50 protein-coding genes and 1 pseudogene (2 of these 51 cut by a window edge) are annotated in these 55835 nt (G+C 72.1%); 28 read left to right on the top strand and 23 right to left on the bottom strand.

Translation table 11 applies throughout. From position 1 onward, the window contains the following. Positions 1-438 carry the final stretch of a YhjD/YihY/BrkB family envelope integrity protein gene (locus tag ACIQWG_RS33190; RefSeq protein WP_404102400.1) on the top strand. 444 nt of this gene lie to the left of the window's left edge, so 438 of the gene's 882 nt are visible here — the last part of the coding sequence; its start codon lies off the left edge, out of view; the stop codon is at positions 436-438. Positions 439-489: 51 nt separating this feature from the next. Next, on the top strand, positions 490-1230 hold the full coding sequence (locus ACIQWG_RS33185) for a hypothetical protein (protein ID WP_404102398.1): 741 nt from the start codon (positions 490-492) through the stop codon (positions 1228-1230). A 74-nt stretch (positions 1231-1304) separates the two neighbouring features. Here the strand turns inward: ACIQWG_RS33185 and ACIQWG_RS33180 are convergent, their stop codons facing one another. Then, positions 1305-1733: a glutaredoxin domain-containing protein gene (locus tag ACIQWG_RS33180; protein ID WP_404102396.1), complete on the bottom strand. Its 429-nt coding sequence runs from the start codon at positions 1731-1733 to the stop codon at positions 1305-1307. Positions 1734-1791: 58 nt separating this feature from the next. After that, positions 1792-2427, bottom strand: coding sequence for a TetR/AcrR family transcriptional regulator (locus ACIQWG_RS33175; RefSeq protein WP_404102395.1), 636 nt, complete (start codon positions 2425-2427; stop codon positions 1792-1794). A 135-nt stretch (positions 2428-2562) separates the two neighbouring features. On the opposite strand from ACIQWG_RS33175, the gene ACIQWG_RS33170 reads away from it, so the two are divergent. The 5 genes from ACIQWG_RS33170 to ACIQWG_RS33150 are packed head-to-tail and all read left to right on the top strand — an operon-like array spanning position 2563 to position 8562. Continuing rightward, a complete protein-coding gene (locus ACIQWG_RS33170; protein ID WP_404102394.1) occupies positions 2563-3708 on the top strand; it encodes a VOC family protein in 1146 nt (381 codons plus the stop codon). Further along, complete coding sequence (locus ACIQWG_RS33165) at positions 3705-4643, top strand: fumarylacetoacetate hydrolase family protein (RefSeq protein WP_404102392.1); 939 nt, start codon at positions 3705-3707, stop codon at positions 4641-4643. The genes ACIQWG_RS33170 and ACIQWG_RS33165 overlap by 4 nt, the downstream gene beginning before the upstream one ends. 18 nt (positions 4644-4661) lie before the next feature. Next, positions 4662-6248, top strand: a complete 1587-nt coding sequence (locus ACIQWG_RS33160; RefSeq protein ID WP_404102391.1) for a bifunctional 3-(3-hydroxy-phenyl)propionate/3-hydroxycinnamic acid hydroxylase — start codon at positions 4662-4664, stop codon at positions 6246-6248. Continuing rightward, a complete protein-coding gene (locus tag ACIQWG_RS33155; protein ID WP_404102389.1) occupies positions 6245-8212 on the top strand; it encodes an acetoacetate--CoA ligase in 1968 nt (655 codons plus the stop codon). Before ACIQWG_RS33160 ends, ACIQWG_RS33155 begins: the two co-directional genes overlap by 4 nt. Then, positions 8209-8562, top strand: coding sequence for a DoxX family protein (locus tag ACIQWG_RS33150; protein ID WP_404102387.1), 354 nt, complete (start codon positions 8209-8211; stop codon positions 8560-8562). The genes ACIQWG_RS33155 and ACIQWG_RS33150 overlap by 4 nt, the downstream gene beginning before the upstream one ends. Before the next feature lie 111 nt (positions 8563-8673). Here ACIQWG_RS33150 and ACIQWG_RS33145 read toward each other — a convergent pair whose 3' ends face one another. From ACIQWG_RS33145 to ACIQWG_RS33135, 3 genes and pseudogenes are all read right to left on the bottom strand, one after another. Then, positions 8674-8949 carry a hypothetical protein gene (locus ACIQWG_RS33145; protein ID WP_404102386.1) on the bottom strand — a complete coding sequence of 92 codons (276 nt, stop codon included), beginning with the start codon at positions 8947-8949 and terminating at the stop codon, positions 8674-8676. 188 nt (positions 8950-9137) lie between these two features. Next, positions 9138-9605, bottom strand: a complete 468-nt coding sequence (locus tag ACIQWG_RS33140) for a DUF6174 domain-containing protein (protein ID WP_404102384.1) — start codon at positions 9603-9605, stop codon at positions 9138-9140. Between the two features lie 82 nt (positions 9606-9687). After that, a pseudogene (locus ACIQWG_RS33135) lies at positions 9688-10276 on the bottom strand (hypothetical protein); the annotation flags it as partial. A gap of 312 nt (positions 10277-10588) precedes the next feature. On the opposite strand from ACIQWG_RS33135, the gene ACIQWG_RS33130 reads away from it, so the two are divergent. The 4 genes from ACIQWG_RS33130 to ACIQWG_RS33115 all read left to right on the top strand — a co-directional run bounded on the left by ACIQWG_RS33130 (position 10589) and on the right by ACIQWG_RS33115 (position 13254). Beyond that, positions 10589-10978: a cell division protein SepF gene (locus tag ACIQWG_RS33130; protein ID WP_404102382.1), complete on the top strand. Its 390-nt coding sequence runs from the start codon at positions 10589-10591 to the stop codon at positions 10976-10978. 87 nt (positions 10979-11065) lie between these two features. After that, on the top strand, positions 11066-12271 hold the full coding sequence (locus ACIQWG_RS33125; protein ID WP_404102380.1) for an ATP-binding protein: 1206 nt from the start codon (positions 11066-11068) through the stop codon (positions 12269-12271). Continuing rightward, positions 12268-12594 (top strand): nucleotide pyrophosphohydrolase, encoded by a 327-nt coding sequence (locus ACIQWG_RS33120; RefSeq protein WP_404102378.1) that lies wholly within the window; start codon positions 12268-12270, stop codon positions 12592-12594. The genes ACIQWG_RS33125 and ACIQWG_RS33120 overlap by 4 nt, the downstream gene beginning before the upstream one ends. Positions 12595-12783: 189 nt before the next feature. After that, positions 12784-13254 carry a DUF6099 family protein gene (locus ACIQWG_RS33115; protein WP_404102376.1) on the top strand — a complete coding sequence of 157 codons (471 nt, stop codon included), beginning with the start codon at positions 12784-12786 and terminating at the stop codon, positions 13252-13254. A 152-nt stretch (positions 13255-13406) separates the two neighbouring features. On the opposite strand, the gene ACIQWG_RS33110 is transcribed toward ACIQWG_RS33115, so the two are convergent. Beyond that, on the bottom strand, positions 13407-13583 hold the full coding sequence (locus ACIQWG_RS33110; RefSeq protein WP_404102375.1) for a hypothetical protein: 177 nt from the start codon (positions 13581-13583) through the stop codon (positions 13407-13409). A 243-nt stretch (positions 13584-13826) separates the two neighbouring features. Between ACIQWG_RS33110 and ACIQWG_RS33105 the strand changes: the two genes are divergently transcribed. The 3 genes from ACIQWG_RS33105 to ACIQWG_RS33095 all read left to right on the top strand — a co-directional run bounded on the left by ACIQWG_RS33105 (position 13827) and on the right by ACIQWG_RS33095 (position 18959). Beyond that, complete coding sequence (locus ACIQWG_RS33105; protein ID WP_404102374.1) at positions 13827-14750, top strand: LLM class F420-dependent oxidoreductase; 924 nt, start codon at positions 13827-13829, stop codon at positions 14748-14750. Between the two features lie 202 nt (positions 14751-14952). Beyond that, positions 14953-16422: a 3' terminal RNA ribose 2'-O-methyltransferase Hen1 gene (locus ACIQWG_RS33100; RefSeq protein WP_404102373.1), complete on the top strand. Its 1470-nt coding sequence runs from the start codon at positions 14953-14955 to the stop codon at positions 16420-16422. Beyond that, positions 16419-18959, top strand: a complete 2541-nt coding sequence (locus tag ACIQWG_RS33095) for a polynucleotide kinase-phosphatase (protein ID WP_404102372.1) — start codon at positions 16419-16421, stop codon at positions 18957-18959. The genes ACIQWG_RS33100 and ACIQWG_RS33095 overlap by 4 nt, the downstream gene beginning before the upstream one ends. Before the next feature lie 15 nt (positions 18960-18974). On the opposite strand, the gene ACIQWG_RS33090 is transcribed toward ACIQWG_RS33095, so the two are convergent. After that, positions 18975-19874: a hypothetical protein gene (locus ACIQWG_RS33090; protein ID WP_404102371.1), complete on the bottom strand. Its 900-nt coding sequence runs from the start codon at positions 19872-19874 to the stop codon at positions 18975-18977. Further along, entirely contained in the window at positions 19871-20902 is a 1032-nt protein-coding gene (locus ACIQWG_RS33085) for an SPFH domain-containing protein (protein WP_404102370.1), read from the bottom strand. The genes ACIQWG_RS33090 and ACIQWG_RS33085 overlap by 4 nt, the downstream gene beginning before the upstream one ends. 119 nt (positions 20903-21021) lie before the next feature. Here ACIQWG_RS33085 and ACIQWG_RS33080 point away from each other — a divergent pair, with 119 nt between their 5' ends. Further along, entirely contained in the window at positions 21022-22248 is a 1227-nt protein-coding gene (locus ACIQWG_RS33080; RefSeq protein ID WP_404102368.1) for an arginine deiminase, read from the top strand. A 56-nt stretch (positions 22249-22304) separates the two neighbouring features. Continuing rightward, on the top strand, positions 22305-23312 hold the full coding sequence (argF, locus tag ACIQWG_RS33075; protein ID WP_404102366.1) for an ornithine carbamoyltransferase: 1008 nt from the start codon (positions 22305-22307) through the stop codon (positions 23310-23312). A 112-nt stretch (positions 23313-23424) separates the two neighbouring features. Here the strand turns inward: argF and ACIQWG_RS33070 are convergent, their stop codons facing one another. Continuing rightward, positions 23425-23877: an ATP-binding protein gene (locus ACIQWG_RS33070; RefSeq protein ID WP_404102364.1), complete on the bottom strand. Its 453-nt coding sequence runs from the start codon at positions 23875-23877 to the stop codon at positions 23425-23427. A gap of 304 nt (positions 23878-24181) precedes the next feature. Here ACIQWG_RS33070 and ACIQWG_RS33065 point away from each other — a divergent pair, with 304 nt between their 5' ends. Further along, a complete protein-coding gene (locus tag ACIQWG_RS33065) occupies positions 24182-25009 on the top strand; it encodes an enoyl-CoA hydratase family protein (protein ID WP_404102363.1) in 828 nt (275 codons plus the stop codon). A 3-nt stretch (positions 25010-25012) separates the two neighbouring features. Then, positions 25013-27379: a bifunctional salicylyl-CoA 5-hydroxylase/oxidoreductase gene (locus ACIQWG_RS33060; RefSeq protein ID WP_404102361.1), complete on the top strand. Its 2367-nt coding sequence runs from the start codon at positions 25013-25015 to the stop codon at positions 27377-27379. A gap of 62 nt (positions 27380-27441) precedes the next feature. Here the strand turns inward: ACIQWG_RS33060 and ACIQWG_RS33055 are convergent, their stop codons facing one another. From ACIQWG_RS33055 to ACIQWG_RS33035, 5 genes are all read right to left on the bottom strand, one after another. Then, complete coding sequence (locus ACIQWG_RS33055) at positions 27442-28641, bottom strand: sulfate adenylyltransferase subunit 1 (RefSeq protein ID WP_404102359.1); 1200 nt, start codon at positions 28639-28641, stop codon at positions 27442-27444. Between the two features lie 2 nt (positions 28642-28643). After that, on the bottom strand, positions 28644-29546 hold the full coding sequence (cysD, locus tag ACIQWG_RS33050) for a sulfate adenylyltransferase subunit CysD (protein WP_404102357.1): 903 nt from the start codon (positions 29544-29546) through the stop codon (positions 28644-28646). Then, entirely contained in the window at positions 29543-30094 is a 552-nt protein-coding gene (cysC, locus tag ACIQWG_RS33045; protein ID WP_404102355.1) for an adenylyl-sulfate kinase, read from the bottom strand. The genes cysD and cysC overlap by 4 nt, the downstream gene beginning before the upstream one ends. A gap of 116 nt (positions 30095-30210) precedes the next feature. Beyond that, positions 30211-31023 carry a PaaX family transcriptional regulator C-terminal domain-containing protein gene (locus tag ACIQWG_RS33040; protein ID WP_404102353.1) on the bottom strand — a complete coding sequence of 271 codons (813 nt, stop codon included), beginning with the start codon at positions 31021-31023 and terminating at the stop codon, positions 30211-30213. 15 nt (positions 31024-31038) lie between these two features. Next, the gene (locus ACIQWG_RS33035) at positions 31039-32652 is read right to left on the bottom strand and encodes an AMP-binding protein (protein ID WP_404102351.1); all 1614 of its coding nucleotides are present in this window, start codon (positions 32650-32652) and stop codon (positions 31039-31041) included. Between the two features lie 171 nt (positions 32653-32823). On the opposite strand from ACIQWG_RS33035, the gene ACIQWG_RS33030 reads away from it, so the two are divergent. Then, the gene (locus ACIQWG_RS33030; protein ID WP_404102349.1) at positions 32824-34002 is read left to right on the top strand and encodes an acyl-CoA dehydrogenase family protein; all 1179 of its coding nucleotides are present in this window, start codon (positions 32824-32826) and stop codon (positions 34000-34002) included. After that, on the top strand, positions 33999-34397 hold the full coding sequence (locus tag ACIQWG_RS33025; protein ID WP_404102347.1) for a RidA family protein: 399 nt from the start codon (positions 33999-34001) through the stop codon (positions 34395-34397). Before ACIQWG_RS33030 ends, ACIQWG_RS33025 begins: the two co-directional genes overlap by 4 nt. 27 nt (positions 34398-34424) lie before the next feature. Here the strand turns inward: ACIQWG_RS33025 and ACIQWG_RS33020 are convergent, their stop codons facing one another. Continuing rightward, positions 34425-34619 (bottom strand): DUF5999 family protein, encoded by a 195-nt coding sequence (locus ACIQWG_RS33020; protein ID WP_404102345.1) that lies wholly within the window; start codon positions 34617-34619, stop codon positions 34425-34427. A 238-nt stretch (positions 34620-34857) separates the two neighbouring features. On the opposite strand from ACIQWG_RS33020, the gene ACIQWG_RS33015 reads away from it, so the two are divergent. Beyond that, positions 34858-35310, top strand: coding sequence for a DUF6299 family protein (locus ACIQWG_RS33015; RefSeq protein ID WP_404102343.1), 453 nt, complete (start codon positions 34858-34860; stop codon positions 35308-35310). 106 nt (positions 35311-35416) lie between these two features. On the opposite strand, the gene dmpG is transcribed toward ACIQWG_RS33015, so the two are convergent. Genes dmpG through ACIQWG_RS33000 form a run of 3 tightly spaced genes read right to left on the bottom strand, consistent with a single transcriptional unit; the run spans position 35417 to position 38288 of the window. Then, a complete protein-coding gene (gene dmpG / locus ACIQWG_RS33010) occupies positions 35417-36439 on the bottom strand; it encodes a 4-hydroxy-2-oxovalerate aldolase (protein ID WP_404102340.1) in 1023 nt (340 codons plus the stop codon). Next, complete coding sequence (locus ACIQWG_RS33005) at positions 36436-37428, bottom strand: acetaldehyde dehydrogenase (acetylating) (RefSeq protein ID WP_404102531.1); 993 nt, start codon at positions 37426-37428, stop codon at positions 36436-36438. Before ACIQWG_RS33005 ends, dmpG begins: the two co-directional genes overlap by 4 nt. Before the next feature lie 5 nt (positions 37429-37433). Continuing rightward, entirely contained in the window at positions 37434-38288 is an 855-nt protein-coding gene (locus ACIQWG_RS33000; RefSeq protein WP_404102338.1) for a 2-keto-4-pentenoate hydratase, read from the bottom strand. 206 nt (positions 38289-38494) lie between these two features. On the opposite strand from ACIQWG_RS33000, the gene ACIQWG_RS32995 reads away from it, so the two are divergent. Continuing rightward, the gene (locus ACIQWG_RS32995; protein ID WP_404102529.1) at positions 38495-39217 is read left to right on the top strand and encodes an IclR family transcriptional regulator; all 723 of its coding nucleotides are present in this window, start codon (positions 38495-38497) and stop codon (positions 39215-39217) included. A gap of 227 nt (positions 39218-39444) precedes the next feature. After that, on the top strand, positions 39445-41670 hold the full coding sequence (locus ACIQWG_RS32990) for a SpoIIE family protein phosphatase (RefSeq protein WP_404102336.1): 2226 nt from the start codon (positions 39445-39447) through the stop codon (positions 41668-41670). Between the two features lie 3 nt (positions 41671-41673). Here ACIQWG_RS32990 and ACIQWG_RS32985 read toward each other — a convergent pair whose 3' ends face one another. Together ACIQWG_RS32985 and ACIQWG_RS32980 are read right to left on the bottom strand one after the other, a co-directional pair. Then, the gene (locus ACIQWG_RS32985) at positions 41674-42723 is read right to left on the bottom strand and encodes an amidohydrolase family protein (RefSeq protein ID WP_404102334.1); all 1050 of its coding nucleotides are present in this window, start codon (positions 42721-42723) and stop codon (positions 41674-41676) included. Between the two features lie 58 nt (positions 42724-42781). After that, positions 42782-43420: a TetR family transcriptional regulator gene (locus ACIQWG_RS32980; RefSeq protein WP_404102333.1), complete on the bottom strand. Its 639-nt coding sequence runs from the start codon at positions 43418-43420 to the stop codon at positions 42782-42784. 145 nt (positions 43421-43565) lie between these two features. Between ACIQWG_RS32980 and ACIQWG_RS32975 the strand changes: the two genes are divergently transcribed. The 4 genes from ACIQWG_RS32975 to ACIQWG_RS32960 all read left to right on the top strand — a co-directional run bounded on the left by ACIQWG_RS32975 (position 43566) and on the right by ACIQWG_RS32960 (position 50579). Next, positions 43566-45224 (top strand): bifunctional 3-(3-hydroxy-phenyl)propionate/3-hydroxycinnamic acid hydroxylase, encoded by a 1659-nt coding sequence (locus ACIQWG_RS32975; protein WP_404102331.1) that lies wholly within the window; start codon positions 43566-43568, stop codon positions 45222-45224. Between the two features lie 8 nt (positions 45225-45232). Next, complete coding sequence (locus ACIQWG_RS32970) at positions 45233-46105, top strand: alpha/beta fold hydrolase (protein WP_404102329.1); 873 nt, start codon at positions 45233-45235, stop codon at positions 46103-46105. Continuing rightward, positions 46102-47127 (top strand): VOC family protein, encoded by a 1026-nt coding sequence (locus ACIQWG_RS32965; RefSeq protein WP_404102327.1) that lies wholly within the window; start codon positions 46102-46104, stop codon positions 47125-47127. The genes ACIQWG_RS32970 and ACIQWG_RS32965 overlap by 4 nt, the downstream gene beginning before the upstream one ends. A gap of 290 nt (positions 47128-47417) precedes the next feature. Continuing rightward, a complete protein-coding gene (locus tag ACIQWG_RS32960) occupies positions 47418-50579 on the top strand; it encodes an ATP-binding protein (protein WP_404102325.1) in 3162 nt (1053 codons plus the stop codon). Here the strand turns inward: ACIQWG_RS32960 and ACIQWG_RS32955 are convergent. The 3 genes from ACIQWG_RS32955 to ACIQWG_RS32945 form a co-directional block, all read right to left on the bottom strand. Further along, a complete protein-coding gene (locus ACIQWG_RS32955; RefSeq protein WP_404102324.1) occupies positions 50557-51351 on the bottom strand; it encodes an ABC transporter permease in 795 nt (264 codons plus the stop codon). The two genes, ACIQWG_RS32960 and ACIQWG_RS32955, sit on opposite strands and share 23 nt — an antisense overlap. Then, positions 51348-52352 (bottom strand): ATP-binding cassette domain-containing protein, encoded by a 1005-nt coding sequence (locus ACIQWG_RS32950; protein WP_404102322.1) that lies wholly within the window; start codon positions 52350-52352, stop codon positions 51348-51350. The genes ACIQWG_RS32955 and ACIQWG_RS32950 overlap by 4 nt, the downstream gene beginning before the upstream one ends. A gap of 315 nt (positions 52353-52667) precedes the next feature. Continuing rightward, positions 52668-53504, bottom strand: coding sequence for an SDR family NAD(P)-dependent oxidoreductase (locus tag ACIQWG_RS32945; protein ID WP_404102320.1), 837 nt, complete (start codon positions 53502-53504; stop codon positions 52668-52670). A gap of 503 nt (positions 53505-54007) precedes the next feature. On the opposite strand from ACIQWG_RS32945, the gene ACIQWG_RS32940 reads away from it, so the two are divergent. After that, a protein-coding gene (locus ACIQWG_RS32940; RefSeq protein ID WP_404102318.1) for an ATP-binding protein crosses the window boundary here: on the top strand, positions 54008-55835 show its 5' portion. 629 nt of this gene lie beyond the right edge of the window; 1828 of the gene's 2457 nt are visible here — the first part of the coding sequence; its start codon is at positions 54008-54010; the stop codon falls past the right edge of the window.

Here is a 55835-nt window from a genome sequence, read left to right as displayed (position 1 = left end):
CGCCATGTCGTCTGGCTGGGCGTACTGGTCGCCTCCCTGCTGCTGTTCGTCGCCGCGCCCACCCCCGAGGAGTCGTCCGTCCTGAAGACGGTGCTGGTCGCCGGCGTCGACGTCGTCGGCGCGTTCATCTTCTTCTGGTGGTCGCAGCGGCTGCTGCTCTGCGGTCGCATCCGCTGGCGTGCGCTCGTCCCGGGGGCCGCGGCGACGGCGCTGGGGCTGCTCGGGCTGCGGATCTTCTCCCAGAACGTCTTCTCGCCGCTGATCGCGTCGAACACGGTGACGTACGGCCCGTTCGGGACCGTCCTGGTCTTGCAGTCCTGGCTGGTCGGAGTGGGTTTCGTGGTGTACGGCGGCGCGTTGGTGGGCCGGATCTGGCACGAGCACCTGGAGCGGCGCCGGCTCAGGGCACGCGCGACCGGCCGGCCGCCGGCGCCATGACGGGCTCCCGTCGACACCAGTGCGATGCCCGGGTGTGGTGAGGTGGGGATCATGACGACGAGTGACGCGATCGTGGTGCCCGAACTGTACGTCGGCTACCCCGGAGTGGCCTTCGGCGGCTATGTCGCCGGGGTGCTGGCGGAGCGGTCCGGGGCGCCGACGGTACGGGTCGACTTCCGTGGGCCGGTGCCGGTCGAGGTGTCCGTGCCGATCGCCGAGACGGCGGGCGGGGGCGTGGAATTGGGGACGGCCGAACGGCCCCTCGCCGTCGCGCGGCCCGCCGAGTTGCCGCTCGACGTCCCCGCCGCGCCCTCCTGGGACGAGGCGGCCGCCGCGGCCGAGAGGTTCCGGGCGGCGCCGCCGGCGGGCGTGGTCGACTGCTTCGGCTGCGGCCTGCGTCCCGCGGACCGGGGTCTGCGTGTCTACGGCACACCGGTCCCGGATCTCGGCCTGGTGGCCTCCGCCTGGACCCCGTCCCCCGCCTTCGCCGACCCGGACGGCCTGCTCCCGACGCACCTCGTCTGGGGCGCCCTGGACTGCCCCGGAAACTGGGCGGGCCGCTTCCTCGGCACCCAGCGTCCGGGCGCGGTCACCGCGGCGCTCACGGGCACGGTGGTGCGGCCGGTCGTCGCGGGGGAGCCGTACATCTCGTACGCGTGGCTGGTGTCGGAGTCCGGCAGCAAGCACGTGATGGGCGTGGCGCTGACCACGGCCGAGGGTGAACTGTGCGCCGTCTCGGAAGCGTTGTGGATCGATCCCAGGTCCGCGTCTGCGTCTGCATCCGACGTCTGACGACTCGGCGACCACGCCCTCCCCGGACGCCGCGTCCTAGCGAGCCCCGCGGCCGGCCCCGGAAACCGGCCACCTCACGGCAACTGCTCGCGCACCCACGCCGGATCGGGATTGACGTACGGCCGTCCCGCCACGACGACCGTCGGCACGGTCTCGTCGCCCCCGGTGGCCGCTCGTACCGCCGCCGCCCCGGCCGGGTCGCGCCGGATGTCGACCCAGTGGGCCCGGCGGGCCGCGCGGCCCAGGCGGATGCGCAGTCGCAGGCAGTACGTGCAGCCGGCGCGCCAGAACACGACCGGCCGGCCGTCGACCGCGCTGCGGCGCTGTGGCTCCAGCGCGCCGATCGACCTCGGGAAGGCGAGGGGTGAGTTCATGCCCGCGAGCAGCACGAAGAAGACCAGGAGCACCGCGGCCTCGGCGGGGGATCCGCGCAGCGCCGACACCGTCGCGACGGCTGAGCCGCAGAGCACCAGCAGTACCGGCAGGATCCACACGCGTGTCATGGGGACGCAGGCTAGCGAGGAGTCGACAACGCCTGCCGAACGGGGCCGGTGGTCGACGTCAGGACACGTCCGGCAGAGGGCGCCGGGCCACCTCGTGGGCCTCGTCCGGTGGGACGCCCAGCATGCGCAGGACCATCTCGGCCAGGCTGGTGGCGGCCTCGTCGCCGTCCAGGTCGGGGCGGGCGAACCGCAGCTCCACCAGGGACAGCAGGGTGCCGCCCAGCGCGGACAGCGCCACCGCGGGGTCCGCCGGGGTGAAGCGGCCGGACACCGTCCCGGCCTGGAGGTCGCGCCGGGCCCGGGTGACCAGGCCGTTGTCGGAGTGGAGATACCCGAGGCCGCGACGGCGCAGGACCTGCATCAGCTCCGGGTGGGAGTCGGCCATCCGGGCACTGAGGCGGAAACCCGCGGCGACGAGCTCCGCGGGGTCGTCGATTCCGCGCAGCCGGTCGTCGAAGGTCTGGCCGTACTCCTCCAGGGCGTCCTCCACGGCCGCCTCGAACAGCTCCGTCTTCGACTCGAAGTGGTTGTAGAAGGAACCGAATCCCACGTCGGCGCGCTCGGCGATCGCCTGGATGCTGGCGCTGGTGTCGCCGGTCTCGGCGAGGATCTGCCGGGCCGCGCGGACGAGCGCCCCGCGGGTCTCGGCGCGACGGCGCTCGAACCGGTTGCCGGGCGCGGCTGACGTAGTCATGCGCCGAGTCTAACCGTGGCGTCGATGGAGATCGCAGTCCTGATGAATTCATCATTTGCTGCCGAGAACACCTTGACGACGAGACTGTCAAACTTGATGATTTCCTCATTACGGCGATGTTGCTCGGAGGGCACCATGTCTGAAACGCGCGTCCACGGGGCCGGGGTCAAGACGGCCCACCAGGACCTCCACAGCGAACAGGGCGCCCTGCGCGGGGAGCATCCGGGCCGATCCCGGAACCCCGTGATCAAGGTCGCCGACCTCGCCTGGCTGGAATTCGAGAAGCCGGACCTCGACCGGGCCGAGGTGTTCGCCCGGGACTTCGGCTTCCAGATCGCCGCCCGCACCGATCGCGAGCTGTGGCTGCGCGGCACCTTCGCCGGCCCGCCCTGCATGGTGATCCGGCGCGGCCGTACGTCCCGTTTCATCGGACCGGCGTTCCGTGCCGCCGACCGCGCCGACCTGGACCGGCTGGCACGGGCGACGGGGACGGACGTCCGGGACGCCGACGTCCCGGACGGCGGCAAGGTCGTGGACCTGCTCGACCCCTCGGGTTTCCCGGTGCGCGTCGTGCACTGCGCACAGCGACTGCCGGCGCTCCCCGAGCAGCGGCCGCTGTTGCTGAACTTCGGCACCGGTCACCGCCGTACGAACGCCACCCAGCGCCCGCCCCGCGAGCCGTCCCGCATCCAGCGCCTCGGGCATGTGGTCCTGGAGACACGGGTGTTCGCCCGCGCCCTGGACTGGTACCTGGACACCCTCGGGATGATCGTGTCCGACTTCCTCTTCCTGGACGGGCAGCGCCACCGGGGCCCGACGATGGCGTTCATCCGCTGCGACCTGGGCGGCGTGCCGGCCGACCACCACACCCTCGCCATGCATCTGGGGCCCGGCAGCGGCTATGTCCACTCCGCCTACCAGGTCACCGACCTGGACTCGATCGCGGCCGGCGGCGAGTACCTGAACGAGCGCGGTTACAAGCGCAGTTGGGGAATCGGACGGCACATCCAGGGCAGCCAGCTCTTCGACTACTGGCGTGATCCGGACCGCTTCATGCTGGAGCACTTCGCCGACGGCGACCTGTTCTCCTGCGATGCCGAGCCCGGCTGGGCACCCATGTCCACCAGCGGGCTCGCCCAGTGGGGCCCGCCCGCCACCCGGGACTTCCTCGGCGCCACACCCACCCCCGCCAAGCTCCGCGAGGTGCTGCACGCCCTGCGCGGTGACAACGAACTCGACCCCGCCCGTCTGCTGGGCCTGCTGAAAGCCGTGAACTCATGAGCACCGACGTCCTGCGCACCGCCGACGGCTGGTGGGTGGTGCGCGGTGAGCGCGCCGTCCCCGTCGGCACCAAGGCACTCACCACCGCCGAGCTGATCGCCGACCGGGCCGCCGTACAGGAGGCCGCGCGCTCCGGCGAGGCGGGCACGGCCGTCGCCGACCTGGTGGCGCTGTCCCCGGTCACCACGCCCTGCCGGGTGGTCGCCCAGATGGTCAACTACCGGAGCCACGCCCGCGATTCGGGCTTCACCGGCGACATCCCGCCCACCTTCTTCCGCAAGGCGTCCGGCTCGGTCAGCGGACCCTCGGACGCCGTCGTCCGGCCCTCCCATGTGAGGTTCCTCGACTACGAGATCGAACTCGGGCTCGTCATGGGAGCACCCCTGCCCGTCGGCTCCGTGGTCGAGGAGGACGACCTGCCGTCGTACGTCGCCGCACTCGTCGTCACCAACGACATCAGCGCCCGCGACATCCAGCTCACCCGGACGCAGTTCTACGAGAGCAAGTCGTACCCGACCTTCACACCCACCGGGCCCCACCTCACGCTGCTGGAGCCGGAGGACTTTGCCCGACTCCTGGACCTGCGGCTGACGTTGAGCGTCAACGGCGAGCGGCGCCAGGACCGCACCCTCGCCGACATGATCGTCCGCCCGGCACGGGCACTGACGCTGCTGGCCCGCTTCCAGGCCCTCGACCCCGGTGACCTGCTGCTGACCGGCACCCCCGGCGGCACGGCCCTGAAGGCCCCGCCCAAGCCGGTCGAGAAGATCGGCGCGCTGCTGCCGCCCGCCATGAAGTGGAAGGCGTTCTTCAGGAGCCAGGCCAGGAACCCGCGCTATCTGCGCGCCGGTGACGTGATCACGGCGACGATCGCGACCCCGGACGGCCGCATCGACCTCGGCGAACAGTGCACGACGGTCACGGACGCGCAGTAGGAGCCGAGGGAGCCGCACATGACCGTCGAGAAACACCCTTCGGACACACCCGTCGTGATCATCGGCGCCGGACCCGTGGGCGTGACCGCCGCCCTCCTGCTCGCCCGGCGCGGGGTGCGCAGCGTCGTCCTGGAACGCCACCAGGAGGTCTATCCCCTTCCCCGTGCCCTCGTCGTCGACGACGAGGTGCGCAGGATCCTCCAGGCCGTGGGCGTCGGCGAGGAGTTCGCCGCGCTGGCCCGCCCGGGCAACGGGCTGCGACTGCTGGACGCGCGGCACCGGGTGATGGCCGAGTTCCGCCGCGCCGAGCACGGCCCGCACGGCTACCCGCAGACCAGCATGTTCGAGCAGCCCGCACTGGAACGACTGCTGCGCGACGCCCTCGCCCGGCGACCGGAGTGCGAACTGCTCAGCGGGGTGGAGGTCACCCGGATCGCGCCGGACAGCGAGGGCCTGGTGCGGGTGACCTACCGCGACGAGACCGGTGACCATCACCTGTGGGCCGACGCGGTCCTCGGCTGTGACGGCGCCAACAGCCTCACCCGCGAGTCCATCGGCGCCGTATGGGAGGACCTGCGCTTCGAGGAACGCTGGACCGTCGTCGACGCGCGGACCACGGCCGACGTCCGCTGCTGGGAAGGCGTCGACCAGGTCTGCGACCCGGACCGGCCGGCCACCTTCATGCGCGTCGGCGAGGACAGCTACCGCTGGGAGTTCCGGCTGCGCGAAGGGGAGGAACTCCCGGTCCGTGAACTGGTCGCCCCCTGGCTGCCGCCGTCGTACGACGGGCACTTCGAGGTCGTCCGGGAGACGGCGTACACCTTCCGGGCGCGGATCGCCGACCGGTGGCGCCGCGGGCGGGTCTTCCTCCTCGGCGACGCCGCCCACCTCACCCCGCCGTTCATCGGCCAGGGGCTGTGCGCGGGGCTACGGGATGCCTACAACCTCAGCTGGAAGCTCGCCCGCGTCCTCCGACAGGGAGGCGACGAACGGTTGCTGGACACCTACGAGAGCGAGCGCAAGCCGCACGCCCGGCACCTGATCCGGCTGGCGGTCGCGATGGGCTGGGCCATGACCGGCGGTCAGGACGGCGCCGCCGCGCTGCGCCGCAGGGCCCTGGCCGTGCTCTGCCGCGTTCCGGGCCTGACCGGCGCGTTCGGCGGCAGCCTCAGCCTCCCGCTGACGCCGGGGCCACTGGTACGGCGCGGTGCCCGCCGCCCTCTGGCCGGCACCCACTGCCCGCAACCCTGGGTCGACGCGGACGGCCGCCGTACCCGTCTCGACGAGGTGCTCGGCGACGCCTTCACCGTCCTGACCGCCGCCGAACCTTCGCCCTCGCTGACCGCCCTCGCCCACGGCCTCGGCGTCCGCGCGGTGCCCGTGGCCGAACTCCGCGACGACGGCACGCTCGCCGCCTGGCTGAGGGCCGGCCGCGCGGACGCCGTACTGCTGCGCCCCGACCGCGTGGTCCTGGACGTCGTCCCGGCCGGGGCCGCCGCCTTCACGGACACCACCGGCTGGGCCGCCCTCCTGCACACCACGCGCAGCCCCCGCCCGTCCCCACCCACCGTCGAGAAAAGCCTGCTGAGGAGCGCCGCACCATGACCCGGCCGGACCCCTTCATGACACCTGATCCGCAGACCGCCGAGGAAAGCCGCATCACCGACTTCGCCCGCCATGTCGGTCTCGCCGGCGCCGACTACACCACCCTGCACCGCTGGTCGGTCACCGACCTGGAGGGCTTCTGGGGCGCGGTGTGGGAGTACTTCGGCGTCGACGCGGACACCCCGTACGAGCAGGTGCTGGCCGAGGAGACCATGCCCGGCGCCCGCTGGTTCACCGGCGCCACCCTCAACTACGTCCACCACGCCCTGCGCGACCTGGCCGCCGACCGGCCGGTGATCGTCGCGCTGGACGAGACCGGCGCCGGCTACCAGGTGACCGGCGGACGGCTGCGCTCACTGGTCGCCTCCGTCGCCGCCACCCTGCGCGACCTGGGCGTCGGCAAGGGCGACCGGGTCGTCGGCTACCTGCCCAACACCCCGCACGCCATCGTCGCGTTCCTGGCCGCCGCGAGCCTGGGTGCCGTGTGGTCGGTGTGCGGCCAGGACTACGCGCCCCGGGCCGCCGCCGACCGGTTCGCCCAGCTCCAGCCGACCGTGCTGGTCGCCGCCGACGGATACCTCTTCAACGGCACCACCCACGACCGCCGCGACGCCGCCCTCGAACTCGCCCGCGCGCTGCCCACGCTGAAGGCCACCCTGCTGCTGGACCACGTGGGCCTGCCCTGGCCGTCGCGGGCGTACCCGTCGCTGGTCGTCCCGTGGGAGGACGCGGCCACCCGAACCGAGGAACTCCGCTGCACACCCGTGCCGTTCGACCACCCCCTGTGGGTCGTCTTCTCCTCCGGCACCACCGGCCTGCCCAAAGGCATCGTCCACGGCCACGGCGGAGTCCTCCTGGAGCACCTGAAGACCCTCGGCCTGCACTCCGACCTCGGACCCGGCGACCGCTTGCTCTGGTACACCACCACCCACTGGATGATGTGGAACCTGGTCGCCTCCACGCTGCTCACCGGCGCCACCACCTGCACCTACGACGGCAGCCCCGCGCCCTTCGCCAAGCCCGACATCCTGTGGGAACTGGCCGCCCGGCACCGGGTCACCGTCTTCGGCACCAGCCCCCAGTACCTGCTGGGGATGGCCAAGTTCGGCATCGACCCGTCCGTGCACGACCTGTCGTCGATCCGTGTGGTCGGCTGCACCGGCTCCGCGCTGCCCGCCTCGGCCTACCCCTGGATCCGTGACCACGTCGGTGACCGTGTGCTGCCCGCCTCGATCAGCGGCGGCACGGACGTGGTGTCCGGCTTCGCGGGCAGCGCACCCAACACCCCCGTATGGGCAGGGGAGTTGTCGGCTCCTCACCTGGGCGTGGCCCTGGCCGCCTACGACGCCGAGGGCTTCCCGGTCACCGACCGGGTCGGAGAGCTGGTCGTCACCCGCCCCATGCCGTCGATGCCGCTGTACTTCTGGAACGACCCCGACGGCACCCGCTACCGCGACGCCTACTTCTCGTCCTACCCGGGCGTGTGGCGGCACGGCGACTGGATCACGGTCACCGGTCACGGCTCGGTGATCGTCCACGGCCGCTCCGACAGCACCCTCAACCGCAACGGCGTACGCCTGGGCAGCGCCGACATCCACGACGTCGTCGAACGGCTGCCGGAGATCACCGAGGCACTGGTCATCGGCGTCGAAGAGCCGGACGGGGGCTACTGGATGCCGCTGTTCGTGGTCCCCGCCGCCGGCGTGGCCCTGGACGACACGCTCCGCGAGAAGATCCGCGACGCCGTCCGCACGGGCGCCTCGCCCCGGCACGTCCCCGACGAGATCCTCGAAGTGCCGGGGATCCCGCACACCCGTACCGGAAAGAAGCTGGAGGTCCCGGTCAAACGCCTCCTCCAGGGCGCGCCGGTCGACCAGGTCGTCGACCCGGCGGCAGTGGACTCTCCCGGTCTCATCGACCACTTCGCCCGCCTGGGCGCCGAACGCCGGAACCGTCCGGCATGACGGCGGCTCGGACCGCCCTCGTCGTCGCGCTCTGCCTGGTCTACGTCCCGCTGGGGCTGGCGAAGATCGCCGCGGCGCCGTTCATGCGCCGGGCGGCGGCCCACCTCGGCATGTCGCCGGGGCACTACCGGGTCATCGGCGCACTGGAGTTGGCCGGAGCGGCCGGTCTGTTGCTCGGCACGGCTTCGGCCGCGCTCGGTGTGGCCGCCGCGGCCGGACTGGCACTGCTGATGACCGGGGCGGCGGCGGCCCACCTGCGCCACGGCGACCCACCCGCACGGGCGGTGCCCGCCGCGGTGCTGGCTCTCGCGGTGGTTGCGTACGCCGGGGTGACGGTGGCCGCGGGCTGACGGCACCGGGGGCTCGGCGCCTCGCTCGATCTCGCCGGTGGGGCGGGAAACCGGACAGGCGGTCAGCTGTGCGCTGACCGCCTGTTGCCTCTGACGGGGAGGCGGCTCCGACTAGAAGGCGCTGTTGTTGCAGCCCATCGTCGAGCCGAGGTGGGTGCTCTGGCTGCCCGAGTTGCCCTCGCCGTTGAGGCCGTTGCCCAGGACGCCGTTGAGCAGGCCGACCACACCGAGGATGTCGATGTTCAGGTCGTGGGACTTGCAGTTGGTGCTCTGCTTGACGCCGTACTGGTTGCCCCCGGGGCCGTCCGCGTGGGCGGTGCCGGCGGTGAGGACTCCGACGGTGCTGAGGGCGGCGACCAGGACGGCGGCCTTGCGAAGCTTGTGCATGTCATCTCCGGTGGAGCGAGGTGGATGCGATCCGTGAAGGAGCGACTCCTTACAGCCAAGGGACATTAATGAGAAATGCCCCAAATCATCCTTTGGCGCGCCGGGATTCGAGATCTTGTACCGGAACTGCCCCCCGGCTGACCGGGCGCCCGCCGGATACATGACATTCCCGGGGGTGCGACGACCTCTCACGGGGCGTCGCGCCGGCCGCCGGCCGATGCGAAGTCGCTGATGACGTACAGCGCTTCGTCGTCGACCGCGTTGCGCATCCAGTCCAGCGAGATCCGCACGGGATGCCCGTCGTCCGCGTACTCGGCCAGCGCCTCGTCGGCGTCGTCCTGCCGCGCCTGCTCCAACTCCTCGAGCAGTTCACCGATGGTGGGCACCGTGTCCGGGAAGCTCTCGACGACCCGCCGCCCGCTGTCGTCCAGGCCCACCGCCTCGACCACGGCGCCGTCGCGAACGGTGATCCGGAAGTCACCGATCAGGCTCCGTTCGCCCTCGCTGGAGCGCAGCGTGTAGCTGTACGAGGCGGGTTCCCGCCATGCGGCGGGTTCCTGCGACGGGGCGCTCCCGGCTCCGTCGCCGCAGCCGGCGACCGCACAGATCAGCACCCCCACCAGCACGGCACGGGCCATCAGGGGTACGGCGGTCATGGCGGCACTCCCTTCGAGGACGGGTACCGCTATGACGCGGCTCGCGCCGAGAACGTTCGGTGGAGCGGAATCGCGCGGGGTGGATCGCCGGATGGCCGAGGCGGGCGTACGACGGCAGGAAACCGAAGCCGACGCAGACCATCGCCGCCGACCGCCACCGCATGGGCAGCATGCACCACAGCGCGACGGCGCCGGCGATCAGGGCGGCCGTGCTGACGACCGTCGCGGGCAGCGCCCCGTGGCCCAGCCACAGCAGCGGCGCGGTCAGCAGCGGGGCCGGTGGCGGATAGCCGTACGTGAAGTCGTAGCCGCCCGTGACCGTCGGCGTGAGGGCGACGCCGTGACCGAAGAGCCATGGCCACGGCGGGCCCGTACACCCGGTGCCCGGCGACCAGTTCACGCGCGGCTTGGGTGGTGAGGAGCGCCTCGTCACTGCCGCCGTGGTGCATCGCTCACGCGGACAGTGTCAGCGTCACCGCCGTCACCAGGACGCACAGGTCCACCCGCGCCGGCGACCTCGACCGCCGGACGACGAGCGCCAGTACGCCGCAGTTGAGGATCGAGGCGTAGCGGAGCGAGATGGCGGCGGCCACGACGAGGCGGTGACTCGCCGCCGACGTCCAGGTCGCCCGGGTGCCGATGAAGAGACTGACGTCCGCGAGAAGGGTCAGGACGCGATGTCACCGGGCGGGCGCGAGGGGGACGGCGGGTACCGGGGACCGTGTCCCGCGGTGCGGTGTCACCCGCTGCTGTTCTGCCGACTGCACGCCACGGGACGGTAATCAGACCTGGTGAGCCGGGTGCCGAGGGAGGTGAAGAGCGCGGTGTGAGCCGGGTGAGAGGATCCCCGAGGGGGAGCCGGGGTTCACCGGATGGGACTCGTGGTGCGGTGGCGGTCCGTGTCGCTGTTGGGCCGAACGGGTGACTTGGCGTAAGAATTGGCTGGTGCAGGCATTGAAGGCGAGTCAAGGCGGGGGGAGCCGGTGAACAGCCACGACGTCACCGATGAACAGTGGGAGGGGCTCGCCCAGGTGGTGCCGCTGCGCGGCCGCGACGCCTGGCCGTCCGCGGTGGACCACCGTGCGATGCCGGAAGCGGTGACCGAACCCCGGCGCCGCTTCGTCGTCCTGCGGGTCAATGTGTTCGGGGACGCCCGAGAGGTCGCCGAGACGCTGATGGCCGGGATTCCGGTGCTGCTGGATCTGACGGGCGCGGAGAACGACGTCGCCAAGCGGGTCCTCGACTTCAGCACCGGCGTGGTCTTCGGGCTGGCGAGCGGGATGCACCGGGTGGACCGCAACGTGTTTCTGCTGACCCCGCCGGGTACCGAAGTGAGCGGACTGATGGAGGGGGCCGGGGTTCCGGGCGCGTGACGGGCCCGCCTGGGCGCTCGCTCGATCGTAGGAAGGCTGTCGGGGTGGAACGGTTCGCCCGGCGCCAGGGGGCCTACGGTCCCGGACATGGGCGTTCCGTTTGTGTCTGGTGCCGTGTCGTTACCGTCTCAGGTATGCCGGGAGGTTGAGCCGTCCGGTACGGCGGGCCACGGCGCGCCTCCCGGCCGGCCTCGGCTGACCGAACTGCGGCTGTCCGCCTTCGCCGGCCACCGGCGGGCCGCGTTCCCGCTCGGGGCGCTCACCCTGTTCACCGGACCGAGCGGCAGCGGCAAGACCAGCGCGTTACGGGCGTACGAGGCACTGGCACGGCTCGCCGGAGGCGCCGGCGTCGGGGAGGTGTTCCCGGACCCGGTGGCGTGCGTTCCGGAGCGGGCCCGGCCGGACGCCCAGCGGCGGCGCGGCTTCCGGGTCGGCTGCACGGCCGACGGTCCCGAGGGCCCGGTGCGCCTCGATGTCGCCGTGCAGGCCGAGCCCGAACTGCGCATCGTGGGAGAGCGGTTGAGCGCGGCCGGAGTGGTTCTGCTGGAGACCGCCCTGCGCGATCCGAGCCGGCCCTGTGTGCAGGCCGCCTGGCATACGGCGGGTCAGTCGCCGGTGACCCGGGCGCCGCTGCCCGACGACCGGCTCGGTACCGCCCTGCTGCCGCTGCGGGTGGCCGGCAAGACGGACGGGCAGCGGCGGGTGCTGGCCGCCGCGGAGCAGATGGTGGTGGCGCTGCGGTCGGTGTTCGCCTGCGATCCCCGGCCGGAACGGATGCGGGACGCGGTGCCGCTCGGTTCCGGGCGGCTGCTGGCAGGGTGCGACAACCTCGCCGAAGTGCTGTGGCGGACCCGGACGGAGTGCGGGCAGCGGCACGCGCGCCTGGTGGCGGCGGCCCGGGCGGGGTGCGCCGGGGCGGTCGCGGACGTGGTCGGTGAGGTGCTGGCGGACGGGACCGTGCGCGGGGTGCTCGACCGGGGGGACGGGGTGCGTACGGAGCTCGGCCGGCTGGGCGACGGTGAGCTGCGGTATCTCGCCCTGTCGCTGGTGCTGCTGACCGGGCCCGGGGTGCTGGAGGTCGACCCGGTCGGGGAGGTGCCCGCCGCCATGCAGACGCTGACCGTGCTGGCGGACGGACTCGACCGGGGGATGGACGCGGGGCAGCGAGGGGAGTTGCTGCGGCTGGCCGCGCAGATGGGTGAGCGGGGGCACATCAGGCTGGTCGGGGCGGTGGGCGACGTGTCGGGGGTGGCCGAGGCGGCCGGCGTGACGGTGGTACATCTTGAGGCGTGACCGAACCTCTTGATGTCGCCGGGCTCCAGCGCAGGCTGGCCGAGTTCGCCGCCGCGCGGAACTGGCAGCCGTTTCACACGCCGAAGAACCTCGCGACGGCGCTCAGTGTCGAGGCGTCCGAACTCGTGGAGATCTTCCAGTGGTTGACGCCGGAGCAGTCGGCCCGGGTCATGGACGACGCCGACACCGCGGCGCGGGTGACGGATGAGGTGGCGGATGTGCTGGCGTATCTCCTGCAACTCTGTGAGGTGCTGGGGGTCGATGCGCTCGCTGCGCTGGACGCGAAGATCGACCGGAACGAGCGGAGGTTTCCCGCGCCCTAGAAGGGTGCGGGGGAGGGGTTTCGTCCGCTTGTACTCTCCGTATTCAATTCAGCTGACCGCAACCGAAAAGTTGTCCATAGATTTCCGTCTTCCTCTGGCTTTTCGTCTCAAGGCCCCTCACTCTGGGTAGTGAACAAGGGAGTTCGGGCGGACGCGTGGGCAGCGCGTCGCGACAGACGGGGACTGCGGATGGACGCGGTGCGGCTCATCTTGACTGGCAGGCGTGCGCTGGCGGGTAGTGGGGGCGCACCGGAAATCATGACCGAGGTGTGGCAGGCGCAGGCCCTGGCTCAGGCGATCGGAAGCAGGCTGGCGGTCTTCGGCCCACCCGAACTGCGCGGCGAGGCGATCGGGTTGACGGAACTCGCGGGACGAGGCTGCGGGGTCCTGGACGTACCGGATCTGGCGGAGGGCGCCTTACGCGCTGCCCAGCTCACCGAGCTGGGCGACGCACGGCAGGCATTGATGCATCTGGGGAGCCTGCTGGGCGAGGTCGGGATCGCCCTGGTCGGCCTGGCCAGCTCGGCGGACGACGAGGCGACGTACTGGCAGTGCATGGAGGCGATCGACGCGGCGGACGAGTCCCGGGACCGGGTCCTGGAGATGCTGCGCAGACTGGCGGACCGGGAGGACGTGCTGGCCGAGCGTGAGGCGGGCTGACGGGCCCTGGCGCCGACCGTCCGTGTCGGCGCGGCCGGGGTCGGCATGCTCCGGCACTGGGGGACGAGGCCGAGTCCCGCACAGCCGGAGCAGGGGTCCGGGGGCGCCCGGCCCCCAGCACCACCCGTGGCCCCGGCAGGTGGCGGTACCCGTCAGCCGGTCTCGCCCTCCTGTCGCCGGGCCTGCCCGGGGCCGCCGGTCGCCTGTAGGTCCGCGTCCAGCGCCGACAGGTCCGCGTTGAGGGCGGCCATCAGCTCCTCCATCTGCTGGAGCAGCCCCTTCGGCTGGCCGGTGCCACCACTTTGCTGTGGCGCGATTTCCTCGGACATGACGGCCTCCTCGGCCCTGCGGCCCCCCAGTGGCAGTGGGCCGGCACGGTGACGCGCCGGCCTCGGCAGGCTGGCGCGGGGGCCGGGCGGTCCGGCTCCGACCGAGCCAACGATCACCGTCGGGGCCGGTCACTGGCCTGGGCTGACGGCGGCTTCCGCGTTGACGGAATTCACCCGACCGGGGACGCGGAGGGCAGGGGGACCGGTGCGGGCGCGGGCGGGCGCGGCGTGCAGGATGGGGGTATGGATCTTCGCATCTTCACCGAGCCCCAGCAGGGGGCCACCTACGAGACCTTGCTCACCGTGGCGAAGGCCACCGAAGACCTCGGCTTTGACGCGTTCTTCCGGTCCGACCACTACCTGAAGATGGGTTCCGGCGACGGTCTGCCCGGTCCCACCGACGCATGGATCACGCTCGCCGGTCTCGCCCGTGAGACCAAGCGGATCCGCCTCGGCACCCTGATGACCGCCGGCACCTTCCGGCTGCCCGGCGTGCTCGCCATCCAGGTCGCCCAGGTGGACCAGATGTCCGGCGGCCGGGTCGAACTCGGCCTGGGCGCGGGCTGGTTCGAGGAGGAGCACAAGGCGTACGGCATCCCCTTCCCGAAGGAGAAGTTCGGGCGGCTGGAGGAGCAGCTCGCCATCGTCACGGGGCTGTGGGCCACCGAACCCGGTGCGACCTTCGACTTCCACGGCACCCACTACGACCTCACCGACTCGCCGGCACTGCCCAAGCCGGCCCAGTCCAGGATCCCGGTCCTGATCGGCGGGCACGGCGCCACCCGTACGCCCCGGCTGGCCGGCAAGTACGCCGACGAGTTCAACATGCCGTTCGCCTCGATCGAGGACAGCGAGCGGCAGTTCGGACGGGTGCGGGCCGCCGCTGAGGAACTCGGCCGCAAGGGCGACGACCTCGTCTACTCCAACGCTCTGGTCGTGTGCGTGGGCAAGGACGACCAGGAGGTCGCCCGGCGCGCGGCCGCCATCGGCCGTGAGGTCGACGAGTTGAAGGCCAACGGGCTCGCGGGCTCGCCGAGCGAGGTCGTCGAAAAGATCGGCCGCTACCGGGAGATCGGCTCGCAGCGGATCTACCTCCAGGTACTCGACCTGGCCGACCTGGACCACCTGGAGCTCATCTCGTCCCAGGTCCAGGCCCAGTTGTCGTAGCCCTCGGTCCGCCGGATCGGTCGCACGGCCCCCGGGAGCACCCGGCCCGGGGGCCGTGGCGACCCCGCGCGACAGCCGCGGTGGGTTTGCTTCGACGTCGCCTCGGGCCGGGCGGAAAACCCCGGGTGGTTCCGGGCCGCGCTCGGTAGCTTGTACAGGCGGCGCACAGGCGCAGCTCAGACCCTATCCGAAGGCCCACGACGTGTTCCTGACCCTCACCACGACCGGCACCCCGGAACGCCCCGCCACCGATCTCGGCTACCTGCTCCACAAGCATCCCGAGAAGGCGCAGACGTTCTCCACCTCCTACGGCACGGCGCACGTCCTCTACCCGGAGGCGGATGCCCAACGCTGCACTGCGGCGCTGCTGCTGGAGGTCGACGCGGTGGCGCTGGTCCGGCGGGGCAAGGGCAAGGGCCGGGGCGGGGCGCCCGACGCGGCGCTCGCCCAGTATGTGAACGACCGGCCGTACGCCGCCTCCTCGCTGCTCGCGGTCGCCCTCAGCGCGGTCTTCTCCAGCGCGATGCGCGGTGTGTGCAACGCCCGCCCCGAACGCGCCGCCGAGCCGCTGCCGCTGCGCGTCGAGGTGCCCGCGCTGCCGGCCCGAGGCGGCCCGGAACTGGTCCGGCGGCTGTTCGAGCCGCTCGGCTGGGCGGTGACCGTCGAGCCCGTGCCGCTGGACACACGGTTCCCCGAGTGGGGCGACTCGCGTTATGTGCGGCTCGTGCTGGAGTCGCGGGCGCTGACCCTCGCCGAGGCCCTGCGTCACCTCTACGTCCTGCTCCCCGTCCTGGACGACGCCAAGCACTACTGGGTCTCCTCCGACGAGGTCGACAAGCTGCTGCGGGCCGGTGAGGGCTGGCTGCCGGACCACCCGGAGCAGAAGCTGATCACCAGCCGTTACCTGTCGCGCCGCTGGTCGCTGACCCGCGAGGCGATGGAGCGGCTGGAGCTGGTGCGGCTCGCGGAGACCGACGACACCGAGGTCGAGCAGATCGACAACGCCGTCGAGGAGGAGAGCGAGGCCGAGGAGAAGCCGACGCCGCTCGCCGTGCAGCGCAGGGACTCGATCCTGGCCGCCCTCAAGGCGTCCGGTGCCGCCCGCGTGCTCGACCTCGGCTGCGGACAGGGGCAGTTGGTGCAGGCGCTGCTCAAGGACACGGCGTTCACCGAGATCGTGGGCGTGGACGTGTCGATGCGGGCGCTCACCATCGCCGGGCGACGGCTGAAGCTGGACCGCATGGGCGAGCGACAGGCCTCGCGCGTCAAGCTCTTCCAGGGCTCCCTCGCCTACACCGACACCCGCCTCAAGGGCTACGACGCCGCCGTGCTCAGCGAGGTGATCGAACACCTCGACCTGCCCCGGCTGCCCGCCCTGGAGTACGCGGTGTTCGGCGCCGCCCGTCCGAGGACCGTCCTGGTGACCACCCCGAACGTCGAGTACAACGTCCGCTGGGAGTCCCTCCCGGCCGGGCACGTCCGGCACGGCGACCACCGGTTCGAGTGGACCCGCGAGGAGTTCCGCGCGTGGGCGACGGAGGTGGCCGAACGGCACGGCTACGGCGTGGAGTTCGTACCCGTGGGACCCGACGACCCCGAGGTGGGGCCGCCCACACAGATGGCCGTCTTCGGGATGAACGTGAACGACGAGAAGGAGGCGAAGGCAGCATGAGCCGGACAGCGAACGGGCGCGTCCTGCCCGTCACCGACCTCTCCCTCGTCGTCCTCGTCGGCGCCTCCGGCTCCGGCAAGTCCACCTTCGCCCGCAGGCACTTCAAGCCCACCGAGGTCATCTCCTCCGACTTCTGCCGCGGGCTGGTCTCCGACGACGAGAACGACCAGAGCGCGACCCGCGACGCCTTCGACGTCCTGCACTACATCGCCGGCAAGCGACTGGCCGCCGGCCGCCGTACGGTCGTCGACGCCACCAGCGTGCAGCAGGACTCCAGGCGGCAGCTGATCGAGCTGGCCAGGCAGTACGACGTGCTGCCGATAGCCATCGTGCTCGACGTACCCGAGGAGGTGTGCGCCGAGCGCAACGCCGCCCGGACCGACCGGGCCGAGATGCCGCGCCGGGTCATCCAGCGGCACATCCGCGAACTGCGCCGCTCGATCCGGCAGCTGGAGCGCGAGGGCTTCCGCAAGGTGCACGTCCTGCGCGGGGTGGAGGACGTCGAGAACGCCACCGTCGTCACCGAGAAGCGCTTCAACGACCTCACCCACCTCACCGGCCCCTTCGACATCGTCGGCGACATCCACGGCTGCGCCTCGGAACTGGAGTCGCTGCTGGGCAGGTTGGGCTACGTCGACGGCGCCCACCCGGACGGCCGGACCGCCGTCTTCGTCGGTGACCTGGTCGACCGCGGCCCCGACAGCCCCGGCGTGCTGCGCCGCGTGATGTCGATGGTGAAGTCGGGCAACGCGCTGTGCGTGCCGGGCAACCACGAGAACAAGTACGGGCGTTACCTCAAGGGGCGCAAGGTCCAGCACACCCACGGACTCGCCGAGACCATCGAGCAGATGGACGGCGAGAGCGAGGAGTTCCGGGCGGAGGTACGGGAGTTCATCGACGGCCTGGTCAGCCACTACGTCCTCGACGGCGGCCGGCTGGTGGTCTGCCACGCCGGTCTGCCGGAGAAGTACCACGGCCGTACGTCGGGCCGGGTGCGCTCGCACGCCCTGTACGGCGACACCACCGGGGAGACCGACGAGTTCGGGCTGCCGGTGCGCTACCCGTGGGCCGAGGACTATCGCGGGCGGGCGGCCGTGGTGTACGGCCACACTCCGGTCCCGGAGGCCACCTGGCTGAACAACACCATCTGCCTGGACACCGGCGCCGTCTTCGGCGGCAAGCTGACCGCCCTGCGCTGGCCGGAGCGGGAGCTGGTCGACGTACCGGCCGAGAAGGTCTGGTACGAGCCGGCCAAGCCGCTGCGGACCGAGGCCCCCGGCGGGCACGACGGGCGGCCGCTCGACCTCAACGACGTGCGGGGGCGCAGGGCCGTGGAGACCCGGCACCAGGGCCGGGTCGCGATCCGTGAGGAGAACGCCGCCGCGGCCCTGGAGGTCATGAGCCGCTTCGCGGTCGACCCGCGTCTGCTGCCGTACCTCCCGCCGACCATGGCACCCACGGCGACCAGCCGCGTCGAGGGCTACCTGGAGCACCCGGCGGAGGCCTTCGCGCAGTACGCGGCGGACGGTGTCGAGCGGGTCGTGTGCGAGGAGAAGCACATGGGCTCGCGGGCCGTGGCGCTGGTGTGCCGGGACACGGAGGCCGCGCGCAAGCGGTTCGGGGTCGACGGACCGACCGGCGCGCTCTACACGCGCACCGGCCGGCCGTTCTTCGACGACCCGTCCGTGACCGAGTCGATCCTCGACCGGGTCCGGGCGTCGGCCGGCGAGGCCGGGCTCTGGGCCGAACTGGAGACGGACTGGCTGCTGCTCGACGCCGAGCTGATGCCTTGGTCGCTGAAGGCGGCGGGGCTGCTGCGGTCGCAGTACGCGGCGGTCGGCGCCGCCTCCGGGGCGGTGTTCCCGGGCGCGCTGGCCGCGCTGGAGGGCGCCTCGGCGCGTGGGGTCGAGGTGTCGGACCTGCTCGCCCGCCAGCGCGAACGGGCGTCGGACGCGGCGGCGTTCACGGAGGCATACCGCCGGTACTGCTGGACCACGGACGGCCTGGACGGCGTACGGCTGGCCCCGTTCCAGGTCCTGGCGGTCCAGGGCCGCAGCCTCGCCGCCCTCCCGCACGACCGGCAACTCGCCCTGCTCGACCGGCTGGTGGAGCACGACGGCAGCGGCCTGCTCCAGACCACGCGGCGGCTGTACGTCGACACCGGGGACCCGGAGTCGGTGCGGGCCGGCATCGACTGGTGGCTGGAGATGACCGGCCGGGGCGGCGAGGGCATGGTCGTCAAGCCGCTCGGTGCTCTCGTGCGCAGCGAGGAGGGGCGGCTGGTCCAGCCCGGCATCAAGTGCCGGGGCCGTGAGTACCTGCGGATCATCTACGGTCCGGAGTACACGCGCCCCGACAACCTCGCCCGGCTGCGGCAGCGGTTCCTCAACCACAAGCGGTCCCTCGCCGTCCGCGAGTACGCGCTGGGTCTGGAGGCGCTGGACCGGCTGACGGAGGGCGAGCCGCTGTGGCGGGTGCACGAGGCGGTGTTCGGGGTGCTGGCGCTGGAGTCGGAGCCGGTGGACCCACGGCTGTGAGCCGGGGGAGCGGCTTCAGCCGGCCAGCCGAAGCCGCTCCCGGCACACGCCGACCCGGACCGTCTGACCCCAGGTCAGCTCCACCGCGTCCGTCTCCATCCCGTCCCCGAAGGCGACCAGCCGCTCGGACTCGACGGTGAGCCGGAGACGGGTCGCGGCGGCGAGTTCCCCGGCCACCAGTGACGTACCGGTGGCCGGGGACGGCCAGGCCTCCCGGACGAACCACAGCAGGCGTTCCTCGGTCGGGGAGGGCAGCCGCAGCCGCCCTCCCCGCTCCTGCCACACCGACCGGATCCAGCCGGTCGCCCCCGTCCCCGTGCCGACGATCACCCCGGACGAAGCCTGGGCCTCGACGACACCCCCGTCGTCCTCCAGGCCCAGGCGGTATCGGGCCGTCCGGTGTCCGGCGGCGCCCAGGTAGATCTCGTTCAGCGCGACGAGGCGTTGTGTGTCGTCGGCCACGGCCTCGACCATGGTGAGTTCGTCGCAGCCCCCGCTCGCGGATTGCGTGGACTCGAACAACCTGGCCGCGTCCGCGGGACGGTGGCGCACCAGGACGCCCGGGTTGCGGCCGGGGTCGGTGTCGATGCCCAGCACCGGCTGTCCGGCGAGGTACTTCGCCACGTTCGCGACCAGACCGTCCTGCCCGACCACGACCACGACGTCCTCCGGCGCGAACAGGAACCGGTCCAGGTCGGCCCGCTCCACCCGGGTCCGGCGCCAAGTCAGCGGGATCGCCGAGGTCACCTCCGTCAGCGCCCGCCGGGTACGGCGGTGGCGTTCGGCGACCTCCTCGATGTCCCGGCCGCGGGAGGACAGGAAGAAGGCGGCCTGGCCGTGCGTGCCGTGCCGGGCGACCAACTCCTCGTACTCCGTGGTGCGATGGACCAGCACGGCCCGGGGGGCGAGACTCACTCCCGCGCTCCCAGCTTGGCCACCAGCCCCGTCAGCACGTCCGGCGACACCGTCAGGCTGTCGATCCGCGGCAGGTTCTCCGCCAGCCGTGTCCCGGTCAGGGCGTGCAGCGTCGCCACGTCCACCTCGGCGTGCACCCGCAGCCAGGCCGCCTGCGCCTGTGCCCGGGCCTCGCCGACCTCACGCGCGCCCTCGGCCTCCGCCCGGGCCAGCCGCACGGACCGGGTGGCCTCCGCCTCGGCGAGCCGTACCGTGCGCGCCGCCTCCGCCTCGGACCTGACGGCGTCCGCGGCGGCGTGCTCCTCGGCCTCGCGGCGCGCGTTCGTACCGCGCTGGTCCACCAACTGCTCCTCGCGGCGGGCGAGTTCGATCTGGCTGGCCAGTTCGTTCTCGGCGATCGCCCGCTCCCGCTCGACGGCCACGGCCCGTCGCTCGTACGTCGCCCGGTCCGCCTCCTGCTGGATCTGCTCGCGGGCCGGCGTGCGCAGCGCCCGCTCCACCTCCGGTTCGGGGCGCAGCGCCATGACGCGTACGGCGACCACCTCGATGCCGGTCGCGGGGAGGCGGGGCTCCGTGGCGAGGCCGGCCGCGATCCGCTCCCGTACCGCCGTCACGCCGTCCACCAGCGCCGCCGACAGCGACGTACGGGACAGGACGTCCAGCGCGTGCTGCTGTGCCGTCTCGGTGAGCAGGGTGCCGAGCTGTTCCAGGGGGGCCGCGCGCCAGGCGCCGGTGTCCGGGTCGACCGAGAAGTCGAGGCGGGCTGCGGCCAGCGCCGGGTCGCTGATCCGGTAGGTGACCGTCGCCTGTACCGCCACGTCCTGGAAGTCGGACGTACGGGCATGGAAGGTCATCGCCAACTCCCGGTCGTCGACCGGCACTTCGGAGAGCGCGGCGGTCAGCGCCCGGAACCAGAAGCTGAGCCCGGGGCCGTCGTGCAGCAGCTTGCCCCCGCGGTGGTGGCGGATGTGCGCCGTGGGCGCGCCGCGCAGATGACGCCAGCCCAGGCGTCGGGTGATGTCGGCCATGAAGCCCCCTTTTTCGTCATGCAGACGATAATCGGGAGTGACTGTTGTCGTCAAGGGGACGAAAAGAAGATGGCGCCAAGTAGGGGGTGAACGCGGTCTGTGATGGTCAGGATGGAGGCATGGGATTCCATGTCGACTCCGAGGCCGGGCGGCTGCGCCGCGTCATACTCCACCGGCCGGATCTCGAGCTCAAAAGGCTCACCCCCAGCAATAAGGACGCCCTGCTCTTCGATGACGTGCTGTGGGTGCGCCGGGCGCGCGCCGAGCACGACGGGTTCGCGGACGTGCTGCGCGACCGCGGGGTCATCGTCCACCTGTTCGGCGACCTGCTCACCGAGGCCCTGGAGATCCCGGCGGCCCGCGAGCTCGTCCTGGACCGGGTCTTCGACGAGAAGGAGTACGGGGTGCTCGCCACGGACCACCTCCGTGCGGCCTTCGAGGGCCTGCCCTCGCCCGAACTCGCCGAGGCTCTCGTCGGCGGCATGACCAAGCGGGAGTTCCTGGAGGTGCACCCGGAACCGACCTCCGTGCGCTTCCACGTCATGGAGCTCGACGACTTCCTGCTCGCGCCGCTGCCCAACCACCTCTTCACCCGTGACACCTCCGCCTGGATCTACGACGGCGTCTCCGTCAACGCCATGCGCTGGCCCGCCCGGCAGCGCGAGACCGTGCACTTCGAGGCGATCTACCGGCACCACCCGCTGTTCCGTGACGAAACGTTCCATGTGTGGTCCGAGGGGCAGGCCGACTACCCCTCCACCATCGAGGGCGGGGACGTCCTGGTGATCGGCAACGGGGCCGTCCTGATCGGCATGAGCGAGCGGACGACCCCGCAGGCCGTCGAGATGCTCGCCCACAAGCTGTTCGCCGCCGGGTCGGCCGAGACGATCGTGGCCCTCGACATGCCCAAGCGGCGTGCCCTGATGCATCTCGACACCGTGATGACGATGGTCGACGGCGATGTCTTCACCCAGTACGCCGGGCTCGGCATGCTCCGCTCCTACACCATCGAACCCGGCGCCGGCGACAAGGAGCTGAAGGTCACCGACCATCCGCCGGAGCACATGCACCGCGCGATCGCCGCCGCCCTCGGTCTGAGCGAGATCCGCGTCCTCACCGCGACCCAGGACGTGCACTCGGCCCAGCGCGAGCAGTGGGACGACGGGTGCAACGTGCTGGCCGTCGAGCCGGGAGTGGTCGTCGCCTACGAGCGCAACGCCACCACCAACACGCATCTGCGCAAGCAGGGCATCGAGGTGATCGAGATCCCGGGGAGCGAGCTGGGGCGGGGGAGAGGCGGGCCGCGGTGCATGAGCTGTCCGGTCGAACGAGCCCCTGTATATTAATTCAGAAGGTCGTATAGACTTCCAGGGTCCTTGTAGTCGTACCTCTGGAGCGCCCCATGGCGACTGTCCCGACCGCCCTCGCCGGCCGCCACTTCCTCAAGGAGCTCGACTTCACCGAGCAGGAGTTCCTGGGGCTGGTCGAGCTGGCCGCCGAGCTGAAGGCCGCCAAGAAGGCCGGGGACGAGACACGGTACCTGCGGGGCAGGAACATCGCGCTGATCTTCGAGAAGACCTCGACGCGCACTCGCTGCGCGTTCGAGGTCGCGGCCGCCGACCAGGGCGCCGCCACGACCTACCTCGACCCCTCCGGCTCGCAGATCGGCCACAAGGAGTCGGTGAAGGACACCGCGCGCGTGCTCGGCCGGATGTACGACGCGATCGAGTACCGCGGGGACAGTCAGGCGAAGGTGGAGGAGCTGGCGGCGTACGCCGGCGTGCCCGTCTACAACGGCCTGACCGACGACTGGCACCCCACGCAGATGCTCGCCGACGTGCTGACGATGACGGAACACACCGGCAGATCTCCCAGGGAGATCACCTTCGCCTACCTCGGCGACTCCCGTTTCAACATGGGCAACTCGTATCTGATCACCGGTGCGCTGCTCGGGATGGACGTACGGATCGTCGCGCCCCAGGCCTTCTGGCCCTCCCGGGAGGTCGTCGGCCGGGCCCTCGAACTCGCCGAGACCAGCGGGGCCCGCGTCACGATCACCGAGAAGGTCGACGAAGGGGTCCTCGGGGCCGACTTCGTCGCCACCGACGTCTGGGTGTCCATGGGCGAGTCGAAGGACGTGTGGGAGGCCCGGATCGCCGCGCTCGGCCCCTACGCGGTGACCATGGACGTCCTGCGCGCGACCGACAATCCCGACGTCAAGTTCCTGCACTGTCTGCCGGCCTTCCACGACCTCGGCACCAAGGTGGGGCGCGAGATCTTCGACACCTACGGCCTGGACTCGCTGGAGGTGACCGACGAGGTCTTCGAGTCGGAGCACTCGGTGGTCTTCGACGAGGCGGAGAACCGGATGCACACGATCAAGGCGGTGCTGGTCGCGACGCTGGGGTGAGGGCGTCCCGGGCGTCATGCGGGCCGGTGCCCGGGCCCGCGTCACCGGCGGTGCCGTCCGGCCGTCACGCGGGCGGGTGCCGCCGTGCGTCAGCGGCGGTGGCGCACGATCGTCACGCGGGTCGGCGCTGGGCGGGGATCGCCGGCAGCCTGAACCACACCGCCTTGCCCGAGTCGGTCGGGCGGTGGCCGCAGGACGAGCTCAGGGTGCGGATCAGGAGCAGACCGCGGCCGTGTTCCTGCCAGGGGTCGGGGTCGCCGGCGGTGGGGTGGGTGAGGTTGCCCGGTGGGGCCGGGTCCGGGTCGTGCACCTCCACCTGGCAGCCGGACGGCAGCAGCTCCACGACCAGCTCTATCGGGCCGTGGCCCGCGGTGTGCTCCACGGCGTTCGCGACGAGCTCCGCGGTCAGCAGTTCGGCGGTGTCGCTACAGGCGCCGTGCTCCAGCTCGGCCAGCGCCGTACGGACCAGCGCACGCGCGACGGGCACGGCCGCGGTGGTGTGCGGCAGCGCGATGCGCCAGGAGGCGGAGGCTGGGGAGCGATCGTGCAAGGCGGGTCCGTTCATGAGCAGGCTGTCCTGCTTTCAACCTTATGAATGGTACGGCGCCACCTGGCGGAACCGCTCGGTGGGCGCCGTTCGGGACCTTCGGCCCCGACTGATGGGCGGCTTACCCGGATGAACGGCCGGCCTCGCGCGGCTGATCCCACCGTTACGCGGGTGTCGTCGAGCCGTGACGGATGTGACCGAGGCAGGTCACATCCGATCGGTGTATTGCGTGACCGTGACGACAGTCAAAGATAGGTGATAGCTTCGAGGGGTAGAGCTCACTGATGCAGTGCCCGCCGTCCGCCCGAGGAGGCCGCACGTCATGAGTCCCTTCACCGGCTCCGCCGCCCGCACCTCCGACTGGGAGCATCTGCGGGTCGAGCACACCGACGGAGTCGCCACCGTCACCCTCGCCCGCCCCGAGAAGCTCAACGCGCTCACCTTCGGTGCCTACGCCGACCTGCGTGATCTGCTCGCCGAGCTGTCCCGGGAGCGGGCGGTACGGGCGCTGGTGCTCGCCGGCGAGGGCCGCGGGTTCTGCTCGGGCGGCGACGTCGACGAGATCATCGGCGCCACCCTGTCCATGGACACCGCCCAGCTGCTCGACTTCAACCGGATGACCGGGCAGGTCGTGCGGGCGGTACGGGAGTGCCCGTTCCCGGTGATCGCGGCGGTGCACGGGGTGGCCGCCGGGGCGGGCGCCGTACTGGCCCTCGCGGCCGACTTCCGGGTCGCCGACCCCACCACCCGCTTCGCCTTCCTCTTCACCCGGGTCGGCCTGTCCGGCGGCGACATGGGCGCGGCCTATCTGCTGCCGAGGGTCGTCGGACTCGGCCACGCGACCCGGCTGCTCATGCTCGGCGAATCGGTGCGGGCGCCGGAGGCCGAGCGGATCGGCCTGATCAGCGAACTCGCGGACGAGGGCCACGCCGACGACGCCGCCCAGGCCCTGGCCCGCCGCCTGGCCGACGGACCAGCACTGGCGTACGCCCAGACCAAGGCGCTGCTGACGGCCGAGCTGGACATGCCGCTCGCCGCGGCGGTGGAGATGGACGCCTCGACGCAGGCCCTGCTGATGAACGGCGAGGACTACGCCGAGTTCCACGCGGCGTTCACCGAGAAGCGCCCGCCGAAATGGCAGGGGAGGTAGGAGATGCTCCCGGCCGAGGGGAATGCCACGCCGTCAGGAGGGCGGGGAACCGCCCGACCAGCCGCGACGAACCCGCAACCGCCGATGGCGACCGGGCACGCGCCGCGCGTCGCGATCATCGGCGGCGGCCCCGGCGGCCTCTACGCCGCCGCCCTGCTGAAACGCCTGGACCCCACGCGGGAAGTGACCGTCTGGGAACGCAACGCCCCCGACGACACCTTCGGCTTCGGCGTGGTTCTCTCCGACGAGACACTCGGCGGTATCGAGCACGCCGACCCGGTGGTCTACGAGGCCCTTCGCGAGGAGTTCGTGCGCTGGGACGACATCGACATCGTGCACCGCGGCATCCGGGAGACCTCCGGAGGGCACGGGTTCGCCGCCCTCGGTAGAAAGCGTTTGCTGGAGATCCTGCACGACCGCTGCCGCGCCCTCGGTGTGGAACTCCGGTTCCGCACGGAGGCACCCGACCCGGCCTCGCTCGCCGAGACGCACGACCTGGTCATCGCCGCGGACGGTGTGCACAGCACCACACGCGAGGCGTACTCCCATGTGTTCCGCCCACATGTGGCCGCACACCACTGCCGTTATGTCTGGCTGGCCGCCGACTTCGCCTTTGAAGCCTTCCGGTTCGAGATCGCCGAGACCGAGCACGGCGTCATGCAACTGCACGGCTACCCGTACGCCGCCGACGCCTCCACCGTCATCGTGGAGATGCGCGAGGAGGTGTGGCGAGCCGCCGGGTTCGACGAACTCGACGAGCAGGAGTCGGTCGAGCGCTGCGCCAAGATCTTCGCCGAAGCGCTCGGCGGACGCGCGCTCAAGTCCAACAAGTCCGCCTGGACCACCTTCCGGACCGTCGTCAACGAGCGCTGGTCGCACGGCAACATCGTGCTGCTCGGCGACGCCGCCCACACCGCCCACTTCTCCATCGGCTCGGGCACCAAGCTGGCCGTCGAGGACGCCCTCGCCCTCGCCGCCTGCCTGGAGGAACAGCCCTCCATGGAGCAGGCACTGGCCGCGTACGAGGAGGAGCGCAAGCCGGTCGTCGCCTCCACCCAGCGCGCCGCCCGCGCCAGCCTGGAGTGGTTCGAGAACCTCGGCCTCTACCTCGACCAGTCCTCCCGCCAGTTCGCCTTCAACCTGCTCACCCGCAGCCGCCGGGTCACCCACGACAATCTGCGCCTGCGCGACGCCCACTTCACCGAGGCCGTGGAACGCGACCACGGCTGCCCGCCCGGCACCCCGCCGATGTTCACCCCGTTCCGGATGCGCGGTCTGACCCTGCGCAACCGGGTCGTGGTGTCCCCGATGGACATGTACTCCGCCACCGACGGCGTACCCGGCGACTTCCATCTCGTCCACCTCGGCGCCCGCGCCCTCGGCGGCGCCGGCCTGGTGATGACCGAGATGGTGTGCGTCAGCCCCGAGGGACGCATCACCCCCGGCTGCACCGGCCTCTACACCGGCAGACAGGCCGACTCCTGGCGACGCATCGTCCAGTTCGTGCACGAACGGGCACCCGGCACCGCCATCGGCGTGCAACTCGGGCACAGCGGACGCAAGGGCTCGACCAAGCTGATGTGGGAGGGCATGGACGAACCGCTCGAGGACGGCAACTGGCCGCTCGTCGCCGCGTCCCCGATCCCCTACAAGCCGTACAGCCAGACCCCGCGCGAACTGAGCCGCGCCCAGCTCACCGACATCCGCGAACAGTTCACCGCGGCCGCCTGGCGGGCCGCCCGCGCCGGCTTCGACCTGCTCGAACTGCACTGCGCACACGGCTATCTGCTCTCCGGCTTCCTCTCCCCGCTCACCAACCACCGCACCGACGCCTACGGCGGCACCCTGGAGAAACGACTCCGCTTCCCGCTGGAGGTCTTCGACGCCGTACGGAGCGTCTGGCCCCAGGAGCGGCCCATGACCGTCCGTATCTCCGCCACCGACTGGGCCGAGGGCGGTACCGGCGCCGAGGACGCCGTCGAGATCGCCCGCGCCTTCGCCGCGCACGGCGCCGACGCGATCGACGTCTCCACCGGCCAGGTCGTGGCCGACGAGCAGCCCGAGTTCGGGCGGTCGTACCAGACGCCGTACGCGGACCGGATCCGGCACACCACCGGTCTGCCGGTGATCGCGGTCGGCGCGATCTCGTCCTGGGACGACGTCAACTCCCTGATCCTGGCCGGCCGCACGGACCTGTGCGCGCTGGCCCGCCCGCACCTGTACGACCCGCACTGGACGCTGCACGCGGCGGCCGAGCAGGGCTACGACGGTCCGGGCGTCGTCTGGCCGACGCCGTACCGGGCAGGCAGCCGCCGCCCCCAGACCGGCCGCACGGACGGCCCCAAGCCGCGCTTGAAACTGGGCACTTGAGGGGCGCGCGCCGACAGGGCCCACGGCTCGCTGGGCCCGTCCGAGCGTGCAGCCGCGGCGCGCTACAGCTCCACCATTCCCGCGGTCAGTGTCGTTCCGTCCGCCGGGTCGATCAGGAGGAAGGCGCCGGTGCGCCGGGAGAGCGCGTAGTCGTCCAGGGCGAGGGGTTCGGCGGTGCGCAGGGTGATGCGGCCGAGGTCGTTCGCGGTCAGTTCGGCGGCGCCGGCGAGGTCCGTGACGATCGCCTTCACCGTCCGTGTCGTGTGCCTGACCAGCACGCGGTCACCGACGGCGAGCGACCGGTCGGCGAGATGGCAGACGGCCCCGCGTACCTCCTGGGTGAGCGCCGGGACGTCGACACCCGCGGTGATCATGTCGCCGCGTGAGACGTCCCGCTGGTCGGCGAGGCGGATGCTGAGGGAGCGCGGGGCGTGGGCCGCTTCGACGGCCTCGCCCAGCACGTCGATACCGGTGATCTCGGACGTCTCGCCGGACGGGTGCACGGTCACGCGGTCGCCGACTCGCAGCGCACCCGACGCCAACTGGCCCGCGTAGTGACGGACCTCGCCGTGCCGGATGACGTACTGGACGGGGAAACGGGCGGGCGCGTCGGCCGGATCGACGCCGACGGGAACGCTCTCCAGGAACTCCAGCAGCGCCGGGCCGCCGTACCAGTCCATGTGGGCCGAGCGCTCCACGACGTTGTCGCCGACCAGCGCCGAGACCGGGATCGGCGTGAAGCCGGGCAGGCCCAGCTCGGCGGCGTGGCCCGCGAAGTCCTCGGCGACACGCTCGAACCGTGTCTCCTCGTACCCCACCAGGTCCATCTTGTTGACGGCGAGCACCACATGCGGCACGCGCAGCAGGGCGGCCACGGCGGCGTGCCGACGGGTCTGCTCGACCACCCCGTGGCGGGCGTCGACCAGGATGACCGCCAGTTCCGCGGTGGAGGCGCCGGTCACCATGTTGCGGGTGTACTGCACATGGCCCGGCGTGTCGGCCAGGATGAACCGGCGGCGCGGGGTCGCGAAGTAACGGTACGCCACGTCGATCGTGATGCCCTGTTCGCGTTCCGCCCGCAGGCCATCGGTGAGCAGTGCGAGGTCGGGGGCGGCCTGGCCACGGTTGCGGGAGGCGGTCTCGACGGCCTCCAACTGGTCGGCGAGGACCGACTTGGAGTCGTGCAGCAGCCGCCCGACCAGGGTGGACTTGCCGTCGTCCACGGAGCCCGCGGTGGCGAAGCGAAGCGTGTCAACGGTCATGGCTAGAAGTACCCTTCGCGCTTGCGGTCTTCCATCGCGGCCTCGGAGAGCTTGTCGTCGGCGCGGGTGGCGCCGCGTTCGGTCAGCCGGGACGCGGCGATCTCCGCGATCACCTTCTCGATGCTGTCGGCGTCGGAGTCCACCGCGCCGGTGCAGGACATGTCGCCGACCGTGCGATAGCGGACCTGCCGTTTCTCCACGGTCTCGTCCTCGCGTGGCCCGCCCCAGTCACCCGCCGTCAGCCACATGCCGTTGCGCCGGAACACCTCACGCTGATGGGCGTAGTAGATGTTCGGCAGCTCTATGTGCTCACGCGCTATGTACTGCCACACATCCAACTCGGTCCAGTTGGACAGCGGGAACACACGGACATGCTCGCCCGGTGCGTGGCGGCCGTTGTACAGGTTCCACAGCTCCGGCCGCTGCCGGCGCGGATCCCACTGCGAGAACTCGTCCCGCAGGCTGAACACCCGTTCCTTGGCCCGCGCCTTCTCCTCGTCGCGCCGCCCGCCGCCGAACACCGCGTCGAACCGCTCGCTCCGGATCTTCTCCGTCAACGGCAGCGTCTGGAGTGGGTTCCGCGTACCGTCAGGACGTTCGCGCAGCACACCGCGGTCGATGTAGTCCTGTACGGAGGCCACATGGAGCCGGAGCCCATGTATGGCCACCACACGGTCGCGGTAGTCGATGACCTCGGGGAAGTTGTGTGCTGTGTCCACATGGAGCAGCGAGAAGGGGATCGCCGCCGGCGCGAAGGCCTTCAGGGCGAGATGCAGCATGACGATGGAGTCCTTGCCGCCGGAGAACAGGATCACCGGCCGCTCGAACTCACCGGCCACCTCGCGGAAGATGTGCACCGCCTCGGACTCCAGCGCGTCCAGGTGCGACAGAGCGGACGCCGTCACACCAGCCCCCGCTCCGCGAGCACGGTGTACACGGCGTCCGCCGACTCGTCCGGGGTCTGGTCCTGGGTCTTGAGGACCAGCGCCGGGTCGGCCGGCGGCTCGTACGGGTCGTCGACACCCGTCAGCCCGGACAACTGCCCCGCCGCCTGCCTGGCGTACAGCCCCTTCACATCCCGCTCGCTGCACACCTCGACCGGGGTGGCCACATGCACCTCGACATAGGGCGTGCCGCTCGCCTCGTGGCGTCTGCGGACGGCGTCGCGGCTGTCGGCGTACGGGGCGATGACCGGGACGACGCAGAGCACGCCGTTGCGTGCGAGCACCTCCGAGACCAGGCCGATGCGCTGCACGTTGGTGTTGCGGTCCGCCCGCGAGAAACCCAGGCCGGCGGAGAGGAAACGGCGGATCTCGTCGCCGTCGAGGACCTCCACGCGATGTCCCTCGGTCCTCAGCCGGTCGCCGAGCAGACGGGCGATCGTGGTCTTGCCCGCGCTCGGCAGCCCCGTCAGCCAGACCGTGCCTCCCTGGGCCCTTGGCGTGTTGGTCATGCGCAACAGTCCTCATCTCTTACCTGTGGACGACCTGATGGACGCTAGGTAAGAAACTTGAGAGGACGTGCAGAGGAACCTGAGGGTTTGGTTAGCGGCAGTTGATGTGCCCGAGGTCACAACCCGGCGTACTCCGCACCGGCGTCCCGCAGCCGCTCGTGCAGTCCCCGGAAGACCGCGGCCGAGCGCGCCCCCGGCCAGCCTTCGGGCAGCAGCCGCGCCGGCAGGCCGGGGTCGGTGTAGGGGAGGTGACGCCAGGAGTCCAGAGCGAGGAGATAGTCGCGGTACGCCTCTTCGGGCGGGGTGTCGGCCCTGCGCTCCCAGTCGTTCAGCACGGGCGCGTGGCGGTCGAGGAACGCGTCGTGCTCCTTGGCGATCGCGGCCAGATCCCACCAGCGGGCGACGGCCTCGGCGGTCGGCGTGAAGCCGAGGTGCTCGCCGCGGAAGAAGTCGACGTACTCGTCCAGCCGCAGCCGCCGAAGAGTGTGCCGGGCCTCCTCGTGGAGCCGCGCGGGCGCGATCCACACGCCCGGGGCCGCCGTCCCGAAACCGAGCCCGGCCAGCCGGGAGCGCAGCACATGGCGCTTCTGCCGCTCCGACTCGGGCACCGAGAACACCGCCAGCACCCAGCCCTCGTCGTCGGGTGGCGCGGCGGAGTAGATACGGCGGTCGCCGTCGTCGAGCAACTGGCGGGCGTCCGGGGAGAGTTCGTAGCCGGCCGCGCCCCGCGCGGTACGGGCCGGCAGCAGCAGTCCGCGCCGCTTCAGCCGCGACACCGACGAGCGCACCGAGGGCGCGTCCACGCCGACCGCGGCCAGCAGTCTGATCAGCTCGGCGACCGGCACCGGGCCGGACATGTGTCGGCCGTAGGCGCCGTAGAGCGTGACGATGAGAGACCGTGGTGCATGCTGGTCGGACACGTTGATCATCTTAGGTCGTGCGGATCACCGCGGGTCACCCGGCGGGGCACCGGAGTCGCGCAACCGGAACCGCTGGAGCTTGCCGGTCGCGGTGCGCGGCAGCGCGTCCAGGAAGACGATCTCGCGCGGGCACTTGTACGGCGCCAGCTCGGCCTTGACGAACGCGCGCAGCGCCTCCGCGTCCCGTCGCGCACCCTCCCTGAGCACCGCGTACGCCACCACGACCGCTCCCCGTGCCGCGTCGGGCCGTCCCACCACCGCCGTCTCCAGCACGTCCGGGTGGCGCAGCAGCGCCTCCTCGACCTCCGGGCCCGCGATGTTGTACCCGGCGGAGATGATCATGTCGTCCGCTCGGGCGACATAGCGGAAGTAGCCGTCACTCTCCCGGACGTAGGTGTCGCCGGTGATGTTCCAGCCGTGCCGCACGTAGTCGAGCTGGCGCGGGTCGGCCAGATAGCGGCAGCCGACGGGGCCGCGTACGGCGAGCAGGCCGGGTTCTCCGTCGGCGAGCTCCCGGCCCTCGCCGTCCACTACACGCGCCTGCCATCCCGGTACCGGTACGCCCGTCGTACCGGGCCTGATGTGCTCGTCCGCCGCCGAGATGAAGATGTGCAGCAGCTCGGTGGCGCCGATGCCGTTGATGACGCGCAGCCCGGTCCGCTCGTGCCAGGCCTGCCAGGTGGCGGCGGGCAGGTTCTCGCCCGCGGACACGCATCGGCGCAGCGAGGAGATGTCGTACGCGTCGAGCTCGTCGAGCATCGCGCGGTACGCCGTCGGCGCCGTGAACAGCACGGACACCCGGTGTTCGGCGATGGCGGGCAACAACTGCTTGGGACCGGCCTGTTCCAGCAGCAGGGCGCTGGCGCCGGCCCGCATCGGGAAGATGACGAGTCCGCCGAGGCCGAAGGTGAAACCGAGTGGGGGACTGCCGGCGAAGACATCGCCCACATGTGGTCGCAGCACATGTGCTGAGAAAGTGTCCGCTATCGCGAGCACATCCCGGTGGAAGTGCATACAGCCCTTGGGCCGTCCGGTGGTACCGGAGGTGAAGGCGATGAGGGCGACGTCGTCGGCGGCGGTGTCGGCGGCCGGGTAGGGGGCGTCGGACGCCGGCAGGCGCAGCGCGTCGTCCGGGGCGTCGCCGCCGTACGTCGCTATGCGCAGGCCGGGTATCTCGGCCTTGGCGAGGTCGTCGACGGCGCGGATGTCGCACAGCGCGTGCCGTACCCGGGCGATCTCACACATGGTCCGCAGCTCGTGCGGACGCTGCTGGGCCAGCACGGTGACGGCGACCGCGCCCGCCTTCAGCACCGCCAGCCAGCATGCCGCCAGCCACGGAGTTGTCGGGCCGCGCAGCAGCACCCGGTTGCCCGGGACGACGCCGAGGTGGTCGGTGAGCACATGTGCGAGCCGGTCGACGCGGGCGCGCAGTGTGCCGTACGTCCATGTGGGGCCGGACGGAGTGTGGAAGACGGGCCGCTCGTCGGCGCCGCCGTCGAGCAACTCGGCCGCGGCGTTGAGCCGCTCGGGGTAACGCAGCCCCGGCAGGTCGAAGCGCAGCTCGGGCCACTGCTCGGGCGGTGGCAGGTGCTCGCGGGCGAAGGTGTCGACGTGCGCGGAGCGGTGCAGACCGGCCATGGCGGTTCGCCCCCTTGCCTTGTGGGCCGCCTCGTGGGCGTCGTGGTGGGCTCGCACAGGGAGCGTATCGTGTTGGTGACGACAGTCAATGGTGCGCGATATCGTCGAAGAGGTCCGTTGAGGAGGCCGTCGAGAGCGTCCGACGCCGACGGCCCCGCTGGGAGGTCGGCAATGCCCGCATTCTCGCTCGATCCGCCACAAACCGCATGGTGTGCCGAGTTGCGCACCCTGGCCGCCGAACGGCTCCGCCCGCTCGCGGAGAAGGGCGAACCGGGCCACGTCAACCGCGCGCTCGTCACCGAACTAGGTCGACTCGGCCTGCTGGAACGGCTGTTCACCTCGGGCGCGGTCGACCTGTGCCTGATGCGGGAGTCCCTCGCCTACGGCTGCACGGAGGCGGAGACCGCGCTCGCCCTCCAGGGGCTGGGCGCGTATCCCGTCCACGCGCACGGCACCCCGGCCCAGCGGGAGCGCTGGCTGCCGCGGGTGGCCGACGGCAGCGCGGTGGCGGCCTTCGCGCTGAGCGAACCGGGGGCCGGGTCGGACGCGGCCGCGCTGGAACTGCACGCGGAACCCGACGCGCCGGGGCCGGGACACCCCACGGACGCCCTGGCCGCCGAGCCCGACGGTTCCGCCCGCTGGCGGCTCAGCGGCGAGAAGTGCTGGATCTCCAACGCCCCCGAGGCCGACTTCTACACCGTTTTCGCCCGCACCACCCCCGGCGCCGGGTCCCGTGGCGTGACCGCCTTCCTGGTCCCCGCCGACCGCGCCGGCCTCACCGGCAGCGGCCTCGACATGCTCTCCCCGCACCCCATCGGCGCCCTCCACTTCGACGCGGTCCCGGTCACCGCCGACGACATGCTCGGCGAGCCCGACCGCGGTTTCCGGGTCGCCATGGGAACCCTCAACCTCTTCCGGCCCAGCGTCGGCGCGTTCGCCGTCGGCATGGCACAGGCGGCCTTGGACGCGACCCTCGCCCACACGGCCGGACGGGACGCGTTCGGCGGCAAGTTGAAGGACCTACAGACCGTCGCCCACCAGGTCGCCGAGATGGCCCTGCGCACCGAGGCGGCCCGCCTCATGGTGTATGCGGCGGCGTCGGCGTACGACGAAGGCGGCGGGGACGTCCCGAGGCGTGCCGCGATGGCGAAACTGCTCGCCACCGAGACCGCGCAGTACGTCGTCGACCAGGCCGTCCAACTGCACGGCGCGCGCGCCCTGCGCCGCGGCCATCTGCTCGAGCACCTCTACCGCGAGGTGCGCGCCCCCCGCATCTACGAGGGCGCCAGCGAGGTCCAACGCGGCATCATCGCCAAGGAGTTGTACGCGGACATGGAGGCCGGCAAGTGAGTACCGAGCGCGTCAACCCGGCCGATCTCTCCCCGCCCACCGGCTTCTCCCACGCGGTCGTCGCCACCGGGTCACGAGTCGTCTTCCTGGCCGGTCAGACCGCCCTCGACACGGACGGGAAGGTGGCCGGCGACACCCTGCCGGGGCAGTTCGAGCGGGCCCTGACCAATCTGCTGGCCGCGCTGGTGGCGGCCGGCGGGACACCGGCCGACCTCGCGCGGGTCACCGTCTACGCCACCGACGTCGCGGCGTATCGCACCCAGGCCGCCGAACTCGGCCGTATCTGGCGGCGGTTGGCGGGTCGCGACTATCCCGCGATGGCGGTCGTCGAAGTCGTGCGCCTCTGGGACGAGGAGGCGATGGTGGAGCTCGACGGGTTCGCCGTGCTCCCGTAGGCCGGGATCATCCGTCGTGGGGGTGGGTCACGCCGCCATGGCGAGGCGCTCGGCCGGCACACGCTGCGGGGCGACGACACGGCCGTCGGGCAACAGCTCACCGCTGTCGTCGAACACGATGGCGCCGTCGCACAGCAGGCTCCAGCCCTGCTCGGGGTGTGCGGCCACCACATGTGCGCTGCGGTCGTCGGCGGAAGGGCACGAAGGCTGGTAGGAACACATGGCGCACCTCCACATAGGGCGGACGAGCCGTGTGGGTCGTCCATATGGGTAGACCATGCTCCCGTTGCGAACTCATCGGAACGGGCCGTCGTGGACCGTGACAACACGCGGACAACTCTCGGACGGATCCACGACGGTCGGGGCGGACTCGCCACCGAAGGAGTGACGATCACGTCGCCGGGCGCACCGGCCGGGTACCAGTGGAAGCCCCCACTCCGCCCACCCGGGAGGTCATCCCATGCCCCTGCGCCCCGCTCTCGCCACCGCCGTCGGCGCCGCGCTGCTCCTGCTGGTCGCCGCACCCTCGGCGCCCGCCGACTCGGACGCCGCCGCAGAACCCAAGGAGACCGTGACCGTCGACACCAAGGTCCTGATGGCCGCCGACGGCACCGTCACCGTATCCGGCAAGTACACGTGCGTCGACAGCACGGGGCCCACCTACGTGAGCGCCTCCGTCGGCCAGAGTGCCTCCACCGTCCGGTACGCCATCGGCGGCACCCTGGCCGTGTGCGACGGCAAGAGCCACCGCTGGGAGAACAAGAGCAACCCCGCCCCGTCCACCCTCAAGCACGGCAAAGCGGAGGTCGAGGCCACCATCGTGGAACTCCGCCCCGTCGACGCTCTGGGCGGCCTGCCCCTGCCTCACTTCCACGCCATGCTGAAGAAGAACATCACCCTCTCCAAGGCGTGACGGCGACCGCGACACGGGAGCCCCACCCCACGCGCGCCGCGCCCTTCCGACCGGGAGGGCGCGGCGCGCGCGATTTCCGAACGTGACACGGCTTCCTGACACCGTGTCAGGAAGCCCTCCCCGCACGACGGGCCACCAGATCCAGGGCGATGTCCGTGATCATGTCCTCCTGCCCGCCCACCATCCGCCGGCGGCCGGCCTCGACGAGGATGCCGCGGGCGTCCAGGCCGTACCGGGCGGCGGCCGTCTCGGCGTGGCGCAGGAAGCTGGAGTACACGCCCGCGTAGCCGAGGCTGAGGGTCTCGCGGTCCACCCTGACCTCGCGGTCCTGCAAGGGCCGTACGAGATCGTCGGCGGCGTCCATCAGCGGGAACAGGTCACACATGTGCTCCCAGCCCATAAGGTCGGCGACCGCTATGAAGGCTTCGAGGGGACAGTTGCCGGCGCCCGCGCCCTGCCCGGCCAGCGAGGCGTCCACGCGTACCGCGCCGCACTCCACGGCGACGACCGTGTTGGCCACTCCCAGGGCGAGGTTGTGGTGGGCGTGGACACCCAGTTCGGTGTTCGGGTCGAGGACGTCGCGGTAGGCGCGGAAGCGGTCGCGGACACCGTCCATGGTGAGCCGGCCGCCGGAGTCGGTGACGTAGACGCAGTCGGCCCCGTACGACTCCATCAGCTGGGCCTGGCGGGCCAGTTCGGCGGGTTCGGCCATGTGGGACATCATCAGGAACCCGGCGACGTCCATCCCCAGCTCCCGGGCGGCGGATATGTGCTGGGCGGCTATGTCGGCCTCGGTGCAGTGTGTGGCGACGCGCACCGAGCGGATGCCCAGGGTGTGTGCCTGCCTGAGATCGTGGAGCGTTCCTATGCCGGGCAGCAGCAAGGTGGTGGGAACCGCGTGCTCCGTGGCGTCCACCACCGCCTCGATCCACTCCCAGTCGGTGTGGGCGCCGACGCCGTAGGTGATGCTGGAGCCGGCCAGACCGTCGCCGTGGGCGATCTCGATCGCGGCCACCCCGGCGGCGTCCAGCGCGGCGGCGATGGCACGGGCCTGGCCGACGGTGTAGCGGTGCCGGACGGCGTGCATTCCGTCCCTCAGGGTCACGTCCTGGACGTAGAGCCGGGTCATCGCGAGGCCACCTCCGGGGCGGGGGAAGTCCCCTCGCTCGGACGAAGCCGAGCGTGGGGGAGGACGGCCATGCGTTCCGCGGTGCGCAGGGCGGCCGACGTCATGATGTCGAGGTTCCCGGCGTACGCCGGGAGGTAGTGCGCGGCGCCCTCGACCTCCAGGAAGACGGAGACCTTCAGGGCGTCCCCCGCGCCGGGGGCGAGGGCGCGCAGCGGGTCGTCGGACGCCACCCGCTCGAACTGCACCTTCTGCTTGAGCCGGTAGCCGGGGACGTACTCCCGGACCCGGCCGGCCATCTCCTCGACCGACGCCGTGACCGCCTCCGTCGCGCACTCGGAGACCAGGCAGTGCACGGTGTCCCGCATGATCAGCGGCGGTTCGGCCGGGTTGAGGACGATGATCGCCTTGCCGCGCGCCGCGCCGCCGACCCGCTCGACCGCCGAAGAGGTCGTCTCGGTGAACTCGTCGATGTTGGCCCGGGTACCGGGACCGGCGGAGCGTGCGGCGATGGAGGCGATGATCTCGCCGTAGTGGACCGGGGTGACGGAGTTGACGGCGGCCACGATCGGGATGGTGGCCTGGCCGCCGCAGGTGACCATGTTGACGTTCGGGGCGTCGAGGTGGGCGTCGCCGTTGACCGGGGGCACGACGTACGGACCGAGGGCGGCGGGGGTGAGGTCGACCAGGGTGCGGCCCAGCGGGCGCAGCACCTGGTCGTGGTGGCGATGTGCGCCGGCCGAGGTCGCGTCGAAGACCAGCTCCACGTCGGCGAACTCGTCCAGGGCGACGAGCCCTTCGACGCCCTTGTGGGTCGTGGCGACCTTCAGCCGGCGGGCACGGGCCAGACCGTCGGAGGCGGGGTCGATGCCGGCCATGGCCGCCAGCTCCAGCGTCTCCGACAGCCGAAGGATCTTGATCATGAGGTCGGTGCCGATGTTGCCGGAGCCGATGATGGCGACCTTGGTGACCCTGGTTTCTTCGGTGTGTATGGGGTTCACAGCTCCCGCCCGTCCTGTGTGAAGCCGACTCGCACAGAACCCAGCCCGGAGATATGTGCTTCGAACACATCCCCCGGCGCGGCGGGCGCCATGGGTCCCAGCGCGCCGGTCAGCACCAGGTCGCCGGCGCGCAGCGGGTCGCCCCGCTCGGCGAGCGCGGAGGCCAGCCACACGGCCGCGTTGAGAGGGCTGCCGAGACAGTCGGCGCCGGTGCCCTCGGAGACCGTCTCGCCGCCCCGCGTCATGGTCATCGTCACCGTGCGCAGGTCGACGGCGGCGAGCGGCACGGGGGTCGCGGCGAGGACGTACAGGCCGCAGGAGGCGTTGTCGGCGACGGTGTCCACCAGGGAGATGTCCCAGTCCCGCACCCGGCTGTCGACAATCTCCAGCGCCGGAAGCGCGAAGTCGACGGCCCGCAGGACGTCGACGACCGTGCAGGCGCGGTGCGGCAGGTCCCGCCCCAGCACGAGCGCCACCTCGGCCTCGACCTTCGGCTGCAACAGCCGCCCGGCGGCCACCTCGCCGCCGTCCGGCACCGCCATGTCCGCGAACAGCGCGCCGAAGTCGGGTCGGTCCACACCGAGTTGGCGCTGTACGGCCACGGAGGTCAGGCCGATCTTGCGGCCCACGATCCTCCGTCCGGCGGCCAGGCCGCGCCGGACGCCCAGTTGCTGCACGGCGTAAGCGGTCTCCAGATCGCCGCCGCCCTCGAACAGCTCACGCACCGGCGGGCACGCGATCCCGGTGCGGGTGGCCTCCGCCAACCGGTCGGCGGCCTTGACCACGGCCGGCGGGGTGGCGGCGGGCAAGGGGGCGACGTCCGGGTGGACGCCGTCGGGCGAGGTCGTCACGGGTACCTCCAGGTGCGGGGTGTGGGCTGCGGGGTGTGGGCTGCGGGTCAGCGGTCGGGGTGCGGGAAGCGGTGAGAAGGGAGATGCGAGGGAGGGGCAGGGAGGGGCCAAGGAGTCCGGGGCCGCGAACGCCATCACCGGTATAGACACGGCCACCACGATCGGCCAACCTTTGTTCCGTGACGCGGAACAACACGGGCGGCAGCATGCTGGAGAAGGCCGCGATCATCCTGGAAAGCTTCAGCCCGAGTGGCGGTCCGTACCGTCTGTCGGAACTCTCGGAGCACACCGGGCTGCCCAAGCCCACGGTGCACCGGCTGGCGGCGGATCTGGTCCGGCTGGGGTGGCTGGAGCGCTCGGGCAACCTGTACCGGCTCGGGGCGAAGTTGTTCGAGCTCGGCTCCCTGGTGCCGCACCGGCTCGACCTGCGCGAGGCGGCCCTGCCGTTCCTTCAGGACCTGTTCGAAGCCACCCGTGAGACGGTCCACCTCGGCGTCCGCGACGGCATGGAGGTGGTCTACCTGGAGCGCATCCACGGCCACGAGGCCCTCCACCTGCCTTCCCGCATCGGTGGCAGCCTGCCGCTGACCTGCACCGGGGTCGGCAAGGCCCTGCTGGCGTTCTCCGGCGCGGAGCTGACCGAGGAGGTGCTGTCCCGGCCGCTGCCGAGCCTGACGCCGCACTCGATCACCGACCCGGACCGGCTGCGCATGGCCCTGGAGAAGACCCGGGTCTCCGGCCTCGCCTACGAGGAACAGGAGGCAGCGCCCGGCGTGAGCTGCATCGCGGCCCCCGTGTTCGCCGGCGGCACCGCGGTCGCCGCCCTCTCGGTGGCGGTCCCGCGCTCCCGCTTCAGCCCGGCCCAGCTGGCACCGGCCGTACGGACCGCGGCGCTGGGGCTCTCGCGGGTGCTGCGTGGGAGTGGCTGAAGACGCCCGACCATGTGCGGGGGCCATACCTCCGTTGGGTTCGAGATCCGCGTCTGGGTTCGAGATCCGCGTCGCCCATACGCCCGTAGGTTTCGATATGTGCGGCGCCCACACCTCCGTACAGCCGCAGGCACCCACCAGTCACACACCTGCGCGGCCCGAGGTGTTCGGCCCCCACACCCCCGTACGTCCTGAGCGCCCCGCCGGAGCGGCGTAACGTCGTCAGAGTGGAGCCTACGGTCGGCCGTCTTCTCCCCCGTGCGGCGTATGAGCTCGGCTCGCGAGCGGACGAGCTCAGTGCCGACGTGGAAGAGTGCCTGCGGCGCGAACTCCCCGAGCTGTGGGAGACGGCGAACGTGTCCCGGCTGACCACCCAGAGTGTCGGCGAGCACATCGAAGCCGCCCTGTTCGGGCTCCGTCACTCCGTCGAGCCGAGCCGGATCGAGCTACCGGCCGCCGATCTGGAGCGCGCGCGGCTGCTGGCCCGGCACGGCACACCGCTCAGCGCGATTCTGCGTGCCTTCCGGCTGGCACAGGGCATCGTCATGGACCGGCTGTTCTCGGAGATGTGCCGGCTCAGCGCCGACGCCGAGGAGGTCGGCGCGGCGGCACGGCAGCTGATGACGGTGTCGACCACGTACGTGGACCGGGTGTCGGAGCAGGGCGTCGCGGCCTACCAGGAGGAGCGGGACCGGCGGCTGCGGTGGCGGTCGGCGATGGTCAACGCGGCCAGCATGCGCATCGGCACGACCCTGGACATCTCCCGCACCACCCAGGAACTGGCGGACTTCGCCACCGAGCAGTTCGCCGACCTGGCCACCGTCGACCTGCTCGACAGCGTGCTGCGCGGGCAGGACGACACAGGCCAGGACCCGCTCACGCTGCGCCGCATGGCCCGCGGACCGGCGGAGGCGACCGAACCGGAATCCCAGTCCCAACCGGAATCCCAGTCCCAACCGGACTCGCAACGGCCCTCGCAGCCGAACCCTCACGTCGCGACCCCGCCCCAGCAACCCCAGCCGCAGCCTCCATTCCCACAACCCCACCCCTCGCCCCCACAACCCCAACCCCCACCCGACGGTTCCCCCGCAGCCCGCGCCCTCGCCACCGGACGGCCCTGTAGGCACGAGTACGACCGGGCCCCCGGCGACCCGCGAGGGCACTCGACGTTGGCGGTTCCGCTGCGTGCACGCGGCACCACCCTGGGCGTCGCGGAGTTCCACCGCGTGGGCAACCCGGACCGCTATGACGGCGAGGACCTGCTCCTCGCCCAGGAGATCGTCGCCAGGGCCGCCGTCGCCGTGGACAACGCCCGGCGCTACACCCACGCCCGCGCCACCGTCATCACCCTCCAGCGCAGTCTGCTCCCGCGGCAGGCGCCCGAGCAGTCGGCCGTGGACGTCGCCTACCGCTATCTGCCGGCCAGTTCCGAGGCCGGGGTGGGCGGTGACTGGTACGACGTCATACCGCTGTCCGGCGCGAGGGTGGCCCTGGTGGTGGGCGACGTGGTCGGTCACGGCATCCGCGCCGCCGCCACCATGGGCCGGCTGCGAACCGCCGTACGCACCCTGGCCGACATCGATCTGCCGCCCGAGGAACTCCTCACCCACCTCGACGACGTCGTCCTGCGCCTGTTCACCGAGGCGTGCACGGACCCCGACGCCGACCCCGACGCGGATGTCGGCGGCGACATGGGTGCCACCTGCCTCTACGCCGTCTACGACCCGGTCTCCCGTCGCTGCACCATGGCCCGTGCGGGGCATGTGCCCCCGGCCGTGGTGGTCCGGGACGGCACGGCCGAGCTGCTGGATCTGCCCGCCGGGCCGCCGCTCGGACTGGGCGGGCTGCCGTTCGAGACGGTCGAGGTCGAGCTGCCCGAGGGCAGTCTGATCGCCCTGTGCACCGACGGTCTGATCGAGACCCGTGACCATGACATCGACGAGGGCCTCAGCACCCTGCGGCAGCTCCTCGCCCAGCCGGCGCCCTCCCTGGAGGCGGCCTGCGACCGTGTGCTGGAGGCCCTGCTGCCGTCCCGGCCGGACGACGACATCGCTTTGCTCCTCGCCCGCACCCGCGTCCTCGGGGCCGACCGGGTCGCCACCTGGGAACTGGACGCGGACCCGGCGGTCGTCGCCCGCGCCCGGTCGGACGTGTCCCGGCAACTGGCCGACTGGGGGCTGGAGGAACTCGGCTTCGTCGCGGAACTGGTGGTCAGCGAACTGGTCACCAACGCCATCCGGTACGGCCGTTCACCGATCCGGCTGCGCCTGATCAACGACCGTTCCCTGCTGTGCGAGGTCTCCGACTCCGGCAGCACCACCCCGCACCTGCGCCGGGCCCGGGGGCTCGACGAGGGCGGCCGCGGCCTGCTGCTGGTCGCCCAGCTCGCCGGTCAGTGGGGCACCCGGCAGGCGCGGAACGGCAAGACCGTCTGGGCCGAGCTCAACGAGTAGCCCTCAGTCAGTCCCGGGCTGGACCAGCCTGAAGGCGAGACGGGCTCCGGCCCGCCGGGCGGACCGGCGCACGCGTGCCGTGAGCGGACGGGGCGTCGGCGGTGCGGGAGGGCCGCCGGCCAGACGGGGGAAGAGCGCCTCGGCGTTGCCGCGGTTGACCGCCGCCAGGGTGCCGGCGTCGAGGCCGGTGTCGAGCCCCTGAGCGAAGTACTGGCCCGCCGCGGCCGGCGCGAACGGCCAGTCGCTGCCGAACAGCACGTGCCCGGGGCGGGCGAACGCGAGCAGCGTGGGCAGGGCGGCGGGACTGGAGGAGAGCGCGGTGTCGAAGTAGAAGCCGCGGAAGTCCTCCAGGACGTCACCGGGGCCGCGCCCGATGTCGCTCGCGATGGCGACGGCCATGCGGTGGGAGGCGTAGGGCACGAAGCCACCGCCATGGCTGAGGACGAACCGGATGTTGGGGCACCGGCCCGGGACGCCGTTGCGGACGAGCAGATAGGCGGCGCGGGTCGTGTCGAGGAGGAAGTCGGCGGCGAACGGCGGGATGCCGGCCACGGCGGGCGCGGGAAGCTCGGCCGGGTGGACGAAGACGACGGCGCCGTGTTCGTCCAGGACCCGCCACAGGGCGTCCTGGCCCTCGGCGCCCAGGTAGCCGCCCTGGTTGTTGGCGAGCAGGGTGACCCCGTCGGCCCCCAGTTCCCCCAGGGCGCGCTCGGCCTCCCGCGCCGACGCGGCGACGTCGGGCATGGGCAGGGTGGCGAACCAGCCGAGGCGGGCGGGGCGGCGGGCGGTGAGCTCGGCACAGTGGTCGTTGAGCCGCCGGGCCAGGCCGGCCGCCTCATCGGGGTCGGTGAGGAAGCCGGTGCCGGGTGTGGAGACGGAGAGGATCGCCGTCTCGGTACCCAGCAGGTCCATCACGTCCAGGGCCGCCTCAGGGCTCCAGCCGGGCAGCGCACGGCCGCCCGCCTCGACGATGCCGGCCCTGGTGAGGGCGTCGCGGTAGAGGTCCGGGACGAGGTGCTGATGGACGTCGATCCGGCGGGGTGCGGTGGTCATGACTCGGTCTCTTTCTCGGGAGGAGTCGTCGGACGAGGGCCACCCGCACAGGTCCGGCTCATCCCTCGCCCTTCGACAGCCGCTCACGGCGAACGGCCGCTTCGTATACGAGCCGGGCGTGCAGTTCGAACATCTCCGGCAGGTCGACCCGGTCGCCGCCGATCTCGCGGTGCACGAACAGCCCGTCGGCACCGGCCACGGCGTACGTCGTGAGGGTGTGGACGGCGGCCTCGTCCAGCGACGGGAACAGGGTGCGGATCATCTCCGTGATCCGCTGCCGGGCGACCTCGCGGACCTGGAGGAAAACGGCTCGGCCGCGAGGCTCGGCAGGTCGCCGTTCCAGGGCGAGCATCAGCCCCAGCCGTAGGAAGTCCGGTGCCTCGACCAGGGACTTCGCCACGTTCGACGCCATCGTCGTCACCCGCTCCAGGGGAGTGCCGGTTTCCTCGCCGGGCAGTTCGACGGCGGTCAGCCAGGCCGCGAAGCTGCGCTCGATGACCGCGGCGATCAGGTCGTCCTTGTCCCTGAAGTGCCAGTAGATCGAGCTCGCGGGCAGTTGGCACTTGGCGCTGACCGCGGCGATCGACGTGCCCTCGTAGCCGCGCTCGCCGGCGATCTCGACGGCGGCGTCGAGGATGCGCTGCCGCGACTCCACCCCGTTGGCCCGCTTTCTCCGCGGCGCCGGAGGTCTCGCCATGCGAGATGCCCTTCCCGTCGTGCCGGCACTTGACCGACCCTGACGTCGAGCTTACCGTAACGTCCACTCCAATTGGAGTAAACACTACAGCAACACTGATGGTCAGCCGACAAGAGCCGCGGCAGTGACGAAGCGAGGTGGTCCGGTGAGTGGGATCGAAGCCGGGAACAGGGCCGGGGGCGGAACCGACGGGACCGACGAGGGGACCGACGGCGGAAACGGCGACGCAGCCGGCGCAGACAGGTACGACGTGGCGGTCATCGGCTACGGCCCCACCGGAGTCACCGCGGCGAACCTGCTGGGCGCCGCCGGCCTGCGGGTCGTCGTCCTGGAGCGCGACGCCGAGGTCTACTCCCGGGCACGGGCGATCTCCACCGACGAGGAGGTCCTGCGGATCTGGCAGCGCGTGGGGCTGGCCGAGCGGCTGAAGCACGACATGCTGGCCGAGCGTCCGCTGGACTTCGTCGACGCGCGGGGCAGGCCCTTCATCAGCGCGTGCCCCACCCCGCGCGGGCACGGCCATCCGCCGCAGATGTTCCTTCACCAGCCGGCGCTGGAGCGGGTGCTGCGCGAGGGGGTGGACCGCTACCCGAACGTGGAGGTGCTGCTGCGCCACGAGTGTCTGCGTCTGCGCCAGGACGCCGACGGTGTGGAACTGACCGTGGTGGACACCGACGGCGACTGGGTACGACGGCTGCGCGCCGCGTACGTGATCGCCGCCGACGGGGGTTCCAGCCTCACCCGCGCCCAGTTGAACATCGGCTACGAGGGGCGGACGTACGAGGACCGCTGGGTGGTCATCGACACCGAGATGCTCGAACCGTGGCCGGATCACGACCGGCTGCGGTTCCGCTGCGATCCGGCCCGGCCGGCCGTGGACTGCCCGACGCCGCTGGGGCACCACCGCTGGGAGTTCCCGATCCTGCCCGGCGACGACGAGCGGTATCTGACGAGCGACGAGGCGATCCACGCGCTGGTGTCCCGGTACGGGATCGACCGGAACAGCATCAGGATCCTGCGCGCCACCGTGTACAGCCACCACGTCCGCTTCGCCGCCCGTTTCCGGGCCGGGCGGGTCTTCCTCGCGGGGGACGCCGCCCACGCCATGCCCCCGTGGATCGGCCAGGGCATGGCCGCCGGTGTGCGCGACGCGGCGAACCTGTGCTGGAAGCTGGCCGCCGTCCTGCGCGCCGAACTGCCCGAGAGCGTCCTCGACAGCTACGAGGCCGAGCGCAAACCGCACGTCGAAGAGGTCACCCGGAGGGCGGTGTTCGTGGGGCGGGTCATCACCGAACGGCGACCGGCCGTGGCCCGGATCCGAGACTCGGGGCTGCGGCTGCTGAACCGCGCGACGCGCCTGAGCGCCCTGCTGGCGGACTCCCACTGGATCCCCGCCGCCCGCTACGCCGACGGCTTCCAGGCCCGCCCCCGCACCAGGGCGTCCGGGCACCAGATACCCCAGCCGTGGGTGACCGGCCCCGACGGTGTGCGGGTCCGCCTCGACGACGTACTCGCCGGCCGCTGGCTGCTTCTGCACGGCGAACGGTCCGCCCCGCAGCCCGCCTGGGAGCGGAGCGGTGTCCCCGCACTGACCGTCCGCCCGGCCGGCTCGCGTCCGGCGCAGGACGCGATCGTCGACGACGACGGTGTGCTGCTGCCCTGGATGGCCGCACGCCGCGCCGCCGTCCTCGCCCTGCGCCCGGACGCCTACGTCTACGCCGCCGCCCCGCCGGCCGCCCAACTCCCGCCGCCTCCCGCCGGATTCGCACCGGCCCCGCGCCCCGCCACCTCGATCGCCGGTTAGGAATCCTCATGACCACACACACGCCCGTGCCCTCCCTGCGGGAGTCGCTGCTCGACGTCCCCGGCAAGAAGGTGTTCGTCGCCGAGACCGGCGAGGGCCCGCCCGTCCTGCTCCTGCACGGCGGCGGCCCCGGCGCCTCCGGCGTCTCCAACTACGCCCGAAACATCGCCGAGTTGGCGAAGGAGTACCGGGTCATCGTCCCCGACCTGCCCGGCTACGGCCGTAGCAGCAAGGGCGTGGACGGCACCGACCCCTTCGGGTACCTCGCGTCGGGAATCCGCGGGGTGCTCGACGAACTCGGCCTGGAAAAGGCCCATTTGGTCGGCAACTCCTACGGCGGCGCCTGCGCCCTGCGCCTCGCCCTCGACACCCCCGACCGGGTCGGCCGTATGGTCCTGATGGGCCCCGGCGGCATCGGCACCACCCGCGCCCTGCCCACGCCCGGCCTGAACAGCCTCCTCGACTACTACTCCGGCGACGGCCCTTCCCGTCCGAAGCTGGAGAAGTTCATCCGCACCCACCTGGTCTTCAACGCCGCCGACGTGCCCGACGCCGTGATCGACGCCCGCTACGAGGCCAGTATCGACCCCGAGGTGGTCGCGGCCCCGCCGCTGCGCCGCCCGTCCGGCAAGAACGCGCTGCGCACCCTGTGGCGGATGGACTTCACCCGCGACCGGCGGCTGGCGAGGCTGCCCGTGCCGACCCTGGTGCTGTGGGGCGCGGCGGACCGGGTGAACCGCCCCTCCGGTGGCCGGATGCTGGCCGACCGGATGCCCAACTGCGATCTGTACGAGGTCGCCAACACCGGGCACTGGGTGCAGTTCGAGCGGGCCGAGCTGTTCAACCGGATCTGCGCCGACTTCCTGGCCGGCCGCCGATGAAGGTCTCCTCGGCCCCGACGGGCGTCTCCTCGGTCTTCGGCTCGGTCCACCTCGGCTACATCGTCATAGAGACGAACCGCTTCGCCGACTGGCGCCGCTTCGGCACCGACGCGATCGGCATGCACCACGACCACCTGGACACCGGCCTGATGCGTTTCCGCCTCGACGACCAGGAGTGCCGCTTCCTGCTGCGCCGCGGCCCCGCCGAGGACGTCGTGGCCACGGGCTGGCATCTCGACGACCACCTCACCTTCGAGCAGATCGAGGCCCGCGTCCGCGCCCACGGCGTGCCGTGCGCCGAGGGCACCGCCGAGGAGGCGGCGCAGCGCGGTGTCGAACGCCTGCTGCGCTTCCCCGGCCCCAAGGGGATCACCCAGGAGATCTACACCACCCCCCGTATTTCCCCACGACCCCTGCGGATGCTCGCGTCCGGCTGGGTCACCGGCGACGCGGGCCTGGGGCACGTCGCCGTCACCACCGCCAGACCGGCTCTGCTGCGCGGCTACTTCGACACCGTCTTCGACGCCCGCCTCTCCGACTACATCGACGAGACGATCAGCGGCGTCAAGCTCAAGATCCGCTTCCTGCGCGTCAACGAACGCCACCACTCCATCGCGATCGCCGCCGTCCGGGGCCTGCCCATCGACCCCGTCCGCACCCGGGTCCAGCACCTCAACGTCCAGGCGGCCACGCTGGACGACCTCGCCCGCAGCTACGACCGCGTCCACGCACTCGGCTTCGACATGGCCCTGTCCGTCGGACAGCACACCAACGACAAGGAGCTCTCCTACTACGCCCGCACGCCCTCGGGATTCGAGTGGGAGGTCGGCTGGAACCCCCTCGTCGTCGACGAGACGACCTGGGAACCCAGCACCCACCAGGGCATCAGCGTCTGGGGCCACACGCCCGTCGGCCGGACCATCGTCGACCGGCTCGAACAGTTCCGGCTGGGCGCCCGCTCCCTCGCCCGCCGGGAGGAGACGGTCCCGGCCCTCAGCGGCGCCGGCGTCCCCGACGACTGAGGCCGCTGTGAGCAAGCCAACAGGCCCGCCCGCGCATCGCGCGGACGGGCCTGTGATCGAGCGCTGGGCAGGCCTTGCACCTGCATTTCCCCGCAGGAAGCGGGGCGTCTTTCCTTGGACCACCAACGCATCACCAGCCACCCGGAATTGCGGCGACCAGCTCTTGCAGAACCCTAACCCATACCGTGCGGACCCCGCACCCGGGGCTCCGCCGGGCCCCGAGGCGGCCGCACGCCCGCCGCGGGGGAATCCCGGCAGCGCCGCCCCACTCGGCTGGTTACTCTGCACGGGTGACGACCGAGTTGGCCCTGCTGTCCCGAGTCGCCTGGCACGGACGGGAGATCACCGCGCCTCGGCTGCGCGGTCTGTTGGCGTTGCTCGCACAGGAGCTGCGCACCGGCTGCGGCACCGGCCGGCTGGTGGAGGGCCTGTGGTCGGACGAGCTGCCGGAGCGGCCCGGCAAGGCCGTGCAGGTGCTGGTGTCACGGCTCAGGGGACAGCTGGGCGCCGACCTCGTGGTGAGCACTCCGAACGGGTACCGGCTGGCGCTGGACGAGTCGCAGGTCGACGCGGCCGCGCTGCTGCGGTACGAGGTGGTGAGCGCCGAGCGCGCGCGGGCGGCCGATCACGCGGGCGCCCTGGCACAGGCCGAGGCCGGTCTGGCCCTGTGGGACGGGACCGTCGGCGCCGCGGGCGGAGAGGATCTGCACGATCCGGTGGTGGCGCTGCGCACCGACCGGGTCCGGGCACACCGTTCGCTGTCCCGTACCCGGGCCCTCGCCCTCGCCCGGCTGGGGCGGCGCGAAGAGGCCGCCGCGCCGCTCGCCGAGCTGGCCCGCGAGTCCTCGCGGGACGAGGAGGTGCTGGCGGAGCTGCTGCGCTGCGAGGCCGTCACGGCGGGGCGGGCGGCGGCACTGAGCCGGTACGACCTCTACCGCCGCAAGCTGCGTGACGAACTGGGGACCGACCCGGGACCCGGACTGCGGTCCGTGCACCAGGAGTTGCTCCGCGCGGACGCGCCGCCCGCCCGCCACGGCGTCCCGCACGATCCCAACCCGCTGCTGGGACGGGACGACGACATCGCCGCCGTGGCCGAGCTGCTGCGTGCCGCGCGGGTGGTGACGGTCGTCGGCCCCGGCGGGCTGGGCAAGACCCGGCTCTCCCACGCGGTGAGCCGGGTGGCCGAGCAGCCGCTGGTGCACTTCGTCAGCCTGGTCGGCGTCATCGCCGACGACGACGTGGCCGGTGAAGTGGCCTCGGCCGTCGCCGCCGGGGAAGGCCCCCAGTTCGCCGGCGGAGCGGAGCCCGATCCGGTCGGCGGGATCCTCGCGACGCTGGGCCCCGGGCCCGCCCTGCTGGTGCTGGACAACTGCGAGCACGTGATCGACGGCGCCGCCCGACTCGTCCAGGCACTGGTGTCGCGGTCGAGGGAACTGCGGGTCCTGGCCACCAGCCGGGCTCCGCTGGGCCTGACGTCGGAGTCCGTCCATCTGCTGCCGGAGCTCTCCCTGACCACCTCGGTCGAACTCTTCGAGCAGCGGGCGCGGGCCGCCAGGCCCGGCGTGGAACTGCCCGCCGACCAGGTGGCCGAGGTCTGCCGGCACCTGGACGGTCTGCCGCTGGCCGTGGAGCTGGCGGCGGCCCGGGTACGGGTGCTGTCCGTGGCCGACATCTCACGCCGGCTGCGGGACCGCTTCGCGCTGCTGCGGGGCGGCGCCCGTGACGCGCCGGAGCGGCATCGCACCCTGCGGGCCGTCGTCGACTGGAGCTGGAACCTGCTGGAGCCCGACGGGCGGGCGGCACTGCGCGCGGTGTCGGTGTTCCCCGGAGGCTTCACCGCGGACGCCGCGGAGTACGTGCTCCCCGGGACCGGGGACGCGCTGGATCTGCTGGAGCAACTGGCCGACCAGTCACTGATCAAGGTGGGCGACGGCCCTGCCGGGGTGCGCTTCCACATGCTGGAGACGCTGCGGGAGTTCAGCGCCGACCGGCGTGCCGAGGCGGGCGAGGAGGAGGCGGTCACCGGCCGGTTCCTGCGCTGGGCGCGGGACTTCGGCCGTGCCCACCACGACCTGCTGTTCAGCAATGAACCGCTGGCTTCCTGGAACCGCGTCCGCGCCGAGCAGGACAACCTGGTCCTGGCGCTGCGCCACGCGCTGGCCCGCACCGACGGCCCCACCACCGCCGCCGTCACCGCCGTGCTGTCCTCGCTGTGGGCCACCGGAAACAACTACGCCCGGCTCGCCGGCCTGGCCGCCGAGACCGGCGGCCCGCTGTCCCACTTCCGCCCCGGCCCCGACAACCCCGAGGACGTGGAACCGGCCCGCAGCGCGGCGGCCGTCTGCGCGGCCAGCGTCTTCATGGGCCTCGGCCCGCACGCCGTACGCCAGCTCGTCACCCTGCGACGGCTGCCGCCGGCCCCGCCGGACACCCTGGTGCGGGCGATGGCCGCGGTGCTGTGCGCCGTGCCGGACATACGCCCGCCGGAGTACACGCGGCTGCAAGAACTCTGCGACGCCGACGAGCCCCTGCTGGCGGGAATCGCGTCCGGCGTCGCCAGCTACGTATGGGAGTCCGAGCACGAGACGGAGCGCGCGCTGGAGTGCGCCCGGCGGATGCTCGACGCGCTGGCCCCGCTCGCCAACCCCGCCATGCGGTTGCTCGGCCACGGACGGGTCAGCGAGCTGTGCCTTCAGTCCGAGCGGGGCGCGGAGGCGTACGACCATCTGCGGGCCGCGCTGGACGCGTTCGGCGAGTTCGGCGACCGGCTGGACTCGGGCGGCATCCACTGGGGACTGGTCCTCGCCTGTCTGCACCGCGGGAAGATCGACGAGGCGGAGTACTGGCTGCGGCTCGCCGCGTCGGCCCCGCAGCGCGAGGACGCCCAGACCTACACCTCCGATCTGCCGGTCCGGGCGGAGATCGCGCTGGGCCGGGGGCTGACGGAGGTCGGGCTCGGGCTGTGGCGCCAGGCCGTGGAACGGATGCGGGACAGCGGCTCACGCTCCGCCGGCGATCCGTTCCTGGACAGCTGGCTGCTCAGGATGCAGTCGGCCGCGGTGGCCGCACACGCCCAGCACGGCCGGCTGGAGCCGGTGGCCGAACTGGCCGGGCACCTGCGGGAACGGCTGCTCCGGATGCTGTCCGGCTCGTCCGGCTCCGCCCACGACGGGGCTCCGGTGGAACTGCCGGTGTACGGCACGGTCCTGCTCGCCCTCGGTTTCGCCGGGCTCGCCCGGGGCGACGCGTCGGCCGTACGGCTGCTGGCGCTGGCCGAACGGATGCCGGTGGTACGGGACTTCCCCACCTTCTCCTCGGCCCGGTCCCGGCAGGCGGCCGAGAAGGCCGACGGGGCGGCGTACGCCGACGCGAGGTCGGGGTACGCCGCCCTGGGGCGCGAGGAACTGCGGGTCGCCGCGGTGCGGGAGCTCACCGGCGAGGTTCGCGGGTGAACTGCGCCTTGGACCACCAGTAGCCCAGCGCGGTCAGGGCCACGCACCAGACGAGCGTGAGCACTACGTTCTTCGTGCCGATCTCGGTGCCCATCAGGAGGCCGCGCAGGGTCTCGATGAAGGGCGAGAAGGGCTGGTACTCGGCGAACCAGCGGAACCAGCCCGGCATGGCGTCCAGCGGCACGAACGCGCTGCCGAGGAGGGGCAGGATCATCAGGGGCTGGGCGGCGTTGCTGGCCCCTTCGGCGTTGGGCGACGCCAGGCCCATGCCGACGGCCAGCCAGATCAGCGCGGTGCTGACGAGGGCGAGCAGCCCCGCCGCCGCGAGCCACTCCAGCGGCGAGGCGTCGGGCCGGAAGCCGATGGCCAGCCCGACACCCAGCACCACGGCGAGGGCCATCAGCGCCTGGATCACACTGCCGGCGACATGGCCGATCAGCACGGAGGCCCGGGAGATCGCCATGGTGCGGAACCGGGCCATGATCCCCTCGGTCATGTCCATCGCCACGGACACCGCGGTCCCGATCGCGATGCCGCCGATGGTCATCATCAGGATGCCGGGGACCACGTAGGCGACGTAGTCGGCGCGGTTGGCGGTGCCGCCGTTGATGCCGGCGCTCATCACGTTGCCGAAGACGTAGACGAAGAGCAGCAGCAGGATGACCGGCGTGAGCAGCAGGTTCAGGGTGAGGGAGGGATAGCGGCGCGCGTGCAGGAGGTTGCGCCGCAGCATGGTCATGTTGTCGCGGAGGGCGTGGCCGGCGGTGCTCATCGAACGGTCTCCTTCTTGTCGGACGCGGAGGCGGAGGCGGAGTCGGAGTCGGTGCCCTGGGCGGGGACCGGGCTGCCGGTGAGGGCGAAGAACACGTCGTCGAGGTCGGGGGTGTGCACGGACAGTTCGTCGGCCTCGATGCCGGCCGCGTCGAGCCAGTCGAGAATCGCGCGCAGTTCGCGCTGGCTGCCGTCGCTGGGGATCTGGAGGGTCAGCGCGTCGTCGTCACGGGTGGTCTCGCGCAGCGCGTTCGCACCACGCTCGTAGAGGTCGGGGTCGGAGAAGCGCAGCCGCACATGACCGCCGGGGACCAGCCGCTTGAGCTCCTCGGCGCTGCCCTGGGCCACGATCCTGCCGCCGTGGAGCACCGCGATGCGGTCGGCGAGCTGGTCGGCCTCCTCCAGGTACTGGGTGGTGAGGAAGACGGTGGTGCCACCGGAGACGAGCTCGCGGATGATGCCCCACATGGTGTGCCGGGAGCGCGGGTCGAGGCCGGTGGTCGGCTCGTCGAGGAAGATGATCCGCGGGCTGCCGACCAGGGTCATGGCGATGTCGAGGCGGCGCTTCATGCCGCCGGAGTAGGTGGACGCGGGCTTCTTCGCGGCCTCGGTCAGGTCGAACCGCTCCAGCAGTTCCTCGGTGACCCGCCGCCCCTCGCTCCGGGAGAGGTGGTTGAGGTCGGCCATCAGGAGCATGTTCTCCTCACCGGTGATCAGGCCGTCCACCGCGGAGAACTGCCCCGTGACACCGATCGCGGCGCGCACCGCCTGCGCCTCGACGGTGACGTCGTGCCCGGCGACCCTCGCCCGCCCGCCGTCGGCGGCGATCAGCGTGGACAGGATGTTGACCGCGGTGGTCTTCCCGGCGCCGTTCGGCCCGAGGAGGGAGAAGACCGTGCCCGTCGGTACCTGGATGTCGATGCCGTCGAGGACGGTCTTGTCCCCGTAGGACTTGCGCAGACCCTCGACCGCGATGGCGGGTTCGTGATGCGTTGTCGTCATGCCGGAGAGCTTGCGGCCGAGCCGGTTCAGAACGGCTTCAGCCGGGTTTCAGCGCGCAGGGGACGGCTGCCAGGGATGAAACGCGCAGGTCAGGAAGGGGATACGGAACGGGGTGGGCGACTGGGAGCGTGTCCTGCTCCTCGTCGTCCGCCCCTGATGCCGGGCCCGGTGCCCGAAGGTCCGGCTCCCGCGCCTGAACGCCGGGTCTAGCGCTGACCGGCCTTGCTTCCGTGGTTGGCCTTCTTCTTGCGGCGGGCCTTCTTCTTGCGGGCTCGCTTCGACATGTACGTCAACTCCCGTGCCGTGCCGTGATGTTCAAGTGGTGCTGCGGCCGACGAGCAGGTCGGCGAGCTTGGTCAGGCGCCTGACCGTGCGGTCCTCGGTGGCCGCCGGAGCCGGGTCGACGCGCTCGCCGCGGTCGTAGTAGGCGCCGTTGACGATCTCGACGGCCGGGTCGCACAGCCGGACCACATGGCCGGCGCCCTCGGCGGGCGTGACGCCTTCGTGGGCGTACAACGGCAGCAGCGCGGTGTCGCAGACGCCCGGGTGGACGGAGACGGCGGCGACACGCGGGTCGGCCGCGAACACCGTCAGCGCCAGCTGGGACTGGGCGTAGGCGGCGAGCCGGGAGTAGCGGCGGGCGCGGTTCGGGTCGGCCCACGAGATCGACGCCGTGCGGTGCAGCGACGACGACACGTTGACGACCCGGCCGCCCGGATCGCTGGTGAGCGCCGGCTCCAGCAGGCAGGTCAGCAGGTAGTGGGCGAGGAAGTTGACCTGGAAGGCGATCTCGTTGCCGTCGGCGGTCACGGTGTGCCGCTCGGGTGCGGCCATGCCCGCGTTGTTGACGAGGACGTCCAGGTGCGGGTGCTCGGCGACGACCCGATGGGCGAGGGCCTCGACCTCGTCGAGGCGCGCGAAGTCGGCGGCGTAGGTGCACAGTCGGTCCGCGTCGACGCCCGCCGTGGCGACCAGGGCGTCGGCGGCGGCGCGGGCCTCCTCCGCGGTACGGCCGTGCAGCAGCACGGTGGCGCCGCGTTCGGCGAGTTGCCGCACGGTCTCGTGGCCGATGCCGGCGGTGCCGCCGGTGACCAGGACCGTACGGCCGAGGAAGCCGGCGGAGGAGAGGGAGGACAGGCTTGAGTCGGACATGATCCAATCCGGGGTTGCGGGCACGCCGCACGGCCCGTGAGGGCGGTGGGCGTGCGGTGGGAAGGACGGCACGAGGGGCGCCGGAGTCGATCACGGCGCCCCTCGGGTCAGCGGAAAGCGGCGTCGGCGGGACGCGGCGTCGGCGGACGCGGGCGCTTTCGGTCAGCGCGGCTCGGGACACGACGGCCGAGCGGGACTCGGCGGTCGGTCGAAGAGAAGCCAGGCGCTGTTCACGACGTCCATGGAAGCCGTACCGCTCCGCCGGGGCAAGCCGTGACGCCGTTCTCTGACGGTGCTCTGACGTGCGCATACGGGTTGTTGACGGCGGGGCCGTTCCCGGCGCCGCCGGCCCCGCGGCACGTCAAGGCGGCGTCAAGGTCCCCGGTGCCGACGCCAAGGAACCGCTAACAACCGCACGGACCGTCCCGCGAAGCGGCTTCCTTGAGGGGACGAAACCCTGTGTGCGGGGGATTTGAGCCAGTGAGTGGAGCACGTCGGCGGCGATGAATGACGTACGGCCCGGACGACTGAAGGTCTACCTCGGGGCGGCCCCGGGGGTCGGCAAGACCTACCGGATGCTCGACGAGGGACGGCGCCGCGCCGCGCGCGGTGCGGATGTGGTCGTGGGGTTCGCGGAGTGCCATGGACGCCCGGGCACGGAGGCGATGCTCGACGGCCTGGAGACCGTCCCCCGGGCACGCTGCGCCCACCGAGGCGCGGCGTTCGAGGAGATGGACCTGGCCGCGGTCCTCGCGCGTCGCCCGCAGGTCGCGATCGTCGACGAGTTCGCCCACGCCAACGTCCCAGGCGACGGCCGCAACCCCAGACGCTGGCAGGACATCGAGGCCCTGCTCGAAGCGGGCATCGACGTCGTCACCGCGTTGAACATCCAGCACCTGGAGTCCCTCAACGACGTCGTGGAGAAGATCACCGGCGTGCCGCAGCACGAGACGGTGCCCGACGAGGTCGTACGACGCGCCTCGCAGATCGAGCTGGTGGACATACCGCCCGAGGGGCTGCGCCGGCGCATGGCGCACGGCAACATCTACGCGCCCGAGGAGATCGACGCGGCCCTCGCCAGCTACTTCCGGCCCGGCAACCTCACCGCCCTGCGTCAACTGGCCCTGCTGTGGGTGGCCGACCGGGTCGACGAGGCGCTTCAGGAGTACCGTTCCCGGCACCGCATCGGCCGGGTGTGGGAGACCCGGGAGCGGGTGGTCGTCGCGCTGACCGGCGGCCCGGAGGGCGACACGCTCCTGCGGCGGGCGGCCCGCATCGCCGACCGGTCCGCGGGCGGTGATCTGCTGGCCGTGCACGTGGCCCGCAGCGACGGTCTCGCCGCCGGTGTCTCGCACGCCTCGCTGGCCCGCCAGCGCCGGCTCGTGGAGGACCTCGGCGGCAGCTACCACTCGGTCGTCGGCGACGACGTGGCCGGCGCGCTGGTGGACTTCGCCCGCGCCGAGAACGCCACCCAGCTGGTGCTGGGCACGAGCCGCCGCGGCCGGCTGGCACGGTTCCTGAGCGGGCCCGGCACGGGGGAGACCGTGACCGAGCTGTCCGGGGACATCGACGTCCACCGGGTCACGCACGAACGCGCCGGCCGCGGCACGCTGCTGCCGTCGAGGCGGCGCACCCTGTCCACGGCCCGGCTGATCGCCGGTCCGGTGGCCGGGCTGGTGCTCCCGGTACTGCTGACCGTCGTCCTCGCCCAGCTGCGGGGCACGCTGAACCTGACCAGCGAGGCCCTGCTGTTCCTGCTCACCGTGGTGGGCGTGGCCTGCATAGGCGGGGTCGCCTCCGCCGTGATCGCCTCGGTGACGGCGTCGCTGCTGCTGAACTACTGGTTCATCCCACCGATCGGCGGGTTCACGCTGGACGACCCGAACGCGCTGCTGGCCCTCGGCGTCTTCGCCCTCGTGGCGGCCACCGTCGCCGCGGTCATGGACCGCTCCCTGCGCCTGTCGCGCCGCTCCGCCCGGGCCACGGCCGAGGCGGAGACCATGTCGTCGCTGGCCGGCAGCATCGTGCGGGGCGAGGCGACCATCCCGGCCCTGCTGGAGCGCACCCGGGAGACCTTCGGCATGGAGGCGGTGGACCTGGTGGCGGAACCACCCGGCACCGCGGGTGGTGCGACGGCCGTTCCGGCGGGCCCCGGCGCCTGGCTCGTGCTGCGCGGCCGCACCCTGTCGTCGTCGGAGCGACGCGTGCTGGCCGCCTTCGCCGCCCATGTCGGCTCGGCGGTCGAGCGTGCCCAGCTCGCCGAGGCCGTGGCCGAGGTGGAGCCGGTGCGAGCCGCCGACCGGTTGCGTACGGCACTGCTGCGCGCGGTCG

The organism is Streptomyces sp. NPDC098781, from assembly GCF_044759995.1.
Lineage (GTDB): Bacteria > Actinomycetota > Actinomycetes > Streptomycetales > Streptomycetaceae > Streptomyces.
This window is presented reverse-complemented; position numbering and strand designations above follow the sequence as displayed.

What these genes read in the sequence shown, in the direction of transcription:
- ACIQWG_RS33070 (WP_404102364.1), bottom strand. Translation starts at nt 23,877, where the DNA reads ATGAACGGACCCGCCTTGCACGATCGCTCCCCAGCCTCCGCCTCCTGG.
- ACIQWG_RS33105 (WP_404102374.1), top strand. Translation starts at nt 13,827, where the DNA reads ATGGATCTTCGCATCTTCACCGAGCCCCAGCAGGGGGCCACCTACGAG.
- ACIQWG_RS33170 (WP_404102394.1), top strand. Translation starts at nt 2,563, where the DNA reads ATGTCTGAAACGCGCGTCCACGGGGCCGGGGTCAAGACGGCCCACCAG.
- ACIQWG_RS33115 (WP_404102376.1), top strand. Translation starts at nt 12,784, where the DNA reads ATGGACGCGGTGCGGCTCATCTTGACTGGCAGGCGTGCGCTGGCGGGT.
- ACIQWG_RS32980 (WP_404102333.1), bottom strand. Translation starts at nt 43,420, where the DNA reads ATGGCGAGACCTCCGGCGCCGCGGAGAAAGCGGGCCAACGGGGTGGAG.
- ACIQWG_RS33030 (WP_404102349.1), top strand. Translation starts at nt 32,824, where the DNA reads ATGCCCGCATTCTCGCTCGATCCGCCACAAACCGCATGGTGTGCCGAG.
- ACIQWG_RS33085 (WP_404102370.1), bottom strand. Translation starts at nt 20,902, where the DNA reads ATGGCCGACATCACCCGACGCCTGGGCTGGCGTCATCTGCGCGGCGCG.
- ACIQWG_RS33110 (WP_404102375.1), bottom strand. Translation starts at nt 13,583, where the DNA reads ATGTCCGAGGAAATCGCGCCACAGCAAAGTGGTGGCACCGGCCAGCCG.
- ACIQWG_RS33185 (WP_404102398.1), top strand. Translation starts at nt 490, where the DNA reads ATGACGACGAGTGACGCGATCGTGGTGCCCGAACTGTACGTCGGCTAC.
- cysC (WP_404102355.1), bottom strand. Translation starts at nt 30,094, where the DNA reads ATGACCAACACGCCAAGGGCCCAGGGAGGCACGGTCTGGCTGACGGGG.
- ACIQWG_RS33020 (WP_404102345.1), bottom strand. Translation starts at nt 34,619, where the DNA reads ATGTGTTCCTACCAGCCTTCGTGCCCTTCCGCCGACGACCGCAGCGCA.
- argF (WP_404102366.1), top strand. Translation starts at nt 22,305, where the DNA reads ATGGCGACTGTCCCGACCGCCCTCGCCGGCCGCCACTTCCTCAAGGAG.
- ACIQWG_RS32955 (WP_404102324.1), bottom strand. Translation starts at nt 51,351, where the DNA reads ATGAGCACCGCCGGCCACGCCCTCCGCGACAACATGACCATGCTGCGG.
- ACIQWG_RS33140 (WP_404102384.1), bottom strand. Translation starts at nt 9,605, where the DNA reads ATGACCGCCGTACCCCTGATGGCCCGTGCCGTGCTGGTGGGGGTGCTG.
- ACIQWG_RS33055 (WP_404102359.1), bottom strand. Translation starts at nt 28,641, where the DNA reads ATGACCGTTGACACGCTTCGCTTCGCCACCGCGGGCTCCGTGGACGAC.
- ACIQWG_RS33125 (WP_404102380.1), top strand. Translation starts at nt 11,066, where the DNA reads ATGGGCGTTCCGTTTGTGTCTGGTGCCGTGTCGTTACCGTCTCAGGTA.
- ACIQWG_RS33015 (WP_404102343.1), top strand. Translation starts at nt 34,858, where the DNA reads ATGCCCCTGCGCCCCGCTCTCGCCACCGCCGTCGGCGCCGCGCTGCTC.
- ACIQWG_RS33150 (WP_404102387.1), top strand. Translation starts at nt 8,209, where the DNA reads ATGACGGCGGCTCGGACCGCCCTCGTCGTCGCGCTCTGCCTGGTCTAC.
- ACIQWG_RS33165 (WP_404102392.1), top strand. Translation starts at nt 3,705, where the DNA reads ATGAGCACCGACGTCCTGCGCACCGCCGACGGCTGGTGGGTGGTGCGC.
- ACIQWG_RS32945 (WP_404102320.1), bottom strand. Translation starts at nt 53,504, where the DNA reads ATGTCCGACTCAAGCCTGTCCTCCCTCTCCTCCGCCGGCTTCCTCGGC.
- ACIQWG_RS32970 (WP_404102329.1), top strand. Translation starts at nt 45,233, where the DNA reads ATGACCACACACACGCCCGTGCCCTCCCTGCGGGAGTCGCTGCTCGAC.
- ACIQWG_RS33160 (WP_404102391.1), top strand. Translation starts at nt 4,662, where the DNA reads ATGACCGTCGAGAAACACCCTTCGGACACACCCGTCGTGATCATCGGC.
- ACIQWG_RS32985 (WP_404102334.1), bottom strand. Translation starts at nt 42,723, where the DNA reads ATGACCACCGCACCCCGCCGGATCGACGTCCATCAGCACCTCGTCCCG.
- ACIQWG_RS32965 (WP_404102327.1), top strand. Translation starts at nt 46,102, where the DNA reads ATGAAGGTCTCCTCGGCCCCGACGGGCGTCTCCTCGGTCTTCGGCTCG.
- ACIQWG_RS33095 (WP_404102372.1), top strand. Translation starts at nt 16,419, where the DNA reads ATGAGCCGGACAGCGAACGGGCGCGTCCTGCCCGTCACCGACCTCTCC.
- ACIQWG_RS33180 (WP_404102396.1), bottom strand. Translation starts at nt 1,733, where the DNA reads ATGACACGCGTGTGGATCCTGCCGGTACTGCTGGTGCTCTGCGGCTCA.
- ACIQWG_RS33175 (WP_404102395.1), bottom strand. Translation starts at nt 2,427, where the DNA reads ATGACTACGTCAGCCGCGCCCGGCAACCGGTTCGAGCGCCGTCGCGCC.
- ACIQWG_RS33145 (WP_404102386.1), bottom strand. Translation starts at nt 8,949, where the DNA reads ATGCACAAGCTTCGCAAGGCCGCCGTCCTGGTCGCCGCCCTCAGCACC.
- ACIQWG_RS33080 (WP_404102368.1), top strand. Translation starts at nt 21,022, where the DNA reads ATGGGATTCCATGTCGACTCCGAGGCCGGGCGGCTGCGCCGCGTCATA.
- ACIQWG_RS32950 (WP_404102322.1), bottom strand. Translation starts at nt 52,352, where the DNA reads ATGACGACAACGCATCACGAACCCGCCATCGCGGTCGAGGGTCTGCGC.
- ACIQWG_RS33060 (WP_404102361.1), top strand. Translation starts at nt 25,013, where the DNA reads ATGCTCCCGGCCGAGGGGAATGCCACGCCGTCAGGAGGGCGGGGAACC.
- dmpG (WP_404102340.1), bottom strand. Translation starts at nt 36,439, where the DNA reads ATGACCCGGCTCTACGTCCAGGACGTGACCCTGAGGGACGGAATGCAC.
- ACIQWG_RS33040 (WP_404102353.1), bottom strand. Translation starts at nt 31,023, where the DNA reads ATGATCAACGTGTCCGACCAGCATGCACCACGGTCTCTCATCGTCACG.
- ACIQWG_RS33035 (WP_404102351.1), bottom strand. Translation starts at nt 32,652, where the DNA reads ATGGCCGGTCTGCACCGCTCCGCGCACGTCGACACCTTCGCCCGCGAG.
- ACIQWG_RS33065 (WP_404102363.1), top strand. Translation starts at nt 24,182, where the DNA reads ATGAGTCCCTTCACCGGCTCCGCCGCCCGCACCTCCGACTGGGAGCAT.
- ACIQWG_RS32995 (WP_404102529.1), top strand. Translation starts at nt 38,495, where the DNA reads ATGCTGGAGAAGGCCGCGATCATCCTGGAAAGCTTCAGCCCGAGTGGC.
- ACIQWG_RS33155 (WP_404102389.1), top strand. Translation starts at nt 6,245, where the DNA reads ATGACCCGGCCGGACCCCTTCATGACACCTGATCCGCAGACCGCCGAG.